General features: G+C 63.3%; 49 protein-coding genes and 1 pseudogene (1 of these 50 only partly in view). 27 read left to right on the forward strand and 23 right to left on the reverse strand.

Annotated features, from left to right (window positions below; translation table 11 throughout):
- The 6 genes from AC3WQZ_RS03315 to AC3WQZ_RS03340 form a co-directional block, all read left to right on the forward strand.
- Window positions 1-898 carry the 3' portion of a branched-chain amino acid ABC transporter substrate-binding protein gene (locus AC3WQZ_RS03315; protein WP_058697503.1) on the forward strand. The gene continues 221 nt to the left of window position 1, outside the view, so only the last 898 of its 1119 coding nucleotides appear in the window; its start codon lies off the left edge, out of view; its stop codon occupies window positions 896-898.
- A gap of 85 nt (window positions 899-983) precedes the next feature.
- Complete coding sequence (gene livH / locus AC3WQZ_RS03320) at window positions 984-1910, forward strand: high-affinity branched-chain amino acid ABC transporter permease LivH (RefSeq protein ID WP_058697504.1); 927 nt, start codon at window positions 984-986, stop codon at window positions 1908-1910.
- A gap of 7 nt (window positions 1911-1917) precedes the next feature.
- On the forward strand, window positions 1918-3177 hold the full coding sequence (locus AC3WQZ_RS03325; RefSeq protein ID WP_058697505.1) for a high-affinity branched-chain amino acid ABC transporter permease LivM: 1260 nt from the start codon (window positions 1918-1920) through the stop codon (window positions 3175-3177).
- A complete protein-coding gene (gene livG / locus AC3WQZ_RS03330; RefSeq protein WP_058697506.1) occupies window positions 3174-3953 on the forward strand; it encodes a high-affinity branched-chain amino acid ABC transporter ATP-binding protein LivG in 780 nt (259 codons plus the stop codon). Before AC3WQZ_RS03325 ends, livG begins: the two co-directional genes overlap by 4 nt.
- Window positions 3953-4654, forward strand: a complete 702-nt coding sequence (locus AC3WQZ_RS03335; protein WP_058697507.1) for an ABC transporter ATP-binding protein — start codon at window positions 3953-3955, stop codon at window positions 4652-4654. The genes livG and AC3WQZ_RS03335 overlap by 1 nt, the downstream gene beginning before the upstream one ends.
- A 172-nt stretch (window positions 4655-4826) precedes the next feature.
- Window positions 4827-5924, forward strand: coding sequence for a branched-chain amino acid aminotransferase (locus AC3WQZ_RS03340; protein ID WP_058697508.1), 1098 nt, complete (start codon window positions 4827-4829; stop codon window positions 5922-5924).
- Window positions 5925-5983: 59 nt separating this feature from the next.
- On the opposite strand, the gene AC3WQZ_RS03345 is transcribed toward AC3WQZ_RS03340, so the two are convergent.
- From AC3WQZ_RS03345 to AC3WQZ_RS03355, 3 genes are all read right to left on the reverse strand, one after another.
- Entirely contained in the window at window positions 5984-6907 is a 924-nt protein-coding gene (locus tag AC3WQZ_RS03345; protein ID WP_058697509.1) for a LysR family transcriptional regulator, read from the reverse strand.
- 207 nt (window positions 6908-7114) lie between these two features.
- Window positions 7115-7525 carry an HIT family protein gene (locus AC3WQZ_RS03350; protein ID WP_058697510.1) on the reverse strand — a complete coding sequence of 137 codons (411 nt, stop codon included), beginning with the start codon at window positions 7523-7525 and terminating at the stop codon, window positions 7115-7117.
- A 78-nt stretch (window positions 7526-7603) separates the two neighbouring features.
- Window positions 7604-8596 carry an NADPH:quinone oxidoreductase family protein gene (locus AC3WQZ_RS03355; protein ID WP_058697511.1) on the reverse strand — a complete coding sequence of 331 codons (993 nt, stop codon included), beginning with the start codon at window positions 8594-8596 and terminating at the stop codon, window positions 7604-7606.
- A 345-nt stretch (window positions 8597-8941) separates the two neighbouring features.
- Here AC3WQZ_RS03355 and AC3WQZ_RS03360 point away from each other — a divergent pair, with 345 nt between their 5' ends.
- From AC3WQZ_RS03360 to pntB, 11 genes are all read left to right on the forward strand, one after another.
- Window positions 8942-10282 carry an MFS transporter gene (locus AC3WQZ_RS03360; RefSeq protein WP_058697512.1) on the forward strand — a complete coding sequence of 447 codons (1341 nt, stop codon included), beginning with the start codon at window positions 8942-8944 and terminating at the stop codon, window positions 10280-10282.
- A gap of 339 nt (window positions 10283-10621) precedes the next feature.
- Window positions 10622-12652 carry an NADPH-dependent 2,4-dienoyl-CoA reductase gene (locus tag AC3WQZ_RS03365; RefSeq protein WP_058697513.1) on the forward strand — a complete coding sequence of 677 codons (2031 nt, stop codon included), beginning with the start codon at window positions 10622-10624 and terminating at the stop codon, window positions 12650-12652.
- Window positions 12653-12680: 28 nt separating this feature from the next.
- Window positions 12681-14330, forward strand: a complete 1650-nt coding sequence (locus tag AC3WQZ_RS03370) for an AMP-binding protein (protein WP_058697514.1) — start codon at window positions 12681-12683, stop codon at window positions 14328-14330.
- A gap of 27 nt (window positions 14331-14357) precedes the next feature.
- Window positions 14358-15125, forward strand: a complete 768-nt coding sequence (locus AC3WQZ_RS03375; protein WP_058697515.1) for a glucose 1-dehydrogenase — start codon at window positions 14358-14360, stop codon at window positions 15123-15125.
- 18 nt (window positions 15126-15143) lie between these two features.
- Window positions 15144-15944, forward strand: a complete 801-nt coding sequence (badI, locus tag AC3WQZ_RS03380; protein WP_058697516.1) for a 2-ketocyclohexanecarboxyl-CoA hydrolase — start codon at window positions 15144-15146, stop codon at window positions 15942-15944.
- Window positions 15941-16714, forward strand: coding sequence for an enoyl-CoA hydratase/isomerase family protein (locus tag AC3WQZ_RS03385; RefSeq protein WP_058697517.1), 774 nt, complete (start codon window positions 15941-15943; stop codon window positions 16712-16714). Before badI ends, AC3WQZ_RS03385 begins: the two co-directional genes overlap by 4 nt.
- An 80-nt stretch (window positions 16715-16794) precedes the next feature.
- Entirely contained in the window at window positions 16795-17670 is an 876-nt protein-coding gene (locus AC3WQZ_RS03390) for a DMT family transporter (protein WP_058697518.1), read from the forward strand.
- A gap of 29 nt (window positions 17671-17699) precedes the next feature.
- The gene (locus AC3WQZ_RS03395; RefSeq protein ID WP_058697519.1) at window positions 17700-18494 is read left to right on the forward strand and encodes an enoyl-CoA hydratase-related protein; all 795 of its coding nucleotides are present in this window, start codon (window positions 17700-17702) and stop codon (window positions 18492-18494) included.
- 147 nt (window positions 18495-18641) lie between these two features.
- On the forward strand, window positions 18642-20435 hold the full coding sequence (locus AC3WQZ_RS03400; RefSeq protein WP_058697520.1) for an acyl-CoA dehydrogenase: 1794 nt from the start codon (window positions 18642-18644) through the stop codon (window positions 20433-20435).
- Window positions 20436-20869: 434 nt separating this feature from the next.
- Complete coding sequence (locus tag AC3WQZ_RS03405) at window positions 20870-22492, forward strand: Re/Si-specific NAD(P)(+) transhydrogenase subunit alpha (RefSeq protein WP_058697521.1); 1623 nt, start codon at window positions 20870-20872, stop codon at window positions 22490-22492.
- A gap of 24 nt (window positions 22493-22516) precedes the next feature.
- A complete protein-coding gene (gene pntB / locus AC3WQZ_RS03410; RefSeq protein ID WP_058697522.1) occupies window positions 22517-23974 on the forward strand; it encodes a Re/Si-specific NAD(P)(+) transhydrogenase subunit beta in 1458 nt (485 codons plus the stop codon).
- A gap of 118 nt (window positions 23975-24092) precedes the next feature.
- Here the strand turns inward: pntB and AC3WQZ_RS03415 are convergent, their stop codons facing one another.
- Window positions 24093-24992, reverse strand: a complete 900-nt coding sequence (locus tag AC3WQZ_RS03415) for a helix-turn-helix domain-containing protein (RefSeq protein WP_058697523.1) — start codon at window positions 24990-24992, stop codon at window positions 24093-24095.
- Between the two features lie 687 nt (window positions 24993-25679).
- Between AC3WQZ_RS03415 and AC3WQZ_RS03420 the strand changes: the two genes are divergently transcribed.
- The 3 genes from AC3WQZ_RS03420 to AC3WQZ_RS03430 all read left to right on the forward strand — a co-directional run bounded on the left by AC3WQZ_RS03420 (window position 25680) and on the right by AC3WQZ_RS03430 (window position 30323).
- Entirely contained in the window at window positions 25680-26918 is a 1239-nt protein-coding gene (locus AC3WQZ_RS03420; RefSeq protein ID WP_058697524.1) for an aminotransferase-like domain-containing protein, read from the forward strand.
- A gap of 236 nt (window positions 26919-27154) precedes the next feature.
- Entirely contained in the window at window positions 27155-28273 is a 1119-nt protein-coding gene (locus AC3WQZ_RS03425; protein ID WP_058697525.1) for a branched-chain amino acid ABC transporter substrate-binding protein, read from the forward strand.
- A gap of 388 nt (window positions 28274-28661) precedes the next feature.
- Complete coding sequence (locus tag AC3WQZ_RS03430; protein WP_143010699.1) at window positions 28662-30323, forward strand: thiamine pyrophosphate-binding protein; 1662 nt, start codon at window positions 28662-28664, stop codon at window positions 30321-30323.
- Between the two features lie 297 nt (window positions 30324-30620).
- Here AC3WQZ_RS03430 and AC3WQZ_RS03435 read toward each other — a convergent pair whose 3' ends face one another.
- Window positions 30621-31040 (reverse strand): tripartite tricarboxylate transporter substrate-binding protein, encoded by a 420-nt coding sequence (locus AC3WQZ_RS03435; RefSeq protein WP_412459398.1) that lies wholly within the window; start codon window positions 31038-31040, stop codon window positions 30621-30623.
- Between AC3WQZ_RS03435 and AC3WQZ_RS03440 the strand changes: the two are divergent.
- The 6 genes and pseudogenes from AC3WQZ_RS03440 to AC3WQZ_RS03465 form a co-directional block, all read left to right on the forward strand.
- A pseudogene (locus AC3WQZ_RS03440) lies at window positions 31034-31214 on the forward strand (electron transfer flavoprotein-ubiquinone oxidoreductase); the annotation flags it as partial. The gene AC3WQZ_RS03435 and the pseudogene AC3WQZ_RS03440 sit on opposite strands and share 7 nt — an antisense overlap.
- 288 nt (window positions 31215-31502) lie before the next feature.
- Window positions 31503-32702 carry an ABC transporter substrate-binding protein gene (locus AC3WQZ_RS03445; protein WP_058697528.1) on the forward strand — a complete coding sequence of 400 codons (1200 nt, stop codon included), beginning with the start codon at window positions 31503-31505 and terminating at the stop codon, window positions 32700-32702.
- A gap of 136 nt (window positions 32703-32838) precedes the next feature.
- Entirely contained in the window at window positions 32839-33609 is a 771-nt protein-coding gene (locus tag AC3WQZ_RS03450) for an ABC transporter ATP-binding protein (RefSeq protein WP_058697529.1), read from the forward strand.
- 13 nt (window positions 33610-33622) lie between these two features.
- The gene (locus tag AC3WQZ_RS03455) at window positions 33623-34348 is read left to right on the forward strand and encodes an ABC transporter ATP-binding protein (RefSeq protein WP_058697530.1); all 726 of its coding nucleotides are present in this window, start codon (window positions 33623-33625) and stop codon (window positions 34346-34348) included.
- Between the two features lie 14 nt (window positions 34349-34362).
- Complete coding sequence (locus AC3WQZ_RS03460) at window positions 34363-35250, forward strand: branched-chain amino acid ABC transporter permease (protein ID WP_058697531.1); 888 nt, start codon at window positions 34363-34365, stop codon at window positions 35248-35250.
- A complete protein-coding gene (locus tag AC3WQZ_RS03465) occupies window positions 35250-36284 on the forward strand; it encodes a branched-chain amino acid ABC transporter permease (RefSeq protein ID WP_081050223.1) in 1035 nt (344 codons plus the stop codon). Before AC3WQZ_RS03460 ends, AC3WQZ_RS03465 begins: the two co-directional genes overlap by 1 nt.
- Window positions 36285-36366: 82 nt before the next feature.
- Here AC3WQZ_RS03465 and AC3WQZ_RS03470 read toward each other — a convergent pair whose 3' ends face one another.
- The 12 genes from AC3WQZ_RS03470 to AC3WQZ_RS03525 form a co-directional block, all read right to left on the reverse strand.
- The gene (locus AC3WQZ_RS03470; RefSeq protein WP_143010700.1) at window positions 36367-36999 is read right to left on the reverse strand and encodes a hypothetical protein; all 633 of its coding nucleotides are present in this window, start codon (window positions 36997-36999) and stop codon (window positions 36367-36369) included.
- Window positions 36996-38540, reverse strand: coding sequence for a 3-hydroxyacyl-CoA dehydrogenase (locus AC3WQZ_RS03475; RefSeq protein ID WP_058697533.1), 1545 nt, complete (start codon window positions 38538-38540; stop codon window positions 36996-36998). The genes AC3WQZ_RS03470 and AC3WQZ_RS03475 overlap by 4 nt, the downstream gene beginning before the upstream one ends.
- A 111-nt stretch (window positions 38541-38651) precedes the next feature.
- Window positions 38652-39641: an NADPH:quinone oxidoreductase family protein gene (locus AC3WQZ_RS03480; protein ID WP_058697534.1), complete on the reverse strand. Its 990-nt coding sequence runs from the start codon at window positions 39639-39641 to the stop codon at window positions 38652-38654.
- A gap of 12 nt (window positions 39642-39653) precedes the next feature.
- Entirely contained in the window at window positions 39654-40775 is a 1122-nt protein-coding gene (locus AC3WQZ_RS03485; RefSeq protein WP_234788179.1) for a CaiB/BaiF CoA transferase family protein, read from the reverse strand.
- Complete coding sequence (locus tag AC3WQZ_RS03490; RefSeq protein WP_058697535.1) at window positions 40772-41437, reverse strand: 3-hydroxyacyl-CoA dehydrogenase family protein; 666 nt, start codon at window positions 41435-41437, stop codon at window positions 40772-40774. The genes AC3WQZ_RS03485 and AC3WQZ_RS03490 overlap by 4 nt, the downstream gene beginning before the upstream one ends.
- Window position 41438: 1 nt before the next feature.
- Window positions 41439-42314, reverse strand: coding sequence for a 3-hydroxyacyl-CoA dehydrogenase family protein (locus tag AC3WQZ_RS03495; RefSeq protein ID WP_081050224.1), 876 nt, complete (start codon window positions 42312-42314; stop codon window positions 41439-41441).
- Between the two features lie 9 nt (window positions 42315-42323).
- Window positions 42324-43490 (reverse strand): acyl-CoA dehydrogenase family protein, encoded by a 1167-nt coding sequence (locus AC3WQZ_RS03500; RefSeq protein ID WP_058697536.1) that lies wholly within the window; start codon window positions 43488-43490, stop codon window positions 42324-42326.
- Window positions 43491-43692: 202 nt separating this feature from the next.
- Complete coding sequence (locus tag AC3WQZ_RS03505; RefSeq protein WP_058697537.1) at window positions 43693-44448, reverse strand: SDR family NAD(P)-dependent oxidoreductase; 756 nt, start codon at window positions 44446-44448, stop codon at window positions 43693-43695.
- Window positions 44441-45211 (reverse strand): enoyl-CoA hydratase/isomerase family protein, encoded by a 771-nt coding sequence (locus tag AC3WQZ_RS03510; RefSeq protein WP_058697538.1) that lies wholly within the window; start codon window positions 45209-45211, stop codon window positions 44441-44443. Before AC3WQZ_RS03510 ends, AC3WQZ_RS03505 begins: the two co-directional genes overlap by 8 nt.
- Before the next feature lie 2 nt (window positions 45212-45213).
- Window positions 45214-46896, reverse strand: coding sequence for a class I adenylate-forming enzyme family protein (locus AC3WQZ_RS03515; protein WP_058697671.1), 1683 nt, complete (start codon window positions 46894-46896; stop codon window positions 45214-45216).
- Between the two features lie 16 nt (window positions 46897-46912).
- Complete coding sequence (locus tag AC3WQZ_RS03520; protein ID WP_058697539.1) at window positions 46913-47692, reverse strand: enoyl-CoA hydratase-related protein; 780 nt, start codon at window positions 47690-47692, stop codon at window positions 46913-46915.
- Window positions 47693-47704: 12 nt separating this feature from the next.
- On the reverse strand, window positions 47705-48934 hold the full coding sequence (locus AC3WQZ_RS03525) for a CaiB/BaiF CoA transferase family protein (RefSeq protein ID WP_058697540.1): 1230 nt from the start codon (window positions 48932-48934) through the stop codon (window positions 47705-47707).
- A 268-nt stretch (window positions 48935-49202) separates the two neighbouring features.
- On the opposite strand from AC3WQZ_RS03525, the gene AC3WQZ_RS03530 reads away from it, so the two are divergent.
- On the forward strand, window positions 49203-50885 hold the full coding sequence (locus AC3WQZ_RS03530; RefSeq protein WP_058697541.1) for a sigma-54 interaction domain-containing protein: 1683 nt from the start codon (window positions 49203-49205) through the stop codon (window positions 50883-50885).
- Between the two features lie 42 nt (window positions 50886-50927).
- Here the strand turns inward: AC3WQZ_RS03530 and AC3WQZ_RS03535 are convergent, their stop codons facing one another.
- The 6 genes from AC3WQZ_RS03535 to AC3WQZ_RS03560 all read right to left on the reverse strand — a co-directional run bounded on the left by AC3WQZ_RS03535 (window position 50928) and on the right by AC3WQZ_RS03560 (window position 56462).
- On the reverse strand, window positions 50928-51986 hold the full coding sequence (locus AC3WQZ_RS03535) for an SDR family oxidoreductase (RefSeq protein WP_058697542.1): 1059 nt from the start codon (window positions 51984-51986) through the stop codon (window positions 50928-50930).
- A gap of 15 nt (window positions 51987-52001) precedes the next feature.
- Window positions 52002-52718: an SDR family NAD(P)-dependent oxidoreductase gene (locus AC3WQZ_RS03540; protein ID WP_058697543.1), complete on the reverse strand. Its 717-nt coding sequence runs from the start codon at window positions 52716-52718 to the stop codon at window positions 52002-52004.
- Entirely contained in the window at window positions 52711-53154 is a 444-nt protein-coding gene (locus AC3WQZ_RS03545) for a type II 3-dehydroquinate dehydratase (RefSeq protein WP_058697544.1), read from the reverse strand. Before AC3WQZ_RS03545 ends, AC3WQZ_RS03540 begins: the two co-directional genes overlap by 8 nt.
- On the reverse strand, window positions 53154-53786 hold the full coding sequence (locus tag AC3WQZ_RS03550; RefSeq protein ID WP_058697545.1) for a DUF4286 family protein: 633 nt from the start codon (window positions 53784-53786) through the stop codon (window positions 53154-53156). The genes AC3WQZ_RS03545 and AC3WQZ_RS03550 overlap by 1 nt, the downstream gene beginning before the upstream one ends.
- Window positions 53783-55141, reverse strand: a complete 1359-nt coding sequence (locus AC3WQZ_RS03555) for an MFS transporter (protein WP_081050225.1) — start codon at window positions 55139-55141, stop codon at window positions 53783-53785. Before AC3WQZ_RS03555 ends, AC3WQZ_RS03550 begins: the two co-directional genes overlap by 4 nt.
- Before the next feature lie 298 nt (window positions 55142-55439).
- Complete coding sequence (locus AC3WQZ_RS03560; RefSeq protein WP_058697547.1) at window positions 55440-56462, reverse strand: aldo/keto reductase; 1023 nt, start codon at window positions 56460-56462, stop codon at window positions 55440-55442.
- Window positions 56463-56609 lie beyond the last annotated feature (147 nt).

Raw genomic sequence — 56609 nt, forward strand, 5'->3', positions numbered from 1 at the left:
GGACGACGCCTGTGAGCCCAAGCAGGCCGTGGCAGTCGCCAACAAGATCGTCAGCCAGGGCATCAAGTACGTCATCGGCCATGTGTGCTCCGGATCGACCATTCCCGCTTCGGAGATCTACGAGAACGAAGGCGTGCTCATGGTGACGCCGACGGCCACGGCGCCGCAGCTGACCGAGAGCAAGAAGCGCAAGCTCATCTTCCGAACGATCGGCCGGGACGATCAGCAGGGGCCCGTGGCCGCAGGCTACATCATCAATACGGTCAAGCCGAAAAAGGTGGCGGTGCTGCACGACAAGCAGTCCTACGGCCAAGGCATTGCCGCCACGGTCAAGAAGGAGCTGGATGCCGCCAAGGTGCCGGTGGTGTTCTACGAGGGCATCAATGCCGGCGAGCCCGACTATTCCGCCGTCATCACGAAGCTGAAGTCCCAGGGCATCGACTTCGTCTACTTCGGCGGCTACCACCCGGAGATCGGGCTCCTCATGCGCCAGTCGCGGGAGCAGGGCGTGAAAGCGGTCTTCATGGGGCCGGAGGCTGTGAGCAGCAAGGAGGTGACGGCCATCGCGGGCGCGGCTTCCGAGGGCATGCTGCTCACGCTGCCTGTTGATTTCTCTGCAGACCCCGCGAACGCCGGGCTCGTGAAGGCCTTTGCCGAGAAAAAGCGTGACGCGGGCGGCGCGTTCCAGATGCCGGCCTACGCTGCGGTCAAGATCATCGCCGATGCGATGTCCGGCTCCAAGAGCACGGACCCGGAAAAGGTCGCTGCCTTCATGCACCAGAACACTTTCCAGACCCCGATCGGCACGGTCCAGTACGACGCCCAGGGAGACCTCAAGTCGTTCAAGTTCGTGGTCTACACCTGGCACAAGGATGCCACCAAGACCGCTGCCAACTGATGCAGCACGTGGCTAGGCCGGCGTCCGGTTCAAGGATCGGATGCTGCCGGCCTGCTTTGAACGCTCTTGTTGCGAGGCATCCTGGATGAGCGACTTCCTTCCCCAATTCACCCAGCAACTGGTCAATGGCCTGACGCTGGGCTCTATCTATGCGCTGATCGCCATCGGCTACACCATGGTGTACGGGATCATCGGCATGATCAACTTCGCCCACGGCGAGATCTACATGATCGGTGCGTATCTCGGTCTGGTCACGCTCACCGCCATCGGGACGCAGGCGGGCTATCCGCTGCCGCTGGTGCTCGGCGCAGCGCTGCTGGTGTCGGTGGTGGTCACCGGCACGTACGGCTTTGTCGTCGAGCGCGTGGCTTACCGCCCCTTGCGGGGCGGGCCGAGGCTGGTGCCGCTGATCTCGGCGATTGGCATGTCCATCTTCCTGCAGAACTACATGCAGATCGCGCAAGGCGCGCGGGACGTTTCCGTGCCTGTGCTGGTGTCTGGCGCACTGGAGCTGGACATGGGCGGGGACTTCACCGTCACCGTGCCCTACGCACGCTTGCTCATCGTGGGCGTGACCGTGGCGCTGATGATCCTGCTGACGCTGTTCATCGCGCGTTCGCGCACGGGGCGCGCCTGCCGTGCCTGCGCCGAGGATATGCGCATGGCCAATCTGCTGGGCATCGACACCAACAAGGTGATCTCTTTCACCTTCGTGCTCGGGGCCATTCTCGCCGCCGTGGGCGGGGTGCTGATCGGGCTGACCATCGGCAAGCTCAACCCCTTCATCGGTTTCATCGCTGGCATCAAGGCCTTCACGGCCGCGGTGCTGGGCGGTATCGGCAGCATTCCCGGTGCCATGCTGGGCGGCATTGTGCTGGGGTTGGCGGAAACGTTCGCGACCGGCTACATGCCTGCGGAATACAAGGACGTGGTGGCATTCAGCCTGCTCGTTCTCGTATTGCTGTTCCGGCCGACCGGCCTGCTGGGCAAGCCGGATGTGGAGAAAGTGTGAGGACGACATGACACAAGCCATTGCAATGAAAGCGTCGCCGTTCCCCGCCGTCCTCAAGGACGCGGCGATCGCGGCCCTGTTGACCGCGGTGTTGACCATCCCGGCGCTTGGGCTCCAACTCAAGCTCGACGGGTACAAGATGGTCCTGGAGCCGCACTGGCGTCCCGTGTGGATTGCCGTGATCGTGGTGTTCCTGTTCCAGTTGTGCAAGCCGATGCTGGCAGGCGCGCGCGGCGTCGTGCGGCTGCCAGCCATTCCGATGCCGGGGCCGCATCAGCAGCGCGTGGCGATCTGGTTCTTGCTGCTGGCGGGGTTCGCGTGGTCGTTCTTCGGCTCGCGCGGGGCGCTCGACATCGCCACGCTGGCGCTGATCTACGTGATCTTGGGCCTGGGCCTGAACATCGTGGTGGGCTTCGCCGGGCTGCTCGATCTGGGCTACGTGGGCTTCTACGCCGTCGGCGGATACACCTATGCGTTGCTCAACCAGTATTTCGGATTGAGTTTCTGGGAGTGCCTCCCGATCGCGGCGGCGATGTCGGCCACATTCGGCTTCCTGCTCGGATTTCCGGTGCTGCGCCTGCGCGGCGACTATCTGGCCATCGTCACCTTGGGCTTTGGCGAGATCATCCGGCTGTTGCTGAATAATCTCACCAGCGTGACAGGCGGTCCCGATGGCATCTCGGGCATCCCCAAGCCGACGGCCTTCGGGTTCGAGATTGCGCGCGCCGCTAAGACGGCAGGCGCGCAGACCTTCCATGAACTGCTGGGCCTGACCTACAGAGGGGACCACATGGTGCTCTTCCTGTACTTGCTGGCGCTGTTGCTGGTGGGCTTCACGCTCTTCGTCACCAGCCGGTTGATCCGCATGCCGATGGGCCGGGCCTGGGAGGCGCTGCGCGAGGATGAGATCGCCTGCCGCTCGCTGGGCCTGAGCCCGACCCGCGTGAAGCTGTCGGCCTTCACGCTGGGCGCTTCCTTCGCGGGCATCGGCGGCGCCTTCTTCGCGGCACGCCAAGGGCTGGTCAATCCCGAGTCCTTCACCTTCATCGAGTCGGCGTTGATCCTCGCGGTCGTTGTGCTCGGCGGCATGGGCTCGCAGCTCGGCGTGGCGCTGGCGGCCATTCTGCTGACGGTGCTGCCGGAACTCACGCGCGAGTTTGCGGAGTACCGCATGCTGATCTTTGGCCTGGTGATGATCCTGATGATGATCTGGCGCCCCCAAGGGCTGCTGCCCACCAGCCGCCCCCATCTGGAGTTGCCGCGATGACTGCCATTGCATCTTCCGAATTGCTCACAGTCTCCGGCTTGCAGATGCGCTTTGGTGGCCTGATGGCGGTCAACGGCATCGACTTCCAGGTCCGCCGCAACGAGGTCTTCGCCATCATCGGGCCGAACGGTGCGGGCAAGACCACGGTGTTCAACTGCGTCGGCGGGTTCTACAAGCCGACCGGCGGGGACGTGATCCTGGATGGCCACCGCATCGCAGGGCTGCCCAGCCACCTCGTGGCACGCAAGGGCCTGGTGCGCACCTTCCAGAACATCCGCCTGTTCAAGCGTCTGACGGTCGTGGAAAACCTGATGGTCGCGCAGCATCTGCAGGTCAAGACGGGGCTGCTGCATGGGTTGCTGGCGACGCCCGCATACCGCCGCGCCGAGCGGGAGGCGCTGGTGCGTGCCGCGCAATGGCTGGATCGGATGGAGTTGACCGAGGTCGCCAATCGCGAGGCCGGGACGCTCTCCTACGGCCACCAGCGCCGCCTGGAAATCGCCCGCTGCATGATCACCAAACCCCGGCTGCTGTTGCTGGACGAGCCCGCGGCGGGCCTGAACCCGCAGGAAAAGCTCGAGCTCCAGCACCTGATCAAGCGGCTGCGCCACGAGTTCGGGATCTCCGTGCTGCTGATCGAACACGACATGGGGCTGGTCATGGGCGTCTCCGACCGCATTCTCGTGATGGAGCACGGGCGGCCAATCGTCACAGCCAGGCCCGAAGAGGTGCGGAACGACCCGCGCGTGATCAAGGCCTACCTGGGGGAGGAGTGATGCTAAAGCTGGAGAAAATCCACACCCACTATGGCGCCATCGAGGCACTTTCCGGGGTATCGATCGAGGTCAAGAAGGGGGAGATCGTCACCCTGATCGGCAGCAATGGCGCGGGCAAGACGACGCTGATGATGACGGTGTGCGGTTCCCCGCGCGCCAGCAGCGGGCGCGTGCTGTTCGAGGGGCGGGACATTACCAACCGCAACACCCACGACATCATGCGCATGGGCATGGCGATCTCGCCGGAGGGCAGGCGGGTGTTTCCCAGTCTGACCGTGGTGGACAACCTGAAGATGGGCGGCTTCTTCGCCGATCGCCATGAAATCGAGGCCGGGATCGAGCATGTGTTCAAGCTCTTTCCGCGGCTGCGCGAGCGTTCGGCTCAGCGCGCCGGAACGATGTCAGGCGGCGAGCAGCAGATGCTGGCGATCGGCCGCGCCCTGATGAGCCGTCCACGTCTGCTGCTGCTGGACGAACCCACGTTGGGTCTGGCGCCGCTGGTCATTGCGCAGATCTTCGACATCATCCGCACGATCCGGGAAGAAGGGGTCACGGTCTTTCTGGTCGAGCAGAACGCCAACAAGGCACTGCAAGTGGCCGATCGGGGCTACGTGCTGGAAACCGGGCGCGTCGTTCTCGCTGACACCGGCAGGAATCTGCTCACCAATGACCGCATTAAGCAAGCCTATCTGGGTGGATAGGGGCGGCACCCTGGGTGGCAATGCTTTGGCACGGGATTCTCTGAAAGGCCGAATGGGCGTCCTCCAATGCCAATGGCCGCGGCCTCGGCTTGCCACTTCGCCATCCAGTGCCACGAAGAGTTGGTCAGGATTTTCTGACCGTTGAGTTTGGGGTTTACACAAGGAGTAAAAAATGGGCAACGATGCCGATTTGAAGGTTTCGATCGAGAGAAGTCTGTCGCCGACTGCGCCAGAGGTGCGCGCGAAGCTGCTGGAGAATCCGGCGTTCGGGCGCCAGTTCAGCGATCACATGGCGACCGCTCGGTACTCGGCGGAACGCGGCTGGCACGACGCCAAGATTGAGCCGCGCGGTGGCTTCAACTTCGATCCGGCGTCGCTGGTCTTTCACTACGCTCAGGAAATCTTCGAGGGCATGAAGGCCTATCGCCAGCCAGACGGTAGCGTGGCGCTGTTCCGCCCCGACGCCAATGCCCGCCGCTTTCGCAATTCCGCGAACCGGCTGGCGATGGCGCCGCTGCCGGAATCCCTGTTCCTGGAGTCCGTGCGGGAACTGGTGCGTATCGACCGCGACTGGATCCCGGCGGCGGATGGCGCGGCACTCTATCTGCGGCCTTTCATGATCGCCACCGAGGTGTTGGTGGGCATGAAGCCTTCGGCCGAGTATCTGTATTGCGCCATCGCGTCGCCTGTGGGCTCCTACTTCAAGGCGGGCTCATCTGCCGTGACGGTATGGGTTTCCGAGGACTTCACCCGTGCCGGGCCCGGCGGAACCGGCGATGCCAAATGCGGCGGCAACTATGCCGCGAGCCTGGCCGCGCAGGCGGAAGCGGCCCGCCAGGGCTGCGACCAGGTGGTGTTCCTCGATGCCGTCGATCGGTGCTGGGTGGAGGAGCTGGGCGCGATGAATATCTTCTTTGTCTTCAACGACGGATCGATCCAGACTCCGCCCCTGACCGGCACGATCCTGCCCGGCATCACGCGCGAGTCCTTGATGGTGCTGGCGGGCGACATGGGAATGACCGTGCGTGAAGAGCCCTATGCCATTGACCAGTGGCAGGCAGATGCCCAAAGCGGCCGCCTGACCGAAGCGTTTGCCTGCGGCACGGCTGCCGTGGTGACGCCGATCGGCACCGTGAAAGGACGCCAGCACAACTTCACGGTTGGCGACGGTGATGTGGGGCCGGTGGCGAGCCGCTTGAAATCGGCCCTGCTCGATATCCAGCAGGGGCGTGCTCCCGACACGCATGGCTGGATGGAACGGATCGGCTGAAGCACTCCGCCCGCAGGTCTGCCAAACCCGCGGGCTTCTTCCTGTCTTCATCCTTGCGGCTAGCCCTTGGAAAAGAGCTCCATGATCGAATCGCGCAGCCATTGGATTCCTGCATCGCTGCGGCTTCTCTCATGCCAGTGAACGCGGATGTCGAAGGTGGGCAGTTGGAGCGGTGTAGGGGTCACGTGGAATCTGTCGAGGTGTTGAATGATGGACAGGCCGCCTTCGGGCAGCGTCAGCAAGTAGTCGCTCTTGGTCAGCAGGCTTTCGGCTGCCAGGTAGTGCGGCACACTCAATCCGATACGGCGGAACACCCCTTTGGAGCGGAGCACGCCCTCCACCAGGGCATGCCCGCTGCTCGCCGCATCGATGACCAGGTGCTCTGCCTCGGCGAACTTGGCCAGATCAAGCTTGCGCTGCGCCATGTGGTGCTCGCGGCGCATGATGGTGAAGAACCGGTCCTTGCGCACGGTGCGGGCATGCACTCTGCCCTTGATCATGGGTAGTGAACCCATGGCGATGTCGACAGCTCCCGAGGCCAGTCCGTTCTCGACTTCCTCCCACCGAAGCGACTGAATGGCAAGGCGAACACCCGGTGCCTTGCGATTGAGGTGCCCGTGGAGTTCCGGGAGAAACACCAGTTGGCCGATGTCGGACATATGGAGCTTGAAGACCCGCGTCGATCTTGCGGGGTCGAAACCCGTCGGCTGGACGAGCGCCTGTCTCAGGCCTTCAAGAAGCGGCTGGATCCTTTTGTACAGGGCGAGGGCTGTATCGGTCGGGGCCACCCCATAGCGAGACCGCACGAAAAGCGGGTCTCCCACCACGTCGCGCCAGCGCCGCACCATGAGTGAAACGGCGGACTGGCTCATGTCCAGCCGCAGGGCGACCTGGCTCAGATTTCGGGACTCGCAGATGAGGCAGAAAGCATGCAACTCACCCAGCGACCAGTTGTAGGGGCTCGATGGATCCGCTACGGCCATGTTGTCCTCGCTGGCTTTGGTCTTGCCCGGCTCAACCGGCAGCGGCCAAGAATGCCTTGCCGAAACCTGGCCGAGGCATCAACAAAGGTGGTTTCCGATGACGGCATAGGCGATCAATTCAAAAATCATCCTCGGTGCGGCATGGCTCACGGTGTTCGACTTGCCTTGCGTCGGAACATCCGCGATGGGGTTTGCGGCTGCTTGGCGCTATACAAAGCCAGTCAGCCGGGAGGCCAATGACTGCAGTTCTGTCAACGACGGCTCCTTGCGTGGCCATCCCAATGTCACGCCATCACCGTGCTGGCGCGGCAGCACGTGCAGATGCACATGCGGAACCGTCTGCCAACCTGCTGGCTTGTTCGTCTGCAGCACGGTGATGCCGTCCGGATGGAAGGCAGCTTCGACGGCGCGGGCGATGCGTGTTGCCGTCCGGAACAGCGCGCCAGCTGTCTCGTCGTCGAGATCGAGAATTGTCTCGACCTGCGCCTTGGTGGCCACAATCACATGGCCGGGGTTGACCTGGCCTGCGTCCATGAAAGCGATCGTTAAATCGTCTTCATAGACGATGGCAGCGGGAATCTCGCGCTGAATGATGCGGGTAAAAATCGTGGCACCCATATATGTTCCTGCATGAATGTTGTGCCAGACGGCTGTCGGCGAGGGCCGTGTGTCCGGCTTGCTTTGAGGGGAACCGTCCTATCGGATGGTGAGGACGAGCTTCCCGATCACCCCTCTTGACGCGAGCCGGGCCGCTGCGTCAGCGAAGGATTCGAGAGGGAACGTTTGCATGACGCGCGGGCGCACGAACCCCTGCTGGTAGAGTTGGTTGAGCTTCGCCTGGGCCTCTGCGACGAGCTCGGGCGAGTGCATCGGATAGTCCGTCCACTGCATGCCGGCGACGGAGATGTTCTTGAGCAGCAGGTAGGAGCCCTTGATCACCGGAATCTTGCCGGCGGCAAATCCGATGATCACGGCCCGGCCGCGCCGAGCGAGCTGTCGAATGCACGCATCGAACACGTCGCCACCCACGGGGTCCAGAAATACGTCGGCACCTTTGCCGTCTGTAGCGCGATGCACTTGTGCGCGAACGGACTCGGGAAGGTTGGGGACGGACAGGTCGATCACCTCGTCGGCTCCGGATTGGCGCACCGCTTCCGCCTGGGCTTCCGAAGTCACGCCTGCGAGGACTTTGGCACCAAGCCCCTTGGCGATCTGCACGGCGGCCAGGCCGACGCCTCCGGCGGCGCCACTGATCAGTACGGTCTCGCCTTTGCGGAAGCCGCCGCGATCAGTGAGCGCAAAGAACGCCGTCTGGTACACGAGGCCCATCGCAGCCGCATCGACGAAGGGCATTTCGGTCGGAATCTTGTGCGCGCTCGCCTGCGGAACGGACAGACGACTTGCAAAGCAGCCGTTTTCCACCTGCGCCACGACGTGGTCCCCGCTCTTGAGTGAGCTCACGTTCGCACCGACCGCCTCCACGATCCCCGCCGCATCCTTCCCAGGGATGAAGGGCGGCTCAGGCAGGACTTGGTATTTCCCGCTCATCACCAGGAGATCGGGGAAGTTGATCGACGCGGCCTTGACGCTGATCAGGACGTCGTCGGGGCCGACAACTGGGTCGGTCACCTCTTCGACGCGATGGATGCGAGGGTCTTCGCTGAATTGACGGATGACTACGGCTTTCATGCTGATCGGACGAGGTAGGGGTGGCGGGTGCGCGCTTCAAACCCAACGGTTGTAGCTACCCCGTTCCGCTGACAATGGGGCGCGCGTCTACGTCATTATGTATGCATCATTGCATATCTCATAACAATATTTCCAAAAAACTAGTGTAAACCCCTGTTTTGTCGCTGCATATACATCAAGATATTGATGTATATGATAAGTTCTGCGAAGATGCCGCCGTCGTGAAAACGATGGGCCGCGTGCAGGTCTGTTCAGGCCGCTTGTGTCTCGCATGAGAGTGCCTGCGCAGTGGGTCCCTGGCCGTGGTTCCGATGCATTCATACCGAAATGAAGGAGACGAGACCGATGCGAGAGATCAACGTTCACGAACTAGCCGACAAGGCCAAGTTCAACCGCTTCCACGCCAAGGTGCTGGCCTGGTGCTTTCTGGTCATCATCCTTGACGGCTACGACTTGGCGGTCGCTGGAGCGGCGCTTCCAGCCATCATGAAAGAGATGGGCGTGCAGGCTGCGACCGCCGGATTTATGGCCAGCTCGGCGCTGTTTGGGATGATGTTCGGCGCCATCTTCCTGGGCGCATTGGCCGACAAGATCGGGCGTCGCTGGACGATCTCGCTGTGCGTCTTTCTCTTCAGCGTGTTCACTGCGGCAGCGGGCTTGACCAAGGACCCTGTCACGTTCAGCATTGCGCGCTTCATCGCCGGGCTGGGCATTGGCGGTGTGATGCCGAACATCACCGCACAGATGACGGAGTACGCCCCGAAGCGGATCCGCAGCTTCCTGACGACCGTCATGTTCTCCGGCTACGCCATCGGCGGAATCCTGGCCGCAGTGCTGGGCAAGCAGTTCATCGCGCAGTTCGGCTGGCAGATTGTCTTTTTCGCTGCCGGCGCTCCGGTGCTGTTGATTCCCTTCATCCTGAAGTCGATGCCGGAATCGCTGTCGTTTCTGGTGTCCCGGCGCGACAGCGGGCAGCTGCGTCAGCTTGTCCAGTCCATCGACCCGGCGTTCAAGGTCGGCACGAACGACACGTTCCGCCCGCCTCAGGCGGCTCATTCGGAATCGGGCGTGACGGTGGCGCAGCTGTTTCAGGATGGCCGGGGGCTGAGCACGGTGATGTTCTGGGTGGCCTTCTTCACCGGCTTGTTCATGATCTACGCGCTCAGTACCTGGCTGACGAAGCTGATGGCCATGTCGGGCTACAGCCTGGGTTCCGCGTTGAGTTTCGTCATCGCACTCAATGTGGGGGCGGTGATTGGCTCGATCGGCGGCGGCTGGCTCGCGGACCGGTTCCACATCAAGTGGGTGGTCGTCTGCATGTACGCGCTTGGGGGCGTTTTCCTGTACATGATGACGCTCAAGACCTCGACCGAGGTGCTCTATTTCATCATCGCTGCCGTCGGTGCCTGCTCCACGGGCGCGCAAATCGTCGTCTATGCCTACAGCGGCCAGTACTACCCGTCGGACATCCGCTCGACCGGGATCGGCATGGCGTCGGGCATCGGGCGCCTTGGCGCGATCGCGGCTCCCTTGCTGATCGGGCTGATCGTGTCGCTGCAACTTCCGCTTGAGCAGAACTTCCTGGTCATTGGTGCCGCAGGCGTCCTGGGAGCCGCTGCGCTCGCATGCATCAACCATGGCCGATCGGCGTCAGAACTGACCCTCAAAACGGGTACCGCCGTGTGAGTGCGCCAACGGCTGGGCCTTGGCGGCCCAGCCGTTGGCTGCGCTATTGCGCTTCGAGTCCCGCCTTGCCCTGAGCCGGATCCCGAACGGCACAGCCGGGGGGGCAAGGGATCCCTTGCGAACCCCGCATGTCCCGGATGCCGCGCAGCGCCGGCGCTGCCGCTGGAGATCTCACTCGCACACCTATTTGTGTAGTGATATTGATCTTTTGTGATGACTAATGACCGCAAAAGTAGGTATAAACCCCAGATCATTGAAATAATATACATCATGATCTTGACGTAAATGGGCGAACCCGAGATCATTGAGACCACCCTAGGCCCACCACGAGAGACAAGCATGCCCGCTTATCCACACCTCCTCAGCCCCCTGCGCGTCGCTGGGGTAGATCTGCCGAACCGCATGGTGATGGGCGCGATGCATACGCGCCTGGAAACGCTGGATCGTCCCCACGAAAGACTGGCTGCCTTCTACGCAGCCCGCGCCGCGGGTGAGATCGGCCTCATCCTCACCGGTGGCTACTCTCCCGTGCCCGAAGGGGTGATGGACGAAGGCGGTTTGGTGCTGGACAAGCCCGAGCAGCTGGACGAGCACCGCGTCATCACATCGGCGGTGAACGAGGCCGGTGGCCACATCGTCCTGCAGATTCTTCACGCGGGCCGCTATGCCAAGGTGCCCACCTGCGTCGCACCTTCGGCCGGCAAGGCGCGGATCAACGTTCATCCACCGCGTCCGCTGACGACCGCGGAGGTCTGGACAACCGTCGAGAGCTTTGCTCACACATCGGCGCTGGCGGAGCAGGCCGGATATGCAGGCATCGAGATCATGGGTTCCGAGGGCTACCTGATCAATGAGTTCACGGCAGCGTTGACCAACCAGCGCGACGACGAGTTCGGCGGGGACTTCGAGCGTCGGATCCGCTTCCCGCTCGAAATCGTCAAGGCCGTGCGGGCGCGGGTCTCCCCGCAGTTCATGGTCATCTATCGCATCTCGTCCATCGACCTGATGGACGGGGGCATGACCGGCGAGGAAGTTGCCGAATTTGCCCGCCGTGTCGAGGCTGCGGGCGCGGACATGATCAACACCGGCATTGGCTGGCATGAGTCGTCCGTGCCGACGATGGCGGCCCCGGTGCCGCGTGCTGCCTGGATCGACGCGATCCGCAACGTCAAGCGCGCGGTTGGCATTCCGGTCATGGCGTCCAACCGCATCAACGCGCCCGATGTGGCCGAGGAGATCATTGCCTCCGGCGCGGCGGATCTGGTTTCGATGGCCCGCCCGTTGCTGGCCGACCCTGAGTTCGCCCGCAAGACGCGCGAAGACCGTGCCGACGAAATCAACACCTGCATTGCCTGCAACCAGGCCTGTCTGGATCGCATCTTCACTGACCGCGTGGCGACTTGCCTGGTCAACCCCAGAGCGGGGCGCGAGATCGAGTTCGACAACAGCAAGACCGCCACTCCCAAGCATTTCGCCGTTGTCGGCGGTGGGCCCGCGGGCATGGCGTTCGCGATCAACGCCGCCCAGCGCGGACATCGGGTCACGCTGTTCGAGGCGGGCGACCAGTTGGGCGGCCAACTGAACATGGCCCGCAAGGTGCCCGGCAAGAACGAGTTCAACGAGATGTTGCGGTACTTCCGGGTCACGCTGGAACGCTTGCAGGTGGCCGTGCATCTGCAAACGCGTGTCGAGGCCGGAGATCTGGCCGGGCGTGTGCGCTCGGGAGAGTTCGACGAGGTGGTGATTGCGACCGGCGTGGTGCCGAGGGAGCCCGATATCCGCGGGCTCGATCACTCGAAGGTGGTCAGCTACCTGGATGTGCTGGCCAACGGCGCGCCGGTGGGCAACAAGGTAGCCATCATCGGCGCGGGCGGCATTGGCTTTGACGTGGCCGAGTACCTGGTCGGCAATGCCGAGGAGTCGCTCAAGCCACAGGTGTTCATGGATGCCTGGGGGGTGGATACGGGTATCCGCAGCGCGGGAGGCCTCAAGGCGCCTGCGCAGCACGCGACTGAGCGCGTCATCCACATGTTCCAGCGCAAGCCCGAATCACTGGGCAAGAACCTGGGCAAGTCCACGGGCTGGATTCTCAAGGCCAAGCTGCGCAAGGCCGATGTGGCCATGACTGCCGGTGCGAGCTACCGGGCGGTCGACGATCAGGGCCTGCACTACAGCGTGAATGGCGAGGCTCGCGTCTTGGACGCGGACACCGTCATTCTCTGCGCGGGACAGCTGTCGAACCGGGCGCTGTTCGATGGCTTGGCCAAGCGGGGTGTCAAGGCCCACGTGATCGGCGGAGCGGATGTCGCGGCTGAGTTGGACGCATTGCGCGCCATCGACCAGGCAACGCGCTTGGCGGTTTCGTTCTGATCTTCACCAGTCCCACCCGGAGAAAAGCATGACGAACAAGTTCAAGCAAGACCTCGATAAGAATCCCGGCAACTACCGGCCGCTGACCCCGCTGGGGTTTCTCGACCGTGCGGCGGATGTCTATCCAGACCGCATCGCCGTCATCCACGGCGAGCGGCGCTATACCTGGGCCGCGTATGCCGAGCGCTGCCGCAGCCTGGCGCGTGCCCTGATCGGTGCGGGCATTGAGCGCGGCGACACGGTCGCCATCCTCGCGGCCAATATCCCGGAGATGCTGGAGGCGCAATTTGGCGTGCCGATGGCGGGCGCGGTCGTCAACTCCATCAATATCCGCCTGGATGCGGCAGCGATCGCCTTCATCCTGCAGCACTCGGAGACCCGTTTGCTGTTGGTGGATCAGCAGTTTGCAGATGTGGCGCGTGCGGCGGTGAAGCTTTCCGGCATGCAGATGGATGTCGTGGACATCCGTGGCAGCGACGTCCCCGATGCCGAGCCGGTCGGCGTGATCGACTACGAGAGCTTCTTGGCTAATGCGCCGGCTGATGCGCAGCTGCGGTACCCCGAGGACGAGTGGGATGCCGTCGCGTTGAACTACACCTCGGGAACCACGGGCAATCCGAAGGGGGTGGTCTACCACCACCGCGCGGCCTATCTCAATGCCCTGGGCACCGCCATCTATGCGCGGCTGAACATCGGAACGCCGGTCTATCTGTGGACCTTGCCCTTGTTCCATTGCAACGGCTGGTGCTATGCCTGGGCCATGGCAGCCGTGGGCGGCACGAACGTGTGCTTGCGCAAGGTTGTCGCCGAAGACATCTACGAAGCCATCGGCCGACATGGCGTGACGCATTTCTGTGGTGCGCCGGCGGTGCTGAGTTCGCTGGTGGCTGGCAAGCCGCAGAACTGGAGCAATCCAAGCTCACCCATTCTGGTTGCTTGCGCCGGTGCCTCGCCGCCGGTGTCAGTGATCGCGCAAACCGAGGCGCTGGGTTTCGAGGTGCTGCATGTATATGGCATGACCGAACAGCACGGCGTCAACACGGTGTGCGTGACCCAGGATTCCTGGGCCGCCATGGCGCCGGAGGAGAGGTCGCGCCACATGGGCCGCCAGGGCGTGCGCACGGCCGTGGCGGGAGACATGATCGTGGCCAATCCCCATACCCTCCAGCCGGTGTCGCGGGACGGCAAGACGATTGGCGAGGTGTTGTTCCGCGGGAACCTGGGCATGAAGGGCTACCTCAAGAATCCCGAGGCCACACGCGAGGCCTTCCAGGGCGGCTGGATGCACAGCGGTGACCTGGCCGTGGTGCACGAGGACGGCTACATCGAGATCAAGGACCGCTCCAAGGACATCATCATCTCCGGTGGCGAGAACGTCTCGTCCATCGAGGTCGAAGAAGTGCTGTTCACGCATCCGGCGGTGTTCCAGGTCGCAGTGGTCGCTGTGCCTGATGCGAAGTGGGGTGAAGTGCCCTGTGCTGTGCTGGAACTGCATCCGCAGTACGTAGGCACGCTGACGCAGGAGGAGGTCATCCAGTTCTGCCGCTCCAGGCTTCCGGGCTTCAAGACACCCAAGCACGTGATCTTCGAGCCGATCGTGCGCACCGCGACCGGCAAGCTCCAGAAATTCAAGCTGCGCGACCATGTCGCTCAGGTCATCGCCAACCGCAACTACTGACTCGTTTTACTACAGGAGAGCATTCCTATGCGTGGACTCAAAGACAAAGTCGCCATCATCACTGGCGCAGCCGGCGGCATCGGGCGCAGCCTGGTGCAACGCTTCCTGGAAGAGGGCGCGCGCGTTGCCGCCCTGGATCTGAACCAGGCCGGCCTCGATGAACTCAAGGGCCAGTTCCAGCAGTACGCGGGTCAACTGGCCACGGTTCAGCTGGACATCACGGATCACGATGCGGTTGCCAAGGCCGTGCAGAGGATCCATGCCGACCTCAAGCAGATCGACATCCTGGTCAACAACGCTGGCTGGGACGTGGCCATGCAGTTCGTCGAGACCACTCCCGATCTGTGGGACAAGCTGATCGCGATCAACCTCAAGGGGCCGCTGAGCCTGCAGCACGCCGTGGTTCCTCTCATGGTGGAGGCTGGTGGCGGCAAGATCGTCAACATCGCCTCCGATGCGGGCCGCGTCGGCTCGTCGGGAGAATCGGTCTACGCTGCTTGCAAGGGCGGCATCATCGCCTTCAGCAAGACGCTGGCACGCGAGACCGCGCGCAACAACGTGCGCGTCAACGTGGTGTGTCCCGGTCCGACCGACACCGCGCTGCTGCAGTCCTTCACGGGTGGCGGTGAGTTCGGCCAGAAGATCTACGACGGCCTGAAGCGTGCCATCCCCCTCAAACGCCTCGGCCAGCCCGAGGACATTCCCGGCGCCGTGGCGTTCCTCTCGAGTGACGATGCCAACTTCATCACCGGCCAGGTCATGTCGGTGTCCGGTGGCCTGACCATGCACGGCTAACCCCATCAGGAGACGAACATGAGCGACTACACCGACATTCTCTACGAAGAAAAGGGCGGCGTTGCCCGCATCACGATCAACCGCCCCGAGAAGTACAACGCCTTCCGTGGCAAGACCTGCGATGAGCTGATCGACGCGCTGCACCGCGCCGGCTGGAACAAGGCTGTTGGCGTCATCGTGCTGACCGGCGTGGGCGACAAGGCGTTCTGCACCGGCGGCGACCAGTCCGCGCATGACGGTGGTTACGACGGCCGTGGTCTGGTCGGCCTGCCGGTCGAGGAGCTGCAGGGCTTGATCCGCGAGGTGCCAAAGCCCGTGATCGCCCGCGTCAACGGCTATGCGATCGGCGGCGGCAACGTGCTGGTGACCTGCTGTGATCTGGCGATTGCTTCCGAGACGGCGCAGTTCGGCCAGGTCGGCCCCAAGGTCGGCTCGGTGGATCCCGGCTTCGGCACGGCGTTCCTGGCCCGCGTGGTCGGTGAGAAGAAGGCCCGTGAGATCTGGTACCTGTGCCGTCGCTACAAGGCGCAGGATGCGCTGGCCATGGGCCTGGTCAATGCCGTGGTGCCCGCCGACCAGCTCGATGCCGAAGTGCAGAAGTGGTGCGATGAAATCCTGGCGCTGAGCCCCACGGCTATCGCCATCGCCAAGCGCTCCTTCAATGCCGACTCGGATTCGATCCGCGGTATCGGCGGCCTGGGCATGCAGGCGCTGGCGCTGTACTACGGCACCGAGGAGTCGCACGAGGGCGTCAAGGCCTTCATGGAAAAGCGCAAGCCCCGCTTCCGTCCCCAGCCTGACGAAGGCAGCCAGGCATGAGTGCCGAACTGACCTACCGTGAGGATGTCGCGGTACTGACGCTGAACCGTCCGAAGGCATTGAATGCCTTGAACGCCGAAATGGTGGGCGAGATCGCGGAGCGCCTTGACGAGGTTGCTGTGTCGAAGGCTCGGGCGCTGCTCATCGTTGGCGCAGGCGGTGGCAAGGCCTTTTGCGCCGGCGCCGACGTGGGCGAACTGCAGGGCAAGAATGCCGACCAGCAGCGCAAAACCGCACGGCGTGGTCAGTTGGTGTTTGCCAAGCTGGACAGGCTGCGCATCCCCTCGGTCGCCGTTATTACCGGGGTGGCGTTCGGGGGCGGGCTCGAACTGGCGATGGCCTGCACCTTTCGCATCGCGACGCCCACGTCGCGCCTCGGGCTCCCCGAAATCAAGCTGGGCCTGATTCCCGGCTACGGAGGCACGCAGCGTCTGCCCCGCTTGGTTGGCGTTGGGCGAGCCGTCGAGCTGATTGCCAGCGGCCGTGCGATCGATGCCCAGGAAGCTGAACGCATCGGTCTCATCCATCGCATCGTCGAAGCCGAAGACCCGGTCGATGCGGGAGCCGCTTACCTGAAAAGCCTCGGAGAGCCGTTTCCGGCATCGCTGGGCCATGCACTCGAGGCCATCCGGCATTCGCAGTCCATGCGCCTGGAGGATGGGCTGCAGGAGGAGGCAGAGTGCTTCTCGGCGGCGACCCAGACCTGGGATGCCGATGAAGGCGTCACCGCCTTCCTGGGCAAGCGCAAGCCTCAGTTCGCCGGACATTGAGCGCGTCGCCTTCAGACCAGGAGTCCCTTATTTCCAGCGACCTTCATCTCCCGGAGCCGGTGCATGCGGCGGCGAGTCCGATGCTGGTGCGCTCGATGCCCTTTGTGTTTGTGGTCATCTGGGCCACGGGCTTTGTGGTTGCCCGATACGGCATGCCGCATGCACCGCCGATGAAATTCCTGGCGGCGCGCTATGCCTTGTCGGTCGGCTGCTTTGGCGTCTGGGCGCTTGCCGCGCGGGCGACCTGGCCGCAGGGCGCGCGGGGTTGGCTGCACCTGAGCGTCACCGGGATGCTGATGCACGCCATCTACCTTGGCGGCGTCTGGAGCGCGGTGAAGCTGGGGATGGGCGCGGGTCTGACTGCACTGCTCGTCGGGTTGCAGCCGGTTCTGACAGCGATCTGGCTCTCCCGCCGAGGCGGCCGAGTGACAGGGGCGCAATGGGTTGGCCTTTTTCTCGGACTGCTGGGCTTGCTGCTGGTGGTGTGGGCGAAGCTGGGCTTCGGAGAGGTCGGCCCTGCCAGCTTGGGTGGTGCGCTGCTGGCCCTGCTGGGCATCACGGCGGGAACGCTTTACCAAAAGCGGTTCGTGACGCCCTGCGATGTCCGCACTGCCAGCTTCATCCAACTGCTGGCGGCGTTTGCGGTCACCACGCCCCTGGCGTTGCTGGAAACGGAGCCGATGCAGTGGGTCGATGCCGCAGGAGGACTGAATTCCGAATTGGCAGGGGCCATGGCCTGGTCGGTGCTGGGGCTGACGTTGGGGGGCAGTTCTCTGCTGTACCTGCTGATCCAGCGTGGCGCCGCAACCTCCGTCACCAGTCTTTTCTACCTCGTGCCTCCGACCACAGCGGTGATGGCGTGGATGCTTTTTGGTGAGCCGATCACGGGCCTGACGGTCGCCGGTACGGTGGCCACTGCAATCGGCGTGGGAATCGTCGTGCGTAAGCAGAACTAAGTTCGATCACTTCCCGAAGGAGAAGGACCATGACATTCAAGAACATTCTGTTCACGGTCGAAAGCGGTGTGGCTCGCATCGTCCTGAACCGGCCGGAAAAACTCAACAGCCTCGACGCGGCGACCATGGTTGAGATCCATGAGGCCATGTCCCGCATTGAAGCCGATCGCCAGTTGCGGGTTCTGGTGCTCGGCGGGGCGGGGCGCGCCTTCTGCGCGGGACAGGATCTCGCCGATCCCGCCATGCAGGCCGTCGATGGCAAGTTGCCGGACATCGGCAATCTCGTGGAGCGGTATTTCAAGCCGCTGGTGATGCGCTTGCAGAACCTGCATGTCCCCACGGTCGCGGCGGTTCAAGGGTTGGCTGCCGGAGGCGGTGCCTCCATTGCCCTGGCCTGCGATCTGGTGGTCGCAGCGCAATCCGCGTATTTCCTGCAGGCCTTCTCCAGGATCGGGCTGACGCCGGATACCGGGAGTACGTGGTTCCTCACGCGATCCGTTGGCACTGTGCGTGCGCTCGGTCTGGCAATGCTCGCCGAGAAGCTGCCGGCCACCAAGGCGGCCGAATGGGGACTCATCTGGCAGGTGGTCGACGACTCGGAATTCGCAAGCGCCATCGACGCTCTGGCAGCACGGATCGCCCGGATGCCGACGAAGGCGCTGGTACGCACTCGGCAACTGATGCATGCGGCCACCGGCCATACCTTGGAGCAGCAACTGTTCATGGAGGCCAGCTTCATTCGCGAAATGGGATGGAGTGCCGACTATCGCGAAGGCTTGCAGGCATTTACAGAAAAGCGGGCTCCGAACTTCACCGGCGAGTGACCGGCATGTTGTCGCAGCCAGTCCCTGCCAATGTCTCAGGCGCTGGCTCTGCCGGAACCAGGCACCCAACCCAGTTGGGGAGACGAACAAGAAATTTTTCCACCTGTTTGCATTGATGGACGCAAACGCTTCGCCATAGGAGGCCCTATGAGTCACTACACACCACCCATGCAGGACATGCAGTTCGTGCTGAATGAACTGGCGGACCTGCACGAAATTGCGGCGCTGCCCGGCTATGGCGAGGCCACTCCAGATGTCGCTCGAGCCGTGCTGGAAGAGGCTGGGGTTTTTGCCTCCGAGGTCATCGCGCCTCTGAATCATTCGGGCGACGTCGAAGGTGTTCGCCTGGAAGACGGCCTCCCGCGCATGCCTGCCGGATGGGCGCAGGCCTATGCGCGCTTTGTCGAAGCTGGCTGGCCGGCACTGGCCGCCCCCGAAGAACTGGGCGGACAGAACCTTCCCGGTGTGCTGGCCGCTGCGGTCGAAGAAATGTGGAACAGCGGGAGCGTGGCGTTCGGCCTGCTGAGCCTGCTGTCACGGGGGGCGGTGAACGTATTGCGGCACGCGGGCTCGCCCGAACTGCAGCAGCGGTACTTGCCGCGCATGATCAGCGGCGAATGGACCGGCACGATGGTGCTAACCGAGCCCCAGGCAGGCTCCGACCTGTCCGCTGTGCGTACCCGCGCTACCCGCGCAGCCGATGGCGCTTATCGGCTGCACGGCACCAAGATCTTCATCACCTATGGGGACCATGATCTCGTCCCTAACGTGGTGCATCTGGTGCTTGCCAGGGTCGAAGGCGCCCCGGCCGGAACCAAGGGGATCTCGCTGTTCGCGGTGCCCAAGGTCCTGGTCAACGACGATGGTTCGCTGGGCGAGCACAACGACGTCCGGGCGGTGTCGATCGAGCGCAAGCTTGGCCTGCACGCCACGCCCACTTGCGTCATGGCCTTTGGCGATGGGGCGGGAGCGGTGGCCCATCTGGTCGGCGAGGAGAACCGCGGGCTGGAATACATGTTCATCATGATGAACTCGGCGCGTTTCGCCGTGGGTCTGGAGGGCATCGGCTTGGCCGAACGCGCGTACCAGAAAGCCAGGGATTATGCACGGGAGCGGGTTCAAGGTGTGGAGCAGGGCGGCGAGACTGGCGCCAAGGTTCCGATCATCCGCCACCCTGATGTGCGCCGCATGCTGTTGAGCATGAAATCCCGGATCGAGGCCATGCGCGCGCTGGCGGCGGTGATGGCGGGAAGCATGGACCAGGCGGCGCTCAATCCGGATGCGGAAGTCCGGGATGCCCACCAGGCTTTCGTCGAACTGATGATGCCTATCGCCAAGGGATGGTTCACGGAAACCGGGCTGGATGTTGCCTCCATGGGCATCCAGGTTCACGGCGGCGTGGGCTTTATTGAGGAAACCGGGGCGGCCCAGTATCTGCGCGACGCTCGCATCACGACGATCTATGAAGGTACCACGGGCATCCAGGCGATGGATCTGGTTGGACGCAAGATCGGTCGCGATGGCGGACACGCGATCGGCGCGGTGATCGTGCGCATGCGGCAGGTGCAGGCCGACCTGGCATCCCACGCGCATGCCGAACTGCGCGCTATCGGGGCTCAGCTGAACAAGGGCATCGGCGATCTCGAGGCGGCAGTCGAATCGCTCGTGAAGTCGTGGGCAGGCGGCCCCAAGCCTGCTCTGGCGGGATCTGGGCCGTTCCTGGAGCTCTTGGGTATCGTGGCGGGTGGGTGGCAGATGGGTCGCGCCGCATTGGCTGCGAACCGGCTCCTTGAATCGGATCCAGGTTCGGAATTTTTGAGCAGCAAGATACTGAGTTGCCGCTTCTACGTTGACCACGTTCTTTCCAAGTCGGCGGGGCTGCGTCATACCATCGTTTCTGGCGCTGGCGCCACGCTGGCGTTCCCTGAAGCGGCGTTTTGAAGAGGCGACGACTTGCAATGCCATTGCGCGAACACAGTTAGTGTTTTGTGCTGTAAATGCGCGAGCGTTGTGATCGCGTGGTCGAGTGGCCTGACTCTACGGGAAGCCTTGGCAAGGCTTCCGGCGAGGAAGGTCGTATGCGAAAACCACGCTGCCTATTTTTCACGCTGCTGTAGGTGTTAGTTCCGAATACTCGTCCGTGCACCGTGGCGATTTGGGTCGGCGGATCTTCATGAAAGAGAAGGTATTACGGGGTAGTGTCTTCAAACGTTCCTTCGAGGGCTGGTGCGGCGCCATATCTCAGTCGGCTCCTGGCTTCTTTGGGGCCGCTTGCCGTTGCAAGCGGTCACTCGGCGAGGTTTCGCTCGGATCCCCAGCCCAACGGGCATAGGGCCATACCAGAAGGATTACCAAATATCAGGAGAGGATCTTTCATGCAGACAGACCCAAGCTTGGCAGCGCAGCGCAGTGACACCCAGCGCATCGGCGTCCCCCGCGAAACTTTCCCCGGCGAAAAACGTGTAGCCACCGTGCCCGACGTGGTGGAAAAACTCATCAAGCTGGGCTTTTCGGTCGCCATCGAATCGGGCGCGGGCGAGGCCGCCAACTTCAGCGACGAAGCCTATCGCGCCGCCGGGGCCGAAGTGCTGCCGGATGCCGCGGCGCTGTGGGCCGCCTCGGACATTGTCTTCAAGGTGCGCCCGCCCTGCCCCGAGGAAGTGGGCCTGATGCGCCAAGGCGGCACACTGATCGACTTCATCTGGCCGGCGCAGAACCCCGAGCTGATGCAGCAGCTCGCCGCCAGGAAGGCCACGGTCCTCGCCATCGACTGCCTGCCGCGCACACTTTCGCGCGCCCAGAAGATGGATGCGCTGACCTCTACGGCTGGCGTCTCCGGTTACCGCGCCGTCATCGAGGCGGCCCATGCCTTCGGCCGCTACTTCAATGGCCAGATCACGGCGGCGGGCAAAGTACCGCCTGCCAAGGTGTTCATCGCCGGTGCCGGCGTGGCGGGCCTCGCCGCCATCGGCACGGCGGCCAATCTGGGCGCCATCGTGCGGGCCAACGACACGCGTGCCGAGGTGGCCGACCAGGTCAAGTCGCTGGGCGGCGAGTTCGTCAAGGTGGACTACGAGGAAGACGGCTCCGGCGGCGGCGGCTACGCCAAGGTCATGAGCGAAGGCTTCCAGGCCGCGCAGCGCCAGATGTACGCCCAGCAGGCCCAGGACGCGGACATCATCATCACCACCGCGCTGATCCCCGGCAAGCCCGCACCCAAGCTCATCACCGCCGAGATGGTGCAGAGCATGAACCCCGGCAGCGTGATCGTGGATATGGCCGCCGAGCAGGGCGGCAACTGCGAACTCACGGTGCCCGGCGAGGCCGTGGTGCGCCATGGCGTGACCATCATCGGCTACACGGACCTCGCGTCGCGCTTGGCCAAGCAATCGTCCACGCTGTACGCCACCAACCTGCTGCGCCTGACCGAGGAACTGTGCAAGGCCAAGGACGGCGTGGCCGTGGTCAACATGGAGGACGACGCGATCCGCGGCCTGACCCTCATCAAGGATGGCGCTATCACCTGGCCGGCCCCGCCGCTCAAGGCTGCGCCCGTGCCGGCGCCCAAGGCGGCGGCGGTCCCCGTCGCCGAGAAGAAGAACGGCCACGGCCATGGCGCCGGCGCGCCCATGTCCGCCAAGGCGCTGACCCTCATCTTCTGCGTGGCGGCCGTGCTGTTCTGGTGTATCGGCGCCTATGCGCCCGCGGCCTTCCTGAGCCACTTCACGGTGTTCGCGCTGGCCTGCTTCATCGGCTACATGGTGGTGTGGAACGTCACGCCCGCGCTGCACACGCCGTTGATGAGCGTGACCAACGCCATCTCCAGCATCATCGCCATCGGCGCGCTGGTGCAGATCGCGCCGCCCGACGGCGTGGGCGGCGGGCGGCCGGACGAGCTGATCCGCTGGCTGGCCTTTGCTGCGCTGGTGCTCACGGCCGTCAACATGTTCGGCGGCTTTGCCGTCACGCGCCGCATGCTGGCCATGTTTCGCAAATAACCAGAACGACGAGGAGAACGGAACATGTCCCACAGCTTGTCGACGGTGGCCTACCTGGGCGCCGCCATACTTTTCATCCTGAGCCTGGGCGGGCTCTCGAACCCCGAAACCTCGCGCCGCGGCAACCTGCTGGGCATGGTCGGCATGGCGCTGGCCGTGCTGGCCACGGTGTTCGGCCCGCGTGTGAGCTCGGGCGGCATTGCCTGGATCGTCATCGCGCTGGTCATCGGCGGCGGCATCGGCTTCTACGCCGCGAAGATCGTAAAGATGACCCAGATGCCCGAACTGGTCGCGCTCATGCACAGCCTGGTGGGCCTGGCGGCCTGCCTGGTGGGTTTTGCCAGCTATGTCGATACCTCGGTGCAGTTCAGCGGCGCCGAGAAGGCCATCCATGAGGTGGAGATCTACGTCGGCATCCTGATCGGCGCCGTCACCTTCTCGGGCTCGCTGATCGCCTTCGGCAAGCTCAACGGCAAGATCGGCGGCAAGCCACTGCTGCTGCCCGCGCGCCACTGGCTCAACCTCGTTGCGCTGCTGGTGGTGATCTGGTTCGGCAAGCAGTTCCTGGGCACCCACGAAAGCGGCGCCGGCATGACGGCCCTGGTCGTGATGACCGTGATCGCGTTGCTATTCGGTGTGCACATGGTGATGGCCATCGGCGGCGCTGACATGCCGGTGGTGGTGTCCATGCTCAACAGCTACTCGGGCTGGGCCGCGGCCGCCACCGGTTTCATGCTGAACAACGACCTGCTGATCGTCACAGGCGCGCTGGTGGGCTCGTCGGGCGCGAGCCTGAGCTACATCATGTGCAACGCGATGAACCGCAACTTCATCAGCGTGATCGCCGGCGGCTTCGGCTCCGGCGCGGGCAAGTCGGCCAAGAAGGGCGAAGCCGCCTCGCCACAAGGCGAGGTCACGCCCATTAGCGCCGCCGAAACCGCCGAGATGCTGCGCGAGGCAAAGAGCGTGGTCATCGTGCCGGGCTACGGCATGGCCGTCGCGCAGGCCCAGCACACGGTCAACGAGATCACCAAGGCGCTGCGCGAGAAGGGCGTGGATGTGCGCTTCGCCATCCACCCGGTGGCCGGCCGCATGCCGGGCCACATGAACGTGCTGCTGGCCGAGGCCAAGGTGCCCTACGACATCGTGATGGAGATGGACGAGATCAACGAGGACTTCCCGGACACCGACGTGGCGATGGTCATCGGCGCCAACGACATCGTGAACCCGGCGGCGCAGGACGATCCGACCAGCCCGATCGCGGGCATGCCGGTGCTGGAGGTCTGGAAGGCCAAGCACTCGATCGTCATGAAACGCTCCATGGCTTCGGGATACGCCGGCGTGGATAACCCGCTGTTCTACAAGGAGAACAACCGAATGCTGTTCGGCGACGCCAAGAAGATGCTGGACGAAGGGCTGGCCGCGCTCAAAGGAGGCCGAATGCAGAAGTCGGCTCCTTGGATTGATCCATCGGCTGGATAGGCTCGTATTTGATCCGAATGGAGACCTCGTCCTTGAGCTGTTCGATGACGGCGCGTTGGGGCGGGTGAATTCCCGCGGACGCCATAGACTTCCTCCCGCCCGGGCGCCAACTCGGAATTCAATCCCCCAGGCCCCTGAGTCTCACCTCCTGGACGCGTCGCCACGCACCGGGGGTCATGCCTGCTTCCCCTTTGAAGGCTCTCGTGAAATGGCTCTGCGAAGCGTAGCCACAGGCCAGGGCGATTTGCGCGAGCTCCAACTTGCCGTCGTGAAGAAGAGACTTTGCCCGATCGACACGCCGCTTTGCGACATAAGCGTGGGGGGGCAATCCCACGCTTGCACGGAACATCTTTGCAAAGTGAAAGGTGCTGAGCTTGGCTCGGCAAGCCAACTCTTCGAGCTTGAGGGCAGAGCTCAGATTCGCTTCGATGTACTCGATAATGTTTCTCTGGACAGCGGGAGCCAAGCGGCCTTTTATGACCTCTGTTGTTGCTCGGTTGGTGTGGTGGCGCAGCAGGCGATGAAGAAGCAAATGGCAGGCTGATTCGAGCGCCATTCGATCGGCGAGATCGGACCAGTCGAGGGGAAGGACGGCTCCTCTCACGATCATTGCGAGCGCCGGGTCATCAACGAACGTGAGATCCTGCAGATCGATCCGGCGCGGGGTGATGTCGAATGCTGCATGGGCCTGGTAGGCGAGAACAGCCGGATCGATGTAGAGATGGAACATTCGAATCGGTCCCCCGACGTGCCACCGGCTTGCATGTCCCGCAGGCATCAAACAAAACTTGTCGGGACCTCCTCCAAGCAGTTGCCTGTCCGCACGGACGATCTTGTCTCCACCGTCAAGATACACGCTCAGCGTATGGTGATCCGGCTGGTCGTAGTTCGCCCAACCTTCAGCGTCCCGCCACTCCCATTCCGCAAAGGCAAGGCCGCACGCGGCCGTTCCCTTGCGCCAAAGACGAGCGCTGGTCTGAGAAAGGACCTCGCTCACATGGATCGCGGAAGTCTCCATTTTTTTCACCCCTAGTTTACTCGGGCATCGCACGGTTGAGCCCATCCATCGGGAGTCTGTAAAGGCATTTTGATACATCGGTGCGTTGGCTGCTCTGTCATTTACGGACTCAAGGGCGGTTTGTTGGGACGCAGGGAGGCTCACGGTCAGCCAGTCACATGCAAAAGATGTGCCGCTTCGGCCTTGCCGTTGTCGTGCATTGGCGCCCGATCTTGGCGTTGAGAAACAGTATCGTACGGGATCCCTGTCGGGCAGTCATTTCGTCGGTCGGGACTCTCAGATCTGATCTGACAGGCAACGTCGCCCGGCCCATGGTGATGCCGTATCGCAAAACAATCGGGCAGGCCATTTTGTGTGCCCTGTCAAGGCTGACATCAAGTGGCCTGAGCGATTTGGATGGGTTGTCCGGCGCCCGAAATATTCCCAAGGTGGTGCAACGGCTCCGCAAATCAGAGCAATACGGATGGTGTTAGCCAGCGGTACTGTTGTCGGTACTGTCACCCATGTGTATTCGACGCGGACAGTTCCGCTTGGATCATGCGTTTTCGAAGACAGAGAGACCCCGCTTGAAGAGGTGGCAGGATGGTTGTTGGCACCGGCCGCCCCCCGACGGTTGGGGTGAGTGTGAGTTCGTATTCGCCACGGACCCTGTCGAAGCGTCCATGGCGCCCGAGAAAGGCTTCCAGGATGACTAAACTGGCGCACCAATCCCTCGTGGTCGCTGTCAAGGGACCCCGCTACGCCGCGTGGCTGGCGACAAGGAACGACCTGACGGCTCGCTTTGTCGCCGCCGGGCGTATTCCGGGTTTGATCAATCTTGCCGGGGGATTGCCCGAGCCGACAGTTTTTCCGACTGAGGAGTTGGCCACTTACGCTCGGGAGGTGATCTTGAAGCATCCGCAGGATTGCCTCGGGTATGCTCCCACCGATGGTCTTCCGGAGCTGCGCGATGCGATTGCCACGCGCTACAGCTCGCCTGTGCTGCGGTTGCGGCGTGAAAACGTCCTGCTTACCGCCAGCGGCACCCAGAGTCTGGATCTCATTGGGAAGGTGCTGATCGAGCAGGGGGACGTCATTGCTGCCCAGTTCCCCAGCTATGTCGGCGCTATGGACGCCTGGAGGCCACGGGCACCTCGGTATCGCAATCTTGTGCTGGAAGACGACGCGTTCGACCCCCTGTCCTCCTTCGAGGGTGCGCAGTTCGTCTACTCGGTGCCGAACTTCTCCAACCCTACAGGCAGGTTGGTTGGCGTCTCGGTCCGCAATGCGATGGTCGATGCCGCCCACCGGACGGGAGTGTGGCTAGTCGAGGACGATCCCTACTGCGCCCTCCAATACGAGGGAGTGCCTTTGCCTCGGATGATCGAACTCTCGGCTGAGCGCTTGGGGAAGGGAGGGTACGAAGGTCCCATCATCCATCTGGGCAGCGTCTCGAAGGAGTTGGCGCCGGGGCTTCGTGTTGGCTGGATCATCGCAGCCCCCCAGATGATCCAGATGCTGTCCGCGGCAAAGCAAGGTGCGGATCTCTGCTCGAGCGGCCTCAATCAGCGGATTGCCCTGGCCGCCATTGACAGCGGTCTGATGGAGCGGCTGAGCCCTCGGATGGTCGAATTGTATCGGGAGCGGCGCGACGCACTCTGCGCTGCCATGGCGGAACACCTTGCCGAATGGTTTGTGTGGGAGGTGCCTGTTGGTGGAATGTTCGTGTGGGCCACCGCGCGGGATCCTTCGATGGACACTGATCGCCTTGTGTCCGTCGGCACCGAAGTCGGTGTCCTTGCAGGGCCGGGTAGCGCATTTGATCCTTGGGTGAAAAGCCGCAACGCGCTTCGACTGAACTTCACCGCCAATTCTCCTGAGCGGCTCGCCGAAGGGGTGCGCCGTCTGGCCCAGGCAGTTCGAAAACTGAAGTCTGCGGGCGTGTGACCTCAAGCCCGGACAGTGTCCGCAACAAGAGCCACTAGGAGAACATCAATGGCTCAAGTAGTCAGCATCCACACCCCTGGTGGTCGCGCGCTAGAACGCCGCCACACGGCCGGCTGCCTCGTGCTGATGCTCTGACCTGAGCGCGTGCCTTCGCTTCAGGGTACACCTTGGAAGCGGCGCAATGAAAGCCGCACACCAGTCGAGCACCCTTGACTTTTTCAACCCAGGAGACATCCATGAAATCCACAAAGAACCTTCGCTCGATCGGGACGGCAGTTGTGTTGACCTTCCTTGGCCTGTCGGCACAGGCCCAGACGGTCAAAATTGCCATTGCCGGCCCCATGAACGGTCCCATGGCCCAGAACGGCGACATGATCAAAGCCGGAGCCCTGACCGCTATCGAACTGATCAATGCCGCTGGCGGAGCCGGTGGGAACAAGCTCGAACCTGTCATCATGGACGATGCCTGCGAACCGAAGCAGGCCGTAGCAGTGGCGAACAAGATCGTGAGCCAGGGCATCAAGTTCGTCATCGGACATGTCTGCTCCGGCTCGACTATCCCGACTTCCGAGATCTACGAGAACGAAGGCGTTGTGATGGTGACTCCGACTGCCACTGCGCCGCAAATCACCGAGGGCAAGAAGCGCAAGCTCATCTTCCGCACCATCGGCCGTGACGACCAGCAGGCGCCTGTCGCCGCCCAGTACATCATCGCCAAGGTCAAGCCCAAGAAGGTGGCCGTGCTGCACGACAAGCAGTCCTATGGTCAGGGCATTGCTGCTGCGGTGAAAAAAGAGCTGGATGCTGCCAAGGTACCGGTGGTTCTGTTCGAGGGCCTCAATGCAGGTGATACCGACTACTCGGCCATCATCACCAAGCTCAAGTCGCAGGGTGTGGACTTCGTCTACTTCGGCGGCTACCACCCCGAAATGGGGCTGCTGCTGCGCCAGGCGCGGGAGCAGAGCGTGAAGGCAACCTTCATGGGACCGGAGGGCGTGGGCAACAAGGATGTGACATCGATTGGCGGAGCGGCCTCCGAGGGTATGCTGGTGACGCTGCCGGCCAATTTCTCGGCCGATCCGGCCAATGCTGCGCTTGTCAAGGCCTTTGCCGACAAGAAGCGTGACGTCAATGGTCCGTTCCAGATGTCCGCATACGCGGGCGTGAAGATCATCGCCGATGCGATCAGTGAAACCAAGAGCACCGATCCCGCCAAGGTTGCGGCCTTCATGCACCAGAAGACCTTCCAGACCCCGATCGGCAAGGTCGAATACGATGCCCAGGGCGACCTGAAGTCGTTCCAGTTCGTGGTCTTCACCTGGCATAAGGATGCCACGAAGACAGCTGTCAACTGAGCCAGCGCCTTTGCCGAAACGCCCCGCTACTCATTCGGCGAGCGGGGCGTTTGGTATCGAGCATGCGGGATGGGGGCTTGATCAAGAGCCTCATGGATCGGGCGCACGCGCTCGCACCGGAAGCGCGAGCATCGATCAGCTCGGGCCGTGTGCTGATGACCTGAAGCGGCAGCGACACGCATGGCGACTTCATGTCCGCGACATGGACAGGTTGTGTTCACGGAATACACTGCCTCGCACGCCATAGGCTGGGATGCAAAGAGTGTCCAACAGATTCACCGTGGTCATCGCGTGGCACACGCAAGTTGCTGTACCAAGCATTCGATACTGAAACCCACGGCCTTCTGGCCCAGGCAGCAGTGTGTGGCAATCGTTGGAGGTAGATAAATTGACTCAGAAACTCGTGCCCGTGTATGAGGCATTGGCTCAGGACATCAAGACGATGGGCGTGGAGGTCGCGTTCGGCTTGATTAGCGACGATACGGCACTCTTCGTCGCAACCCTGGACTCCATAGGCATTCAGTTCCATGGCAGCCGACATGAGAACACCGCGATCGCCATGGCCGACGGTTATGCGGCTGCCACCGGCAAGCTGGGCGTCGCGGTGCTGGGACGGGGCCCCGCCGCCGCGAACTCCATGCACGCGGCCACCTATGCGCAACGCAGCCGTTCGGGGGTGTTGATGATCTTCGGTGACGCGGCGCTTCGGCCGCCCGCTCACAGCTGTGGCCCCGACCTGAAGGCCTTCGACGCCGTGGGCGCGCTGCGTTCAGCCGGACTCGAGCCCTTCGTCGCGAGGGACGCCCATAGCGCCCGCCAGGTGCTCGCGCAGGCGGTCAGTGCCGCCCATGCCGGCGCGGCGGCACTGCTGCTGCCAACCGACGTACAGCGGGCCAGCGTCGACCTCTCGGCCACCACCCCGACGCTCGCGCCGCCCCCGACCATAATCAGGCGTCCTCCGCGCAAGACGGCGCTCGCGGCCGCGTCCACACTGCTGGCCGCGAGCAAGCGCCCCCTGATCATCGCTGGCTGGGGGGCCTACGAGGCCGGAGCGCGAGAAGACCTGATCGCCCTGGCCGAACACCTGGGGGCGGCACTCAGCACGACGCTCAAGGCCAAGGATCTATTCCAAGGCCACCCGATGGACTGCGGGCTGGTGGGCTCCTATTCCCATGCCGGCGGACGCCGGCTGATCGAGCAGGCGGACTGCATTCTTGCGTTCGGCGCCGGTCTGAACGGCCGGACCACCTCCATGGGAACGGCTATACCGACCGAGGTGCCCGTGATTCACGTCGACAGCACCCGCGCCAACATCGGACGCTGGCTGGATGCCGACGTGGCCATGGTGGCCGATGCAAAGCTCGCGGCCCAGGCGCTGCTTGAGTCGGTTCCCGCTCGCCGCCCGGAGATCAAGGAATTCCACGGCGAGTCCTACCGGAGCTGGCTCGACAGCTTCACGCTGGACAAGGACTTCACGCCGCAGCACACCCCCCGAACCGTCGATGCACGCGCGGCCGCGCTCGCGCTGGACAACATCCTGCCGCGCAACCGTAACGTCGTGTACGACGCCGGCAATTTCCTGCAGGCGTTGCCCTACTTGAGCGTTCCCGATCCACGCAGCATCCGCCAGGCCACAGACTTCGCCTCGATCGGCCTGGGCATCGGCGCGGCACTGGGTTACGCGCGCGGCGAACCCGATGCCACCACTGTACTAGTGATCGGTGACGGTGGCCTGCTGATGACGCTCGGTGAGCTGGAGACCGTGGTTCGGGAAGATATTCCGCTCGTCGTGATCCTGATGAACGACTGTGCCTATGGCGCGGAAGTCCACTTCCTCAAGCTGCAGAACATGCCGACCGCAAAGACGGTTTTCCTGGATATCGACTTTGCGCCGATTGCCGAGGCCTTGGGCTTCCAGACGGCCACCATTCGCAGCATGCAGGACCTGGAACAGGCAGCGCCGATGCTCAGGAACCCCGAGGGGCCTGTGCTCCTCGACGTCAAGATCAACGGGGCGATTCCCGTGGGTTGGCTCTTCGATGACAAATAGGTCGGCGCCACGCCGCCGGACCTTCTTCCTGTGGCGGCAGGTCTGCGCGTTCGTTTTCCGCGTCGGGCGGGCTGCAGCCTCCGACGGTGCCCCTGCGCGCCGGGAACCCATCGGCCGCCGGCAAGTGGGCGGCGCATCACAAAGAAGCTCAGATGTAGATACTAGCTGAGCAGAGCGATTCACTGAGCGATACAGCCTTTTCCGGCCGTCAGGCGATGCAACTGCGATGTAGTGCCGAGCATCTTCATGCTCGAGTTAGTCAACGGAACATAGCAACCGCTTGCCAGGAGTAGACCGTCACGCCCTTGACGACGGACTCTTCCATGGTCGGCACGTCGGGCAGGATAGGCGAGCGCGCAGCTTGCCTGCCTTGATGTGCGGGACCGCTGTATTGAGATTCATGAAGGTGGCGTCGACCTGTCCGCCAGGCAGGTCGTTCTTCGCCGGGGCGCCGCCCATGTACGTATGTGGATCCCGGTTGTGCCGGTTTTCTGCCAGAACAGATCCTTTCTGCCAGAACAGATCCGCGGTGAGATGGTCGCTTGTCCCGTTTCCGGCAGATGCGGACGTCTTCGTCTCAGGGATTGGCCTTCTCGTAGGAAACGATGTTGTCCTGAATGGTCTTGAAGCGGGAGTTTGCTGGCACCGAAAGGACGTTGGGCGCCTGCACGGCAACGGTGAGGTAGGCGAAGTCCTTGAAAGGATCGTACGGCGCACTCGTCGGTTGCGACGCCGGCTTTCTGAATGCGGCGCGCCTCAAGGGCAGTCACGCCGCCATCAAGAGCGGCATGCTGTGCGCCGAGGCGGCTTCCGACGCGATCGCCGCCGGCTGCCAGTACGATGAACTCACAGGCTTCTCAGAGAGCTTCGAGGGAACCTGGCTGCACGGATCTATCAAAATTTCAAGAACTGCTTCAAGGAGAGTTCGCTGCTGTGCGCTTGCAGAAGGTTTGCATGCCGGACTTGTAGCCGATGGCCTGCCTTGGGACTGTCTTCGGTAAATACATGTTCGCAGGCACGAGTGTACTCAGCGGGGGGCGAATACACCTCCAAGGGCATATTTATGGCTAAAACGGACGTAATTGGACCTGGCACCGAAGTTGCAGATAGCGGGTATGGACGGTGAATGTGTTCGAGGAAAACGCTGTCCGTCATGATAACGAACGATTGGAGACATCCATGAATGCACCCGCACTGCGCTTCGGCGCACTCGCCGCACTGACGGCGATTTGCCAGTTGGCTTCCGCCGCGGAGCCATTCCGCATCGGCGCCTTGGTAGATATGTCCGGGGTCTATTCCGGCATCGGCGGTCCTGGCGGTATCGCAGCCGTCAAGATGGCGGTTCAGGACTTCGGCGGTAAGGTTCTGGACCGGCCCATCGAGGTGTTGGGTGCCGACTACCAGAACAAGGTCGATATTGCTTCCACCCGTGCCCGGGAGTGGTATGACCGGAACAACGTCGAAATGATCATCGAGTCCACCGACTCGGCCTCGGCGCTGGCGCTGCAGAAACTTGGCGAGAGCAAAAAGAAGATCACGATCTTCGCGGGTTCCGCCACTACGGAACTGACGGGCAAGCAGTGCTCGCCTTACGGTATTCACTACGTGTACAACACCTACGCGCTGGCAAACGGCACGGCACGCGCAATCCTGGAAGAAGGCAAGAAGGACTGGTTCTTCATCACCGCCGACTATGCATTCGGCCATTCGCTCGAGTCGAATGCCATCAATGTGGTGGAGCAGCTGGGCGGGAAGGTTGCCGGCAAGGTCCGCCATCCGCTTGCGGCATCGGACTTCGCATCGTTCCTGCTGCAGGCACAGGCGTCAAATGCGCAGGTGATTGCATTGGCCAACGCGGGACGCGATACACAGAATGCGGTTCGCCAGGCTTCGGAGTTCGGACTCGGGACTGGCAAGCAGGTGGTGGCGCCGCTGCTGATTTTCGATAGCGACCTGAAAGGCATGGGCCTGAAGGCGGCGCAGGGACTGCAGTTCACCACGGCATTCTACTGGGACTACAACGACGAGACCCGCGCTTTTGGCAAGAAGTTCTTCGCACAGACCAAGATGATGCCGACCATGGTTCAGGCCGGTATGTACTCCGCGGTGACGCACTACCTGAAGGCGGTACAGGCGGCAGGTAGCGCGGACCCCGACAAGGTCATGGCGAAGATGCGCGCGACGCCGGTCAATGACTTCTTTGCCAAGGACGGCCGCATTCTGGCAAACGGGCTGATGGCGCATGACATGTACCTGGCTGAAGCCAAGAAGCCGTCTGAGTCCAAGGGCGAATGGGACCTGCTGAAGATCCGCAAGATCATCCCCAAGGACAAGGCCTTCGAGCCACTGGAAAAGAGCGCCTGTCCGCTCAAGGGCTGACGCACTAGGGAACTTGAGGTGGCCAGGCAGCTGGCCACGCTTCTACGCACTCTCCGGGCGTCTTTCCACGGCCGCTGCGTCGCCCCGGCCGCGCGGAAGACGCTTCCTTTTTCTCCAGATTGGCTTTGCTCCTGTTATGCCGGATTTCATTCTGCAGACGCAGCGGTTGTCCAAGTCATTCAGAGGCTTTACTGCCGTCAGTGAAGTCGACCTGAATGTACGCCGCGGCTCGATCCACGCCTTGATCGGGCCGAACGGCGCGGGCAAGACCACCTGCTTCAACCTGCTGACCAAGTTCCTGGAGCCGACCGCCGGCACCATTCTGTTCAACGGCATCGACATCACGCGCGAAAAGCCAGCGCAGATTGCGCGGCGGGGCGTGATCCGCTCGTTTCAGATTTCCGCGGTGTTCCCGCACCTGACCGTACGCGAGAACGTACGCATCGGCCTGCAGCGTCAACTGGGTACTGCCTACCAGTTCTGGCGCAGCAAGCGTTCGCTCGACGTGCTAAATGCCCGCGCGATGGATTTGCTCGAACAAGTCGGGCTGACCGAGTTCGCCGAGACCATCACTGTCAACCTGCCTTACGGCCGCAAGCGTGCGCTCGAGATCGCGACCACCCTCGCGATGGAGCCGGAACTGATGCTGCTCGATGAGCCGACGCAGGGCATGGGCCATGAGGACGTGGATCGCGTGACCCAGCTGATCAAGCAGGTTTCTGCCGGCCGCACGATCCTGATGGTCGAGCACAACATGAATGTCGTGTCGTCGATTGCCGACAAGATCACCGTACTGCAACGCGGTGCGATTCTGGCCGAGGGCCCTTACGCCGAAGTCTCGAAGGATTCGCGCGTCATGGAAGCCTACATGGGTACGGCCGACGCCGAGCTGCAAGGCGCGCATTGAGGGGGAAAAAGTAATGGCAAACGACAACACCCCGGCCCTCGAGATCAGGGACCTGCATGCCTGGTACGGCGAGTCGCACATCCTGCATGGTGTGGACCTGACCGTCAATCGTGGCGAAGTGGTCACGCTGCTTGGGCGCAATGGTGCCGGGCGCACGACAACGCTGCGCGCGATCATGGGACTCACCGGTACGCGCAAGGGATCGATCAAGGTCAACGGCCACGAAACCATCGGCCTGCCGACACACAAGATCGCGCACTACGGCATTGGCTACTGTCCCGAAGAGCGGGCGATCTTCTCAAGCCTGTCCTGCGAAGAGAACCTGCTGCTGCCGCCGGAACTCAAGAGCGCCAATGCGGGAAAAGGCATGAGCAAGGCCGAGATCTACGACATGTTCCCGAACCTGATGGAGCGCAAGCAGAGCCAGGGCACGCGCCTCTCCGGCGGTGAACAGCAGATGCTTGCCGTGGGCCGGATCTTGCGTACCGGGGCGAACCTGCTCCTGCTTGACGAGATCTCGGAAGGGCTGGCGCCTGTGATTGTGCAGGCCCTGGCGCGCATGATCTTGATGCTCAAGAAGAAGGGCTACACGGTGGTAATGGTGGAGCAGAATTTCCGATTCGCCGCGCCGCTGGCCGACCGCTTCTACCTGATGGAGCACGGCGCGATCGTCGAGCGCTTTGCCGCCGACGAGCTGCAGGACAAGATGCCGGTGCTCAATGAGCTGCTCGGCGTGTAACGAGGGGAAGTGCAATGAACCTTGATTTTGGAATTCCCCTGCCGGCTTTGATGTCGCAGTTGCTGCTCGGCCTGGCGAATGGCGCGTTCTACGCAATGCTAAGCTTGGGGTTGGCGGTGATCTTTGGATTGCTCAACGTGATCAACTTCGCGCACGGTGCGCTGTTCATGCTGGGCGCTCTGCTGGCGTGGGCCGGCATGGAGTACGTCGGGCTGAGCTACTGGGCAATGCTGCTGCTGTCGCCCCTGGTCATCGGCTTGTTGGGCGTGCTGATCGAAAAGACGATGCTGCGCTGGATCTACAAGCTAGACCATATTTACGGTCTGCTGCTCACGCTGGGTATTACGCTGGTGATCGAAGGCGTGTTCCGGTCAATCTACGGCGTCTCGGGCCAGCCTTACTCCGCGCCCGAGCTGCTGCAGGGCGCTACCGACGTTGGCTTTATGCACCTGCCGAACTATCGCGCCTGGGTCGTGGTGGCTTCCATCACGGTCTGCCTGGGCACGTGGTTCGTGATCGAGAAGACCAAGCTGGGCGCCTACCTGCGTGCGGGCACCGAGAACCCCAAGGTCGTCGAGGCGTTCGGCGTCAATGTGCCGCTGATGGTCACCCTGACCTACGGCTTCGGCGTGGCACTGGCTGCGTTCGCCGGGGTGCTGGCCGCGCCGGTGATCCAGGTGTCGCCGCTGATGGGACAGAACCTGATCATCGTGGTGTTTGCAGTTGTAGTGATCGGTGGAATGGGCTCGATCCTCGGCGCCATCGTCACCGGTCTGGGCCTGGGCGTGATCGAGGGGCTGACCAAGGTGGTCTACCCGGAAGCGTCGTCAACGGTGGTCTTTGTTGTAATGGTGATTGTCCTGCTGCTTCGTCCGGCGGGGCTGTTTGGCAAGGAAAAGTGATGACCGAATTCTCTCTCCCTTCAACGGTGACCTCGGCGGCCGGTGGGGACGCGTTGGTGCGAAGCCGGGCGCCGGCATACATCTCCATCGTGCTGGTTGCACTGCTGTTGCTGGCGCCCCATCTTGGCTTCTATCCGGTCTTCGTGATGAAGATCCTGTGCTTTGCGCTGTTTGCCGCGGCATTCAACCTGCTGCTCGGCTACACCGGCTTGCTGTCGTTCGGCCATGCCGCCTTGTTCGGCGGCGCGGGCTACATAGCCGGGTATGCGATCAAGAACTGGCATGTCACGACGGAGGTCAGCCTGCTGATCGGCGTGGCAACCGCCGTAGCGATTGGATTTCTGATGGGCGTGCTGGCAATCCGCCGCCAGGGCATCTACTTCGCCATGATCACGCTCGCGCTGGCACAGATGTTCTTTTTCATTTGCCTGCAGACACCGCAAACGGGCGGCGAGGACGGCTTGCAAGGCGTTCCGCGCGGCGCGTTGTTCGGGGTGATCGACCTGTCATCGGATGTCAGCTTCTACTATGTCGTTGTCGCCGTCTTTGTCGCAGCGATGGTGCTGATTGCCCGCATAGTCAGTTCCCCGTTTGGCCAGCTCCTCCAGGCGGTCAAGGAGAACGAGAGTCGCGCCATCTCGCTGGGCTACAGTACAGACCGCTTCAAGCTGATGGCCTTCGTGCTGTCGGCCGCGCTGGCGGGACTGGCGGGAGCGATGAAAGCGCTGGTGCTTGGCTTTGCGACGCTGGCCGACGTCCATTGGACCATGTCGGGGGCAGTCATCCTGATGACGCTGGTGGGCGGGATGGGGACGTTGAGCGGGCCAGTCGCCGGTGCGCTCGTCATTGTGATCCTGGAGAACAAGCTGGGCGAGATAGGTGCCGGACTTGCCAATGTCACCGGGATCGACTGGTTCGCATCCCTTGGCGAGTCAGTGACGCTCGTGACCGGTGTCATTTTCATTCTGTGCGTTCTGTTGTTCCGGAAAGGACTGGTTGGGGCGGTCCTTGGCCGGCTTCCGTCCGGACGATGATTGCTAGAAAGACGGCCGGCAGCACGCGGTCGGCCGGCTAAGTCATCGCTACGGGGCGCCGCGGGCAGGTTGTTCGCCCTTGCTAGCGGCCATTCAGCAGACGATGCAGCAGTGAAGCGTTCACCCCGAATCGATCGAAGATCGCATCTTCGAAGCGAGCGCGATCCGGGAAGCCATAGGATCCGACCCTTGCAGCTTCCCGGTCGGCGCCGGCGAGGTCAAACAGCGCGCGCATCAGGCGCTGCGTCGCCACCAGATCGACAAAGCTCTCGCCTTCACTCAACAAGGTTCGGGACAATTGACCCGCCTGATCGATGCGGAGCTCTCGCGACGCCGATGCGAGCCGCCACGGCTTTTGCGGTGCCTGGAACACCGCCATAGCCAGGCTACTCGCAATTGGCTTGTGCGATCGCTCTTCTACCCGTATCCGCTGACCGGACCACGGCAGCTGCCGGAACGCTACGCGGGCGCGCTCTGCCAGCACAAGGTGTGGCGACTCGAGCGGGCGGATCGCGTGCCATCCACCGTCGTGGGTTGCACGCATCTGACCCGGCACGTTGAGCTCACAATCACCTTCGATGACCTCTGCAATCACGGGGAACGGGAAACGCAGCCCGCGCAGATGGACACGCGCATACGCTGGCGATTGGAGAATGAGCGAAAGGGGAGCGACCTCTGGCTGCACTGCGGTCTTTGATGGTCGGGGGGCGATCAAGCCTCGTCCGTCAGCAGCGACAGGCCCAGGCCGGCGCGGCGCCACAGCCACGGGCTCGGGCGGTAGCGCATGTCGCCGGTCAGGGCTTCCATGTTGCGCAGCGTCTCCAGCACCAGTTGCGGGCCGACGGCGTCGCCCAGGGCCAGCGGGCCCTTCGGGTAGCCCAGGCCCAGGTTCACGGCCAGGTCGATGTCCGCGGGCGAGGCAATGCGCTGCTGCGCGATATCGCTGGCGATGTTGATGATGCAGCAGAGCACGCGCTGGGCCACGAAGCCGGCCGAGTCGCGGATCACCGTGACCGGCACGCCGTCGCTCGCGAACAGGCCGTGCGCGGCGTCGCGCGCGGCGGCGCCAGTGGCCGGCGTGGTCATCAGCGTGCGGCGCTTGGTGGCCTCGAACGGCAGGAGGGTGTCGATGGCCACCGTGCGCGAGGCGTCCAGGCCCTGCTGGAGCGCGGTGGTGGTCGCGTCCAGGCCCAGCGGCGTGACGACGATCAGTGCCTCGGCGGAAGGCTGGTCGCCACTTTCAGGCGTGATACCGAGCGCGCCGAGCAGCTTCGTCACCATGGCATGGCCGCGTTCGCTGGCGCGGCTGACCCACACGCTGGCCGGACGGGCCGACGGGACCGCGGCCGCGGCCGTGGCCGGGACCTGCTTCTGGCCATCCACGTAGCGGTAGAAGCCGGCGCCGGCCTTTCGGCCGACCAGCCCGCCAACCGAGCGGATCGCCGTGATCGGCGACGGGCGGTAGCGCGGCTCCTGGTAGAACTGGTTGTAGATCGATTCCATCACCGGGTGCGACACGTCCAGCCCGGTCAGGTCCATCAGCTCGAACGGCCCCATGCGGAAGCCGGCCTGCTCGCGCATGATGTTGTCGATGTCGGCGAACTCCGCCACGCCTTCCTGCGCGACCTTGATGCCTTCGATATTCATGCCGCGGCCGGCATGGTTGACGATAAAGCCCGGCATGTCCTTGCAGCGCACCGGCGTATGGCCCATGCGGCGCGACAGCGCCATCAGCGCATCGCCCACGGCCGGGTTGCCGGACAGGCCGTCGATGACCTCGACCACCTTCATCAGCGGCACCGGGTTGAAGAAGTGGTAGCCGACCACGCGGCCCGGTTCCTTTGCGCCCACGGCGATCGCGGTGATCGACAGCGACGAGGTGTTCGAGGCGATGACCACGTCAGGACGCAGCACGGCTTCCAGCTTCGCCACGAGATCTCGCTTCACTTCGAGCTTCTCGACGATGGCTTCCACCACCATGTCGCAGCCGGCCAGGTCTTCCAGCGCGCCGCACGGCTTCACGCGGCCCAGCGTGGCCTGGGCGTCAGCCGCCGAGATCTTGCCCTTTTCGGCCAGCTTGCCGAGCGTATCCTGCAGGTACTTGCGTGCCGCTTCCACCGCTTGCGGGTTGGCGTCGTACAGGTTGACGGTCAGGCCTGCCTGCGCGGCGATCTGGGCGATGCCGCGGCCCATGGCGCCGGTGCCGACGATGCCCAGTGTCTGGATAGCGGTGATCGAAGGAGAGGTTGTGTTCATGATGTCCGGATCGCAGGAGATGGTGGGCGACGCCGCAAAGCACTGCAGCCGTGAGGAGGAACCCACGGCTGCAGACGGGCATGGCATTCGCCCAGGGTTGTTCGGTAAGCCTCAGTTCAGCGTCAGCACGTACTTGCCGGACACCTGCCCGGAGGCGAGCTGCGCCAGCGCTTCACCGGCACGGGAAAGGGGCAGGGCACCGGCGATCTTCGGCCTGAGCGCACCTTGCTGATACAGCTTGAAGATCTCTTGCTGTACGGCCAGCACCTTTTCCGGCTGGCGATCGCGATAGTCGCTCCACTGCAGGCCACTGACGCCAATGTTCTTGAGCAGCAGATAGTTGGCCTTGATCTCGGGGATGCGGCCGGCCGCGAAGCCAATGACCACCGCGCGGCCGCACCATGCGATCGCACGCAGTGCGGCATCGAAGACATCGCCGCCCAGGGTGTCAAGCACCACATCGGCGCCATGGCCCGAGGTGGCATTGCGCACCTGCTCGCGCAGCGATTCGCGCAGGTCAGGGGCGGAAAGATCGATCACTGCGTCGGCTCCCAGTTCCCGTGCCGCCTGCGCGTGCTCGGCACCGCTGACGCCGGCCAGCGCGATGCCGCCGAGACCCTTGACGATCTGGATGGCCGCCGAGCCGACGCCGCCGGCAGCCCCGGTGACAAGCACAGTCTCGCCGGCACGGAATCCGCCACGTTCCACCAGGGCGAAGTAGGCGGTCTGATATGCCAGCCCCATCGCGGCAGCGTCTTCGAACGGCATGGCATCGGGGATGCGGAAGCATGAATCGGCAGGCACGCTGACGAGCTCGGCGAACGCGCCATATTCCAGTTGCGCCACCACGCGATCGCCAGGTTGGACATGGGTGACATTGGCACCGACGGCGCGTACCACGCCGGCGGCATCCTTGCCCGGTGCGAACGGGCGTTGCGGCAGGATCTGATACTTGCCCTGCACCACCAGCACGTCGGGATAGTTGACCGCGGCGGCTCGGACTTCGACGAGCACGTCGCCGTCGCCAACCTGCGGGTCGGGAAGGTCGCCGATGGTGACGGCGTCTGGTGCATTGAATTCCTGGATGACGATGGCTTTCATGTCGGCTGGACCTCAGCGATTCAGAAGTTGGTTGTGTGCTCCCAGGGCCGGGGACGCGGCGGAGCGATCCTGGCTGCGAAAGGCGGCATCGATGGGCACCGGCAATGCCGGCATGCTCCCGTTCGCCGCAGTGGTAGCGGTGCGGTCAAACAGGCCGCGTTCCCGGAAATGCGGATCGTGCCGGGCTTCTTCCAGACTGACCACACGGCTGGTGCAGACGTCTTGCCCGGCGAAGCGGTCTTCCCAATAGGCAACCGGGTGCCGGGAAATGGCCGCCGCAACGGCACCGATGGCCTGGTCCGGTGACATCCGCGCCAGCGCGTCCGCATCCAGCCCGACCAGTGCGACGAAGTTGTCCCAGAACTTGTCTTCCAGTGGCGCGGCCGCCAGGAAGGCACCATCGGCGGTACGGTAGATCTGGTAGCGCGGCGTGCCTCCCGTGACCAGCTCCGACGCCGGTGCGGGCCACGATCCCAGCGCGCCGTTGCCAAGCCCCCAGTACTGGAACGTAAAGAGGTTGTCGGCCATGGCCACATCCAGGTGAACGCCCCTGCCGGTCTGGTCGCGCTGACGCAAGGCGAGCAGGATATTGATCATGGCCGGATAGGTGCCGCCAGCAATGTCGGCAATGAGGGCAGGCGGCAGGACCGGCGCACCATCGTTGCCGGCAGTCAGCGACAGCGTGCCGGATGCCGCCACATAGTTCAGGTCATGCGCGGCTTCTGATGCGCGCGGGCCGTACTGTCCGAAGCCGGTGATCGAGCAGTAGACCAGCCGTGGGTTGATTTCCGAAAGCGCTGCATAGCCGAGGCCCAGACGATCCATGACGCCGGGACGGAACTGCTCGATCAGGACATCGGCATCGCGGATCAACGGCGTCAACTGGCTCAGCGTCTCAGGCGCCTTCAGGTCGATCGCGACAGATTGCTTGCCGCGGTTGAGCAGCACGAAATTCGCGCTGTCGTCATCGACCTTCGGCTCATACGCGCGCATTTCGTCGCCACGGCCGGGGCGCTCGAACTTGATGACTTCGGCTCCCGCCTCGGCCAGCAGCAGCGAGCACAGCGGTCCGGGCAGGAGGGTGCTGAAATCCAGCACCTTCACACCGGTCAGGGGTTGGCTCATGGCAATCATCGCTTTACCCGCTCTTCGCGTTCCTCGCGCTCCGCTGCGACGCGCGCGCGCCGCGCCGGGGCATAAGGCTCCTGCCCGAGAGCTTCATGCAAGGCTTGAGTGACACGGAAATGGTGCGCCAGGCCAGTCCGTTCCAGCAGCGAGATCGGACCCTCCGGGTAGCCGAGGCCCAGGCACAAGGTCTTGTCCAGGTCATCGGCGCTGGCCAGTTTCTCGTCCAGGCGGCGCAGCGCCGCATTGAAGTACGGGCGGATCAGCCGGTCGACGATGCGACCCGGAAAGTCATGACATACCGCGACAACCAGCCCCGCAGCCTGGAACACCACCTTGGCGGCTTCGATCGCGCCAGGGGTCGTGCCCGGTTGCCTGACGAGTTCCACCAGCGGGCTCGGGTCGGCGTCGCCGAGACGAAAGCGGGCGAATCCAACCACATTGGAGCCTTCGACGCCGCGGCTCTCGCCTGTGTGGATGCCCAGGCATTCGGTGCCCAGCTCGATGGCGACAAAGGTGCGCGCTTCGTGTCCTTTGCCTACGCTGTAGGCGCGACCGGCTTGCGAACCGAGGTAGACCAGCCCGTCGCCTTGCGCCGCTGCCTGTTCGAGGAAGGGATGGGATTCGGGAAAGGAACGGCTCTCGCCAGCTTGTATGATTTCGTAGCGCATATCAGGCTCCAAACATCTTGGTGTCGCCGTAGGTATGGAAGCCTTTGCCGGTCTTCTTGCCCAGGCGCCTGGCGGCGATCATGCGGCGCACCAGCGGCGGGCAGGCGGCGCGCGGCTCGTGGGTCAGGCCATGCATGGCTTCGCACAGCAGCTTCTGGGTGTCCATGCCGACCAGGTCCAGCAGCTCGAGCGGGCCCATCGGATAGCCCAGCGCAGTCTTGATGGCGGTGTCGATGTCGGCCGGCTCGGCGACGCCTTGTTCCACCAGCCGGATCGCATCGTTATTGAACGGGATCAGGAAGTAGTTGAGGATGAAGCCCGGCGTATCCTGTGTGGCCACCGGCTTCTGTCCCATTGCCTCGGCAAAGGCCCACGCTTTCTGGAAGGTCTCATCCGAAGTGGCCAGGCCTGGCGACATCTCGATCAGCTTCATCAGCTGCGCAGGCAGGCAGAAATGCATGCCGACGAAGCGGTCCGGCCGGCCGGAACCGCCGGCGATTTCGGTGATAGAGATCGTGGACGTATTGGATGCGAAGAGGGTAGCCGGCGGGCAGACCTCATTGAGCTGGCCGAACAACTGATGCTTGACTGCAAGATCCTCGAAGATGGCTTCAATGATGATGTCGCATTTGGCCAGGTCGCTCAGTGAGGTAGTGCCCTCCCAGCGGGACAACGCCTCAGCGGCGGCGCCGGCCGGCAGCTTGCCGCGCTCCTCGGATTTCTTCAGGAACGCTTCGGTCTGGCCGCGGGCGCGGTCCAGCGCATCCTGCCGGGCATCGAATACGATGGTCTTGAAGCCCGCGCGGGCCGCAACGATGGCGATGCCCGCGCCCATGGTGCCGGCGCCCGCGACGCCGACGGTTTGAATGGTTGTCACGTTCGTCTCCTATTTCTTCAGGAAGCTGCGCCCGATCAGCTGCCGGTGCACCTGGTTGGTTCCTTCCCAGATCTGGGTAATCTTGGCGTCGCGCATCAGCCGCTCGACCCGGTAGTCGTTGCAGTAGCCATAGCCGCCGAACAGTTGCACGGCATCGGTCGTGATGCGCATGGCCGCGTCGGTGGCGCGTTGCTTGAGCATCGAGGCTTCGATGCCGAAATCCTGGTCGCCGGCATCGACCATCTCGGCCACGCGCCAGAGCCACGATTCACACAAGGCCAGCTCCGTGGCCAGGTCTGCCAGCATGAACTGGATGCCCTGGAACTCGAGGATCCGCTTGCCGGACTGGCGCCGCTCGTTGATGTAGTCGACCGCATCCTCGAACGCCGCGCGCGCAATGCCCAGGGCATGCGCGGCAACGCTGGGGCGCGAGCGGTTCAGCGAGCCGAACAGGATCTGCAGGCCCTCGCCGGGAGCGCCGATAAGGTTGGCGCGTGGCACGCGGCAGCCGTCGAAGGCCAGGCTGGCCGTGCTGGACGCACGGGTGCCCATCTTGTGCTCGGTGCCGAGCACGCGCAGACCCTCCGTGCCCTTTTCCAGAATCAGCACGGAGATGGCGGCCTTCGGATCGCTGATCTCGGACCATTTGCCGAACACCAGATACAGGTCGGCCACGTCGCCGTTGGTAATGAAGGTCTTGCCGCCATTGATGACGATGTCGTCACCGTCGGGGGTAAAGGTGGTGCGCATGCCAGTGGCATCCGATCCCGCAGAGGGCTCGGTGATTGCCAGCGACGCCAGGCCGCCTTCGGCAATGCGCGGCAGCAGACGACTCTTCTGTTCTTCGCTCCCGTACTGGATCAGCGGCTTAATGGCGTGGAAGTTCGTGGCCCAGACAATACCGGTGGAGGCACAAGCCTTCGAAATCTCCCGCACGCAAGCGAGATAGCTCAGGAAGGACAGTTGCGCGCCGCCATAGTTGTCAGGGATGAACATGGCGTTCAGGCCCAGTTCATTGATGGCTTTCACGTTCTCCCAGGGAAACACCCCGGTGCGGTCGTACTCGGCCGCCCGTGGCGCGATCTGGGTGTTGCAAAGCTCCTTGACGCTGTCGAGGAGCATGCGTTCCTCGGACGATAGCGGCAGCCGCGCGTCCATCCGGTCCAGCATGTTCATGTCTTCCTCCGTTGGTGGGCTGTGAACCGCCCGGATCAGTCCACTGAATCACTGAAATTGGTCGGCGCCTGCCATGTCATGCGGGCGCATCGCGTCGTTGCAAATGCTCGCAATAGCCGTGCTATTGCTGCGCTTTGCGCCTGCGCTGCATCCCGCCTGACATGTCCTTCGCCTCCCATTTCAATGATTCAGTGGACTAGTGCTACAGCGCCATGCCCTGGCCGCCATCGACATAGAGCGTCTCGCCGGTCAGGAAGCGGCCGGGCAGCCGGAACAGCATGGCGGCAAGCCGTCCGATATCGTCGGACTGCCCGGGGCCTCCGACGGGAATGCGCTTCTTGAGGAATGCCTGGAGCGCACCTTCGTTCAACTCGTCGCGGTTCAGATCGGTCTCGATATAGCCAGGCGCGATATTGACGACCTGTATGCCATCGCGCGCCCATTCGACGGCCAGGCAGCGCGAGATCGCGCCGACGGCAGCCTTGGATGCGCAATAGGCGGCATTGCCGCGCACGCCGAGCTTGTCGTAGAACGAGCCAATGTTGACGATCAGCGCCGAGCCGGCCTCGCGCAGGTAGGGGTAGGCCACCTGGCTGGCGAGCAGGACCGACGAGGCGTTGGTTTGCATCACGCGCTCGAAGTCGGCGATCGGGAACGATGCGGACGGCCCCTGCAGGTGGATGCCCGCGTTGTTGACCAGGCCGACGATCGGCTTGCCGAACAGAGTGGGCACCTCGGCGAATGCCGCGTCGACAGAAGCGGCATCGGTGATATCGCAGTGTATTGCCGCCAGCCGCTTCTGTGCATCGGCATCGAGCGAGCCGGCGTCAGGAAGTTCGCCCGAACGCGAAAGGCAGGCAACGTGCAGGCCGGCGCGTGCCAGCTCCACGGAAATGGAGGCACCGATGCCGCGGCTCCCGCCGGTCACGATGACGGCGCCCTGGGTGAGATCAGGCATCCTTGAACTCCGGTGTGCGTTTCTCGATAAAGGCGCGCATGCCTTCGACGGAGTCATCCGTCTGGTAGGCCAGCGTGGACAGGTCGGCCTCGATCTCGAGTCCGGCGTCGAGCGTGGTCTCCATGCCGCGTACCACTGCCTCTCTTGCGAACTGAGAGGCGCAACGGCTATAGCCGATGAACTCGGACATGAAAGCCTTGCCAAGTTCGGCCGGGTCGCCGGCGGCCACCACACGGTTCACCAATCCGATGCGCTCGGCTTCGATCGCGTCGACTGTTCGTCCGGACATCACCATCTCCAGCGCACGGCCTTCGCCAACGAGGCGTGGCAAACGTTGCGTGCCACCGTAGCCAGGGATCAGACCGAGCTTGATCTCCGGCAGACCCATTCGGCCATGTACCGTCGCGATACGGAAGGTACAGGCCATGGCCAGCTCCAGCCCGCCGCCAAAGGCATAGCCATGCAATACGGCGACCGACGGAATCGGCAGGCTGGCCAGCTTGTCGAAGATACGTTGACCCAGCTGTGCGCCCTGGCGTTGTGCCATCAGGCTGCGGTCCATCAGTTCCTTGATGTCGGCGCCGGCGCAGAACGCCTTCGGCCCGGCCCCAGTCACAATGAGCGCGCGAGCGCCGGAGGCTGCCACCTGATCGAGCGTGTACGACAGTGCTTCGATCATCGTGAACTGCAAGGCGTTGCGGGCTTCGGGCCGGTTGAGCGTGAGGATCGCGTACGGGCCGTCAAACTTGATATCGATGGACATGGTCATGCTCCTGCTGTAGCGCTGGCCTTGTAGCGCACCGCCTGCGGCTTGAGTTCGCCACGCATGGTCATCTCGACCAGATCGCGTTTCAGGATCTTGCCGCTGGGTGTCAGCGGGAACTGGTCCAGGCCCAGGAAGTACTCCGGCATGTCGTACTTCGACAGGCCGCAGCTCGCCAGGTGGGCGAGCATGTCAGCCGGTTCCAGCGTTTGACCCGCGCGGAGCACAACCGACAGGCAGACCTTCTCGCCGAGTCGTTCGTCCTGCACGGGATAGGCCGCTGCGCGCTCCACCAGGGGATGCCGCATGGCCAGTTCCTCGATACGGGCGGGGTGGATATTGTGGCCGCCGCGGATGATCAGGTCCTTCTTGCGCCCGACGATCACGATGCAGCCGTTCTCGTCGATGATCCCGAGGTCGCCGCTCATGAACCAGCCATGGATGTTGAACGACGTTTCCGTGGCGACCTGGTTGCTGAAGTAGCCCAGCATCAGCAAGCCGCCGCGCCCGCCGATCTCACCGATCTCGCCCACTTCGGCCTCGACGTCCCAGTTGTCCTGCTTCCACAGGCGGACCTCATATCCGCGGCACGCGCGCCCGCATGTCGACACAATGGTGTCCGCGGTATCGGACGGGATGGTGTAGTTGTGCGAACCGTTCTCGGTCATGCCGTAGACGTTCTGCGGCGTCACGCCGAGCGTCAGGAACTTCTGCGCCACATCACGCGGGATTGCCGCGCCCGCCATGTAGAAGGTGCGGACTTCGCCGAGGGACGTCAGCTTGCGGTCGCGCACGGCCTGCAGAATGTCCATGGCGTGGGTCGGCACCCCCATCACATACGTGGCGCCGGTTTCCAGGATCCAATCGAGAGCATGCTTGCCGGCACGCAGGTTGGTCATGACCAGCTCCGCGCCTGCCACCAGCACTTGTTCCAGGGCCACGGTGGCAATGTGGTGGCTCATCGGGCTCAGCGTCAGAACCGTGGTATCGGCCGAGTGACCCCAGTCGTTGACCAGTGCGCGTCCGTTGGCCAGCAGCGTGTTGTCGCTGTGCATCACACCCTTGGGGAGGCCTGTGGTGCCAGACGTGAAGGCCAGATACACGATCTTGTCCGGGTTCAGGTCCGGCGTCGACAGTGCGGAGGGCGGCAGCTGATCCGGGAATGGATGGGCGTCGGCGGGCAGGGTGAAGTCGCCATTGGCCTGGCCGGGCATGGCAAACATGGCGGCGAGCGTCGGAATGTCGGCGGCGCGGCCGAAGATCGAGTTGTGGTCCGAATCGGCGCCGTAGCCGGGCATTGCGAACAGGGCCCGGCACTGGATGCGGTTCAGCAGCGTGCAGATCTCGTCGACGGTGTAGTTCTGGTGCAGTGACGGGCAACAGACGTAGCCATTGCGCGAGCAGGCCAGGAACACGATGGTTGCCTGTACCACGTTGGGCAGCCAGATGCCGACCCGGTCACCAGGTTTCAGGCCCTGCCTGTGCAGCGCCTCGGCTACGCTATCGACCCAGTCGACCACTTCGCGCCAGGTCAACCGGACATCCGCGTCGCGCAGGGCGGCCGACGTGGGGCGTTCCCGCGAATGGCGACGGGCGAGCGTGTAAAGGGTCTCCTGCTGCCAGATCCCCGACAGGTAGTAGTCCCGTGCATTCTGCGGATTGTGCAGCGTCAGGATGTTTTGCATGATCTTCACCCGGGCATCAATGGCCAAATTTGGAAGCATCCGGCTTGCGGCGTTCGGCAAACGCCGCCGCCAGTTCGTCGTGTTCGCTGGTGTCGAGATAACCGCGCAGCAGCAGGTCATGCGCCATGCGGGACAGCCCGCTGACACCGCCATGACGCGCGTTGAACGCGCTCTTCAGCGAGGCGAGCGCAAACGCGCCGCGCTCGGCCACCTCCAGCGCATATTCGCGCGTGGCTTCGGCCAGTTGCTCATCCGGGACGACGCGATTGATCAGCCCGATTTCCATGGCTTCGCGTGCCGTCATCTTGGGATTGCGATACCAGATGTCCTTGGCGCGCTTCTTTCCCACCAGGTCTTCCAGATACCAGGTGCCATAGCCCGCATCGAAGCTGCCGACCATCGGACCGACCTGGCGAAAGATGGCCGACTCCTTGGCAATGGTCAGGTCGCAGACCACCTGCAGCACGTTGCCGCCGCCGACGGCAAAGCCGTTCACCGAGGCGATGACCGGCTTCTGCAGGCGGTCGATGCTTTCGTACATCTCCAGCGTCGGCAGCACGCCCGCGTAGAGCGTGGTGTCCTGCATGCCGTCCTTGCGCCCGCCAGTGCAGAAGAACTTGTCGCCCGCGCCGGTGATCACGATGACGCGGGTGCGGGTTTCGCGGCGGATCGCGTTGATGCAGTCACGGATCTCGTGGCACATGGTCTCGGTGAACATGTTGCCGTCGTGGGGACGGTTCAGCGTGATCGTGCCGATGGGGCCGTCTTCCTTGTAGAGAATTTCGGTATAGGACATCGTGTCTCCTGTTTAGACGATTTCTGAGTCGATGAGGCCCGCGATGCATGTCGCGGACATGGAAAGTTCTTCCCTGAGAATGCGTTCGGTGTGCTCGCCCAGCGCCGGCGGCGGGTTGCGGAGCACGGCACTGGCGCCGTCGAAGCGGATGCCCAGGCCAACCTGCGGCACCAGGCCGGTAATGCCCTGGGTGGCGAAGAACATGCCGCTCTCGCGCAGCGGGATGTCGTCGGCCAGTTGGTCAATGCTGTTGATGGGGCCGGACGGGATGCGGTGTTGCGCAAACAGCGCAAGCCAGTGCTGGCGTGGTTGCGTCGCAAGGAGTTCGGCAATGGCCTGCACGATCGCCTGGCGCGCCTCGCGCCGGCGGGCGTTGGTCTCGAATCCCGGTTGCCGCGCGTAGTCCGGACGCCCGACCGCCGTCCAGAAGCGCTGCCAGATGGCGTCGTTGCCGAGTCCCAGCGTGATGGGGGAATCCGCGGTATCGAAGACCTGATAGATCGCGATCACGGAATCAGTCCCGCCCGAGCGGTTCGGCGCCTCGCCGGAACCCAGATAGGGCACGATCCGCGGCGCCATGAACCGCGCCATCGTCGCCACCATCGACACATCGATCTGCTTTCCGGCCCCCGTGCGTTCCCGTTCGAACAGCGCGGCCAGCGTGGCCATGGCAATGTCCTGGCCGGACAGCAGATCGGCGGCAGGGGTGCCGACCTTCTGGGGCGGGCGATCCGCCTCGCCGGTCAGGTGCATGACTCCTGAGTAGCCCTCTGCGATGAGGTCGTAGCATGGCAGGTCGGCGCGTTCGCCCTCGAGCCCGAACCCGGTCACGGACACATGGATCAGCCTGCCGTTGATGGCCTTGAGCGTCGTGTAATCGAGGCCGAGCTTTTCCTGCACACGCTGGGCGGTGTTGAGGACGACGACGTCGGCATGGCGCACCAGTTCATGCGCCACCCGCTGGCCCTCCGGGCGTGTGAGGTCGATGGTCATGCTCTGCTTGTTGCGGTTCATGCTCAGGAACCACAGGGACTCACCGTCCAGGAACGGCGGCCCCCAGCTGCGTGTATCGTCGCCGCCATGGCGCTTTTCCACCTTGACGACCTCGGCCCCCAGGTCGGCGAGCAGGAGCGTGCCATAAGGGCCAGCCACCGAGGTGGTGAAGTCGAGCACGCGAATACCCCGCAGGCAGGAAAGGCCTGCGCCGGGTGTCTGGAACGGGAGTGTCTTCAGTGTGTCCATTTCAGGTCGGATCTACGCAAGTGACCGACATACTGCAAAGCGTGTGCCAACACATGGCGCGAAATTTGCGGCTACGCGAGTGATTGCCTGGGGGCTTAGGCACTGCCTGCGTTAGCGGCCTTGCGGGCGGATCGGAAGGCCGACGAACCGGGGGGAAACTGCTTAGAATGAGACTGTCTTTGCAGTGTCCTTGCCTGCCATCGAGAAGGCAATTGTGTAGTCGCCGAATACACAGCGTTCCGTAAAACAGACGAACCGTGGTGGAGACATGAAACGAGAATCAGAGGGCGTCCTCGTACTCGATGCCGAGGGCAACACAACATTCGCCAGCGGACTCGGCAGGGATTCGCTGGTCGCCAAGTCGCTGGGCCGGCTCTGGCAGAACCGCGACCGCGTGCCGCTCAGGCGGATGTCGGCCATGGCCGACCTGGAGCGCCCACTGACGGTCGCGGCGATCCCGACGCGCGATTCAGTGTGCTTCCTGATCTTTGCCGTGCAGGAAGGCGATGAGCTGAGCGAGTTCCTGGCAAGCGTGGATGCGGCGCCGGACATCCTCAGGCATTTCATTACCGATCCCTACAAGGCGATGGTCGTGGTGGATACGTCGGCGCGCATCACTTACATGAGCCCGGTCCATGAGCGCTTTTTCGGCCTCAAGCATGGCGAGGCGATCGGGCGGGATGTGACATCGGTGATCGAGAACACGAAGCTGCAGGAGGTGGTAGCGACCGGCAAGGGGCAGGTGGCCCAGTTGCAGGAGATGAACGGCGTGACGCGCGTGGTGTCGCGGCTGCCGATCTTCGATCGCAACAAGCGCGTCGTGGCAGCCATCGGGCAGGTGATGTTCAAGGGGCCCGAGGCCATGCGCGAACTCACCGTGGAGCTTGCCAAGGTCAAGCAGGAACTCGATTTCTATCGCCGGGAGTTGTCCGGGATCCGCAACCGGAGCTACGGCCTGGATCAGATCGTGGGCAGCAGCGATGCCGTGCGACGGCTGAAGGAGGACATCCTGCGCGTGGCGCCATTGGATGTGCCGGTATTGCTGGCGGGCGAGAGCGGGACCGGCAAGGAGATGGTGGCGCACGCGATCCATATGCTAAGCCCGCGCAGCGACAAGCCGTTAGTGCTGGTGAACTCGGCGGCGATGCCGCCCAACCTGGTCGAGAGCGAACTGTTTGGCTATGAGCCCGGCGCTTTCACCGGCGCGGACCGAAAAGGCCGCAAGGGCAAGTTCGAGGCCGCCGATACCGGCACGCTGTTTCTCGATGAAATCGGCGACATGCCGATCGACATGCAGGTCAAGCTGCTTCGCGTGCTGCAGGATGGCCAGTTCGAGCGTGTCGGGGGCGATCGCGCCCGGCATTCGGATTTCCGCCTGATATCGGCCAGCAATCGGGACTTCAAGGCGATGATCGCCAACTCGAGCTTCCGGCTGGACCTGTTCTATCGGATCAGCGCGGTGACGCTGCGGCTGCCGGCATTGCGCGACCGTCTGGAGGACATTCCGGAGCTGGCCGATACCTTCCTGGAGGCGTTTGCGATCCGGCACGGCGCGCCGAAGAAGTCGATTGCCGAATCCGCGATCCGCTTCCTCCAGTCGCGCGCCTGGCCGGGAAATATCCGGCAACTGCAACATGCGATCGAGCGCGCGGCAATCTTCTGCGACGGACCGGTCTTGTCGGTCGCAGAGTTCGGCAGTATGGAAGGCGCTGAGCAGACGCTGGCGTGGCGCCAGAGCGGAGCCCCGGCGGGCGCCGCGGAAAAGTCGCGGCAGCCCGATATCCGTGAAGCGAAGGAACGGCTGGAATCGGCGTTGATTTTGGAAGCCATGCGCCGTACCGGTGGTAACAAGAAGCGCGTCGCCGAAGAACTTGGGATCTCGCGTTCGTACCTCTACAAGCGCCTGAGCATGATGGAGGAAGAAAAGAGCGAGGTGCCGGCGCCGCGCTAGGCGGTTGCGCGGGCCGGCGGTGCAAGCGTCGCTAGTGCCCGCCTACGGAATGATCCGGTTTGCGCGCAGTTCGTCGAACTGGCGCAGGAACATTTGCTCCGAATCCACGGCTTCGCTGAAGCCATGCTGGCGAGCCTTGGTGGTGGACGAAATGACGTCGAACTCCGGGGTGAAGACGAAGTTTCCGTACTTCCAGCCCACCAGTTGCTCGTACGGGATCGGCCGCAGGTCGTGCTCCCTGACCAGTCGCTCCCAGAGCGGTCCCTTGTCGGCCATCATGTGGACCAGATCGATCTTCTGGGCCGCAGCGGTTTCCATGTCGAAGTAGCGCGCGATGGCGGGCCACAAGTCCTGCCACCGGAAAATGTCGCCGTTGGTGATGTTGAACGGCTCGTTGGCAGCGGCCGGATCGGTTGCCATCCACTTGCAGGCGCGTGCCAGCAAGCCGCTGTCGGTCACGTTGTACAGCGCGCGCGCGTTGGCCTCGGAGCCCGGATGGCGCAACGGCAGCCCCAGTGCCTTGGAGATAGTGGCGTACACGGCGAGGACCATGACGAGATTCATCGGGTTGCCGATGGCAAAGCCGCAGATGCCGTGGGGGCGCGCGGCAGACCACGTCCACGCCTTGCCTTTCTGGCGCTGGGCGATGAATGCCTGCTGGTCATAGTAGAAGTTGGGCGGCATGTGACCCGGGTCGGTTTCCTTTGCGGGCGTCTTGAACGGTCCGAGATGATTGCCATACCACTTGGTGCCGTGCATCAGGTTGACGTGCTGGAGCCGGTCCGCCACCGGCTCGATGGCATCCATCAGGTTCGCGAGCAATGCCATGTTCGGCGCCACCATTTCGGCCCAGCCGGCCTTCTCGATGTAGGCAGAGAAGAAGATATGGGTGACCTCCCGCAGCCCGCCGAGCTTGGCCTTCGTATCGCCGGCGTCAAGCAGGTCGGCCGGGATGTGGCGGTACTCGCCGGTGATATCTGGCTCGCGACGCGAAACGGCGATCACATCCCATTCCGGGTCGGCGGCAAGCAGCCGCAGCAGGTTCCGTCCTACCACGCCGGTGGCGCCGGCAATCAGTGCGGTCTTCCTTGGTTGTGTCATGGTGTCTTTTGCTGGTTATCGAATGGCCCGGCCGCCGTCGACGCTCAGGGACGCTCCGGTGATGAAGGCGGCTTCCGCGCTGCACAGGAAGGCCGCCGCCGCTGCCTGGTCTTCCGCGGTCGAGATTCGCTTCAGGGGATGCAACGCCAGCCGCTCCTGGGCCCGATCCGCGGTGTTGCCATGAATGTTGCGGAACATCGGGGTATCGACGGTGCCGGGGCAGATCGCGTTGACGCGAATGCCGTCGTTGGCCAGTTCCAGTGCCAGGGCGCGGGTCAGGGAATCCACGCCGCCCTTGCTGGCGGCGTAAGCGCTGTGACGCAGGCTGCCGCGCAGCGCGTCGATGGAGGCCACATTGAGGATGCACGGCGAGTCGCTGCGCTTCAGCAGCGTCAGCATGGTCCGGCAGCCAAGGAAGGCGCCGGTCAGGTTGACGCCGATGACTTCGTTCCAGTCCGCCAGGCTGGTGTCCTCCAATGGCGCCTCGCGCAGGATGCCGGCATTGTTCACCAGCACGTCGAGTTGCCCGACTTCGGTACCGATACGATCTGCCAGCCTTTGCCAGTCCGCTTCGGAGCGGACATCACCGCTTACGGCGCGCTCGCGATCCTGCGGCATGCGGTCAAATCGGTATACGGTCCAGCCGTCCCGTTCGAAGCGTTCGGCAATGGCAAGGCCAATGCCAACGGCCGCCCCGGTAACCAGCGCCGTTCTTGGTTTCGCTTCAGGCATGTTTGTTCCTCTTGTGAATGACCTTCTGGATGGCAACCAGCGCAAGCCGGTAGGAGTCGACACCAAGCCCTGTCACCATGCCTGCGCTCTCGGAAGCGGTAACAGAATGCATGCCGCGGGCGTCGATATTGCTCATATGCACTTCGATGTAGGGCAGCGGCACCGCTTTCAGGCAATCGCGCAAGGCATGACCCGCATAGAGAAAGCCCGCGGGATTCATGACAAGACCGTCTACTTGCTCGCGTGTGGCGCGATAAATGGCGCTGATGGCTTCACCTTCGACGTTGGTGTAGAGGATGTCGAGTTGCATGCCGAGCCCCACGGCGTCCGCGCGCAGGATGTCGTCCAGTTCGGCGGCGGTGGTGGTGCCATAGATTTCCGGCTGGCGAAAACCCAGATACTCCATGTTGGCACCCTGGATCAGCAGAATTCGCATTACAAGTCCTCCTGGTTCAGTGAGCACAGCAGACGATAGGTGCCGACGTAGGCGTCCGGGAACTGCCGGCGCAGCGTGTTCGCCACGCGATTTGCCACTTCGGGCCGCAGGTATTCCAACACCAGGCAGGCGTTGATCTTCACGTCACCGCCGCGCAGTGCTTCTTCTGCGGAGATCTCCTTCGTGTCGGGCTCCGCCGAGATCCACATCTCGGAATGCGTGTGCGCCGCGTCGACCTCCAGCATGCCAACGGCGTCGCGCAGCCGCGGGTAGGCATCGGCTGCATTCAGCGCAACGGTCAGCACCACGCTGCCGCGACTCGCCCCGCGGAGATCGCGCCGCTCGCAGACCGTGCGGGACATGTTGGTGAAGCCGTCCTGCATCATGGAGATGGTGCGCGCGGTGGGGTGGGCGAGCCGTTCGCGATATGCCGCCGACCTCAGCACCTCGGGATGGACCACCTCGTAGGTGGTCAGGAACTGCCGCGAAGCGCAGATGGCTTCGAACCGGCGACCCGTCAGGAAGCCGGCGATGCCAAGCCGCTCCGGCAGGTGTTCCTCCTGATACCAGGATTCGTAGGCTGCTGCGCGCGACGCATTGCAGTCATTCCAGATAGCCAGGATCCCGCTCATGCGCGTGCTCCGGCTTGCGCTTCGGCCGACCTGAGTTGCCGGGGCAGCCCCAATGCCATGCACGCGGCGATCACGAACGTTCCTGCCAGGAACACCAGGCCAACGGTGTCGGTGTGGAAGGTCTGGCGGAACACGCCGAGGATGTATGGGCCGAAGAAGCCGCCGATATTGCCGACGGAATTCACGAGCGCCAGAGCAACGGCCGCCCGTGCGCCGGCAAAGTGCTGTGACGGAAAGCTGTAGAACAGGGGCACGGCTGCCTGCATGCAGGCAGCCATGCATAGCCCGGCGAACGCCAGGATAGCGCTCTGCGCGAATGCGGACATGGTCAATCCGATCGCCGCCAGCATCAGGATGGCGCTGAGCACGCCGGCGCGATTCTTTTCGCGCGGCGGAATGCGCGACAGCGTGAAGAGCGCCATGGCGCAGAACACCCAGGGCACCGCCGAGAGCAGTCCGGCCTGGACCGCGCTGACCGAGAAGCGCAGCTTGATGATCTGCGGCAGCCAGTAGGTGACGGCGTAGAAGCCGATGAGCATGGACGTGTACTGGAAGCAGTAGTACCACGCCGCGCGGGTCTTCATGACCGAGGCGATGGCGCTCAGGCCGTGACTGTCATCGGCCCCGCTGTTCCGGTCGCTGCGGATCGCCGCGATGAGCGTCTGCTTCTCGCGGGCCGTCAGCCATCGCGCCTTCTCAGGGGTGCTGGCCATGGCGAAACAGGTGATGATGCCCACCACCACGGCCAGGGCGCCCTCGATGATCAGGACCCACTGCCAGCCGGAAACGCCAAGGATCCCGTCCATGGTCAATAGGGCGGCGGTCATGGCGCTGCCCAGCGCCAGTGAAATGGGAATGCCGATCTGGAATACCGCAAATGCCCTGGTCAGATAGCGGATCGGCACGAACAGACTGAGATAGAAGAGAATGCCGGGGTAAAAGCCGGCTTCGCCGACCCCAAGCAACAGGCGGAAGATATAGAGCGACGTGGCACCGGTGACCAGGGATGTGCCCATGCAGATCAGGCCCCACGTGACCATGATCCGGGCGATCCAAAGCTTGGCGCCGTAACGTTGCAGAGCAATGTTCGATGGGATCTCGAACAGCACATAACCGATAAAGAAGAGTCCCGAGGCCAGACCGAACATTGCCGGCGTCAGGCCGAGCGCGGCTTGCATGTCGGGGCCGGCAACGGAGAGGTTGGTGCGGTCGACATAGGACACGAAGATCCCGATCAATGCCAGAGGCATGATCTTTCGGATGACTTTCGATACGATGCGCTGCTGTTCTGCGATGCTCTCATCAACCGCATCGGGACTAAGTGCCCCGGGAATGGACTGAAGCGATGTCGTCATGTCTCCTCCATTGTTGGAGTGGATGTTGGATAGTTAGGACGGAAGAAGCTCACCGGAAATCCCTCCGCCGGGGAAGCCTCGCAACATCGATGCCATGTCCGCGACGACGCAACTGAAGGGCAAACAGGCGTGCCTTCTGGGGTCGGAGCGTTGTCAGGATGACAATTGTGTCCACGTACATGTTTGCCGCGAGGACATCGGTCCTGGCGCGCGGCGCGCGCCACTCAAAAAAGGCTGGAAAGAACGGCCGGCATCAGGCCGGCCGGTCGCGGCGGCGTCGGGCTGTCAGTGCCAGGTCCTAAACGTGTCCCAGCACCGGATGCGGTTCATATCCTTCCTCGAGGTGCCGAACTTCTTCGGGTGTGAGCCTCACTTCCAGCGCGGCCACCGCCTGGTCCAGTTGGGCCGCCTTGCTGATGCCGATGACGGGAGCCGTCACGCCCTTGTGCAGTAGCCAGGCATAGGCCAGTTCCGCGTTGCTGATGCCCTTCTGGCCGGCCATCCGGGTGAGGTTGTCGACGACATTGAAATCCGATTCCCGAAAATAGAATTTCTTGGCCAGATGATCGGTCTTTGCGCGCTCGGTGTCTCCGAACCCCTCACGCTTGCGGTTGCCCGCGAGGAAGCCGCGGGCGAGCGGGCTCCACGGCAGCAGGGCTACACCGGAGTCCTTGCACAAGGGATTCATTTCGCGCTCTTCTTCCCGGTACAAGAGGTTGTAGTGGTTCTGCATGCTGACGAACCGGGTCCAGCCATTTTCCTTCGCCACCTGCTGGGCCTTCGCAAATTGCCACGCCCACATGCTGCTGGCGCCGAGATAGCGGACCTTGCCGGCCTTGACCACATCATGCAAGGCCTCCATCGTTTCCTCGATCGGCGTCTGCGTGTCGTAACGGTGGATCTGGTACAGGTCTATGTAGTCGGTACCCAGGCGCTGCAACGAAGCGTCGACCGCATGGAAAATGCGTTTACGGCTCAAGCCATCCCTGTTCGGCCGGCGCACGAACGAGGCCATCTTGACGCCCTCGTAGGCAATATCGACCGGCTCGTAGACCTTGGTAGCGACCACGGCTTCTTCGCGTCGGCTCCCCGGAAACATCTCTTTGAGGAACTTGCCGGTCAGGACCTCCGACATGCCGCCCGAATAGGTGTCGCCGGTGTCGAAGAAATTGATGCCAAGGTCGACCGCGCGTTTGACCAGCGGCCGGGATGCGTCTTCATCCATGACCCAGGGACGCCACTCAGGGCTCCCGAATGTCAGCATGCCGAGGCAGATTCGCGAAACCTTCAGGCCGGTCGTGCCGAGGCGGACGTATTCCATGCGTATGTCTCCAGGTTGTATGCATGACGCTCCGAGGATCGGAGCGGAAGGCATTGCTTCCGCACCGTCTGTCGGGTCGAGCGATTGGCTGAGCACTATGCATGCCAGCCTGGGATCGTCCTCTCTACGTTCAGGCGGCGTGTGCAG

Source organism: Cupriavidus sp. FW305-26, assembly GCF_058787975.1.

Excerpts from the sequence above, each read along its gene's own strand:
- AC3WQZ_RS03520 (WP_058697539.1), bottom strand. The coding sequence starts at position 47,692 with ATGTCCTATACCGAAATTCTCTACAAGGAAGACGGCCCCATCGGCACG.
- AC3WQZ_RS03555 (WP_081050225.1), bottom strand. The coding sequence starts at position 55,141 with ATGACGACATCGCTTCAGTCCATTCCCGGGGCACTTAGTCCCGATGCG.
- livG (WP_058697506.1), top strand. The coding sequence starts at position 3,174 with ATGACTGCCATTGCATCTTCCGAATTGCTCACAGTCTCCGGCTTGCAG.
- AC3WQZ_RS03535 (WP_058697542.1), bottom strand. The coding sequence starts at position 51,986 with ATGACACAACCAAGGAAGACCGCACTGATTGCCGGCGCCACCGGCGTG.
- AC3WQZ_RS03335 (WP_058697507.1), top strand. The coding sequence starts at position 3,953 with ATGCTAAAGCTGGAGAAAATCCACACCCACTATGGCGCCATCGAGGCA.
- AC3WQZ_RS03365 (WP_058697513.1), top strand. The coding sequence starts at position 10,622 with ATGCCCGCTTATCCACACCTCCTCAGCCCCCTGCGCGTCGCTGGGGTA.
- AC3WQZ_RS03460 (WP_058697531.1), top strand. The coding sequence starts at position 34,363 with ATGAACCTTGATTTTGGAATTCCCCTGCCGGCTTTGATGTCGCAGTTG.
- AC3WQZ_RS03400 (WP_058697520.1), top strand. The coding sequence starts at position 18,642 with ATGAGTCACTACACACCACCCATGCAGGACATGCAGTTCGTGCTGAAT.
- AC3WQZ_RS03490 (WP_058697535.1), bottom strand. The coding sequence starts at position 41,437 with ATGCGCTACGAAATCATACAAGCTGGCGAGAGCCGTTCCTTTCCCGAA.
- AC3WQZ_RS03525 (WP_058697540.1), bottom strand. The coding sequence starts at position 48,934 with ATGGACACACTGAAGACACTCCCGTTCCAGACACCCGGCGCAGGCCTT.
- AC3WQZ_RS03425 (WP_058697525.1), top strand. The coding sequence starts at position 27,155 with ATGAAATCCACAAAGAACCTTCGCTCGATCGGGACGGCAGTTGTGTTG.
- livH (WP_058697504.1), top strand. The coding sequence starts at position 984 with ATGAGCGACTTCCTTCCCCAATTCACCCAGCAACTGGTCAATGGCCTG.
- AC3WQZ_RS03385 (WP_058697517.1), top strand. The coding sequence starts at position 15,941 with ATGAGTGCCGAACTGACCTACCGTGAGGATGTCGCGGTACTGACGCTG.
- AC3WQZ_RS03390 (WP_058697518.1), top strand. The coding sequence starts at position 16,795 with ATGCTGGTGCGCTCGATGCCCTTTGTGTTTGTGGTCATCTGGGCCACG.
- AC3WQZ_RS03455 (WP_058697530.1), top strand. The coding sequence starts at position 33,623 with ATGGCAAACGACAACACCCCGGCCCTCGAGATCAGGGACCTGCATGCC.
- AC3WQZ_RS03480 (WP_058697534.1), bottom strand. The coding sequence starts at position 39,641 with ATGAAAGCCATCGTCATCCAGGAATTCAATGCACCAGACGCCGTCACC.
- AC3WQZ_RS03415 (WP_058697523.1), bottom strand. The coding sequence starts at position 24,992 with ATGGAGACTTCCGCGATCCATGTGAGCGAGGTCCTTTCTCAGACCAGC.
- AC3WQZ_RS03375 (WP_058697515.1), top strand. The coding sequence starts at position 14,358 with ATGCGTGGACTCAAAGACAAAGTCGCCATCATCACTGGCGCAGCCGGC.
- AC3WQZ_RS03560 (WP_058697547.1), bottom strand. The coding sequence starts at position 56,462 with ATGGAATACGTCCGCCTCGGCACGACCGGCCTGAAGGTTTCGCGAATC.
- AC3WQZ_RS03355 (WP_058697511.1), bottom strand. The coding sequence starts at position 8,596 with ATGAAAGCCGTAGTCATCCGTCAATTCAGCGAAGACCCTCGCATCCAT.
- AC3WQZ_RS03405 (WP_058697521.1), top strand. The coding sequence starts at position 20,870 with ATGCAGACAGACCCAAGCTTGGCAGCGCAGCGCAGTGACACCCAGCGC.
- AC3WQZ_RS03345 (WP_058697509.1), bottom strand. The coding sequence starts at position 6,907 with ATGGCCGTAGCGGATCCATCGAGCCCCTACAACTGGTCGCTGGGTGAG.
- AC3WQZ_RS03485 (WP_234788179.1), bottom strand. The coding sequence starts at position 40,775 with ATGATTGCCATGAGCCAACCCCTGACCGGTGTGAAGGTGCTGGATTTC.
- badI (WP_058697516.1), top strand. The coding sequence starts at position 15,144 with ATGAGCGACTACACCGACATTCTCTACGAAGAAAAGGGCGGCGTTGCC.
- AC3WQZ_RS03370 (WP_058697514.1), top strand. The coding sequence starts at position 12,681 with ATGACGAACAAGTTCAAGCAAGACCTCGATAAGAATCCCGGCAACTAC.
- AC3WQZ_RS03510 (WP_058697538.1), bottom strand. The coding sequence starts at position 45,211 with ATGTCCATCGATATCAAGTTTGACGGCCCGTACGCGATCCTCACGCTC.
- AC3WQZ_RS03450 (WP_058697529.1), top strand. The coding sequence starts at position 32,839 with ATGCCGGATTTCATTCTGCAGACGCAGCGGTTGTCCAAGTCATTCAGA.
- AC3WQZ_RS03505 (WP_058697537.1), bottom strand. The coding sequence starts at position 44,448 with ATGCCTGATCTCACCCAGGGCGCCGTCATCGTGACCGGCGGGAGCCGC.
- AC3WQZ_RS03395 (WP_058697519.1), top strand. The coding sequence starts at position 17,700 with ATGACATTCAAGAACATTCTGTTCACGGTCGAAAGCGGTGTGGCTCGC.
- AC3WQZ_RS03325 (WP_058697505.1), top strand. The coding sequence starts at position 1,918 with ATGACACAAGCCATTGCAATGAAAGCGTCGCCGTTCCCCGCCGTCCTC.
- AC3WQZ_RS03340 (WP_058697508.1), top strand. The coding sequence starts at position 4,827 with ATGGGCAACGATGCCGATTTGAAGGTTTCGATCGAGAGAAGTCTGTCG.
- AC3WQZ_RS03500 (WP_058697536.1), bottom strand. The coding sequence starts at position 43,490 with ATGAACATGCTGGACCGGATGGACGCGCGGCTGCCGCTATCGTCCGAG.
- AC3WQZ_RS03515 (WP_058697671.1), bottom strand. The coding sequence starts at position 46,896 with ATGCAAAACATCCTGACGCTGCACAATCCGCAGAATGCACGGGACTAC.
- AC3WQZ_RS03420 (WP_058697524.1), top strand. The coding sequence starts at position 25,680 with ATGACTAAACTGGCGCACCAATCCCTCGTGGTCGCTGTCAAGGGACCC.
- AC3WQZ_RS03475 (WP_058697533.1), bottom strand. The coding sequence starts at position 38,540 with ATGAACACAACCTCTCCTTCGATCACCGCTATCCAGACACTGGGCATC.
- AC3WQZ_RS03550 (WP_058697545.1), bottom strand. The coding sequence starts at position 53,786 with ATGAGCGGGATCCTGGCTATCTGGAATGACTGCAATGCGTCGCGCGCA.
- AC3WQZ_RS03545 (WP_058697544.1), bottom strand. The coding sequence starts at position 53,154 with ATGCGAATTCTGCTGATCCAGGGTGCCAACATGGAGTATCTGGGTTTT.
- AC3WQZ_RS03360 (WP_058697512.1), top strand. The coding sequence starts at position 8,942 with ATGCGAGAGATCAACGTTCACGAACTAGCCGACAAGGCCAAGTTCAAC.
- AC3WQZ_RS03445 (WP_058697528.1), top strand. The coding sequence starts at position 31,503 with ATGAATGCACCCGCACTGCGCTTCGGCGCACTCGCCGCACTGACGGCG.
- AC3WQZ_RS03465 (WP_081050223.1), top strand. The coding sequence starts at position 35,250 with ATGACCGAATTCTCTCTCCCTTCAACGGTGACCTCGGCGGCCGGTGGG.
- AC3WQZ_RS03540 (WP_058697543.1), bottom strand. The coding sequence starts at position 52,718 with ATGCCTGAAGCGAAACCAAGAACGGCGCTGGTTACCGGGGCGGCCGTT.
- pntB (WP_058697522.1), top strand. The coding sequence starts at position 22,517 with ATGTCCCACAGCTTGTCGACGGTGGCCTACCTGGGCGCCGCCATACTT.
- AC3WQZ_RS03530 (WP_058697541.1), top strand. The coding sequence starts at position 49,203 with ATGAAACGAGAATCAGAGGGCGTCCTCGTACTCGATGCCGAGGGCAAC.
- AC3WQZ_RS03350 (WP_058697510.1), bottom strand. The coding sequence starts at position 7,525 with ATGGGTGCCACGATTTTTACCCGCATCATTCAGCGCGAGATTCCCGCT.